The 56,429-nt window shown below is 69.3% G+C and carries 53 protein-coding genes (2 of these 53 running past the window's edge); 37 read left to right on the forward strand and 16 right to left on the reverse strand.

The features are described from left to right. Positions 1-418: the end of a DNA polymerase III subunit delta gene (gene holA, locus ACTJI8_RS01045; protein ID WP_440731568.1), read on the forward strand. It extends 635 nt beyond the left edge of the window; only the last 418 of its 1,053 coding nucleotides appear in the window; its start codon lies beyond the left edge, outside the window; the stop codon is at positions 416-418. A 209-nt stretch (positions 419-627) separates the two neighbouring features. On the opposite strand, the gene rpsT is transcribed toward holA, so the two are convergent. Further along, positions 628-888 (reverse strand): 30S ribosomal protein S20, encoded by a 261-nt coding sequence (gene rpsT, locus ACTJI8_RS01050; protein WP_045270507.1) that lies wholly within the window; start codon positions 886-888, stop codon positions 628-630. 268 nt (positions 889-1,156) lie between these two features. On the opposite strand from rpsT, the gene ACTJI8_RS01055 reads away from it, so the two are divergent. Together ACTJI8_RS01055 and ACTJI8_RS01060 are read left to right on the forward strand one after the other, a co-directional pair. Further along, positions 1,157-2,512 (forward strand): GH1 family beta-glucosidase, encoded by a 1,356-nt coding sequence (locus ACTJI8_RS01055; RefSeq protein WP_440731569.1) that lies wholly within the window; start codon positions 1,157-1,159, stop codon positions 2,510-2,512. Continuing rightward, on the forward strand, positions 2,509-3,801 hold the full coding sequence (locus ACTJI8_RS01060) for an MFS transporter (RefSeq protein ID WP_440731570.1): 1,293 nt from the start codon (positions 2,509-2,511) through the stop codon (positions 3,799-3,801). Before ACTJI8_RS01055 ends, ACTJI8_RS01060 begins: the two co-directional genes overlap by 4 nt. Here ACTJI8_RS01060 and ACTJI8_RS01065 read toward each other — a convergent pair. The 5 genes from ACTJI8_RS01065 to ACTJI8_RS01085 form a co-directional block, all read right to left on the reverse strand. Continuing rightward, positions 3,752-4,477: an alpha/beta fold hydrolase gene (locus tag ACTJI8_RS01065; RefSeq protein ID WP_440731571.1), complete on the reverse strand. Its 726-nt coding sequence runs from the start codon at positions 4,475-4,477 to the stop codon at positions 3,752-3,754. The two genes, ACTJI8_RS01060 and ACTJI8_RS01065, sit on opposite strands and share 50 nt — an antisense overlap. A 114-nt stretch (positions 4,478-4,591) precedes the next feature. After that, entirely contained in the window at positions 4,592-6,301 is a 1,710-nt protein-coding gene (locus ACTJI8_RS01070; RefSeq protein WP_440731572.1) for an ABC transporter family substrate-binding protein, read from the reverse strand. A gap of 121 nt (positions 6,302-6,422) precedes the next feature. Continuing rightward, the gene (locus ACTJI8_RS01075; RefSeq protein WP_440731573.1) at positions 6,423-8,477 is read right to left on the reverse strand and encodes an ABC transporter ATP-binding protein; all 2,055 of its coding nucleotides are present in this window, start codon (positions 8,475-8,477) and stop codon (positions 6,423-6,425) included. Beyond that, positions 8,474-9,394, reverse strand: coding sequence for an ABC transporter permease (locus ACTJI8_RS01080; protein ID WP_440731574.1), 921 nt, complete (start codon positions 9,392-9,394; stop codon positions 8,474-8,476). The genes ACTJI8_RS01075 and ACTJI8_RS01080 overlap by 4 nt, the downstream gene beginning before the upstream one ends. A gap of 1 nt (position 9,395) precedes the next feature. Next, positions 9,396-10,379 carry an ABC transporter permease gene (locus ACTJI8_RS01085; RefSeq protein ID WP_440731575.1) on the reverse strand — a complete coding sequence of 328 codons (984 nt, stop codon included), beginning with the start codon at positions 10,377-10,379 and terminating at the stop codon, positions 9,396-9,398. Between the two features lie 342 nt (positions 10,380-10,721). Here ACTJI8_RS01085 and lepA point away from each other — a divergent pair, with 342 nt between their 5' ends. The 3 genes from lepA (at position 10,722) to hemW (ending at position 14,574) form a co-directional block, all read left to right on the forward strand. Then, on the forward strand, positions 10,722-12,575 hold the full coding sequence (lepA, locus tag ACTJI8_RS01090; protein WP_440731576.1) for a translation elongation factor 4: 1,854 nt from the start codon (positions 10,722-10,724) through the stop codon (positions 12,573-12,575). 72 nt (positions 12,576-12,647) lie between these two features. Continuing rightward, entirely contained in the window at positions 12,648-13,298 is a 651-nt protein-coding gene (locus ACTJI8_RS01095) for a DUF1990 family protein (RefSeq protein WP_440731577.1), read from the forward strand. A 31-nt stretch (positions 13,299-13,329) separates the two neighbouring features. Further along, positions 13,330-14,574, forward strand: coding sequence for a radical SAM family heme chaperone HemW (gene hemW, locus ACTJI8_RS01100; protein ID WP_440731578.1), 1,245 nt, complete (start codon positions 13,330-13,332; stop codon positions 14,572-14,574). Positions 14,575-14,663: 89 nt separating this feature from the next. Here hemW and ACTJI8_RS01105 read toward each other — a convergent pair whose 3' ends face one another. Further along, complete coding sequence (locus ACTJI8_RS01105) at positions 14,664-16,103, reverse strand: carboxylesterase/lipase family protein (protein ID WP_440731579.1); 1,440 nt, start codon at positions 16,101-16,103, stop codon at positions 14,664-14,666. A gap of 98 nt (positions 16,104-16,201) precedes the next feature. On the opposite strand from ACTJI8_RS01105, the gene hrcA reads away from it, so the two are divergent. The 9 genes from hrcA (at position 16,202) to ACTJI8_RS01150 (ending at position 24,235) form a co-directional block, all read left to right on the forward strand. Continuing rightward, positions 16,202-17,236 (forward strand): heat-inducible transcriptional repressor HrcA, encoded by a 1,035-nt coding sequence (gene hrcA, locus ACTJI8_RS01110; RefSeq protein WP_440731580.1) that lies wholly within the window; start codon positions 16,202-16,204, stop codon positions 17,234-17,236. Positions 17,237-17,285: 49 nt separating this feature from the next. Next, entirely contained in the window at positions 17,286-18,392 is a 1,107-nt protein-coding gene (gene dnaJ / locus ACTJI8_RS01115) for a molecular chaperone DnaJ (RefSeq protein ID WP_440732418.1), read from the forward strand. A 6-nt stretch (positions 18,393-18,398) separates the two neighbouring features. Further along, positions 18,399-19,127: a 16S rRNA (uracil(1498)-N(3))-methyltransferase gene (locus tag ACTJI8_RS01120; protein ID WP_440731581.1), complete on the forward strand. Its 729-nt coding sequence runs from the start codon at positions 18,399-18,401 to the stop codon at positions 19,125-19,127. A 37-nt stretch (positions 19,128-19,164) separates the two neighbouring features. Beyond that, positions 19,165-19,512: an HIT domain-containing protein gene (locus ACTJI8_RS01125; protein WP_233309285.1), complete on the forward strand. Its 348-nt coding sequence runs from the start codon at positions 19,165-19,167 to the stop codon at positions 19,510-19,512. Positions 19,513-19,582: 70 nt separating this feature from the next. Further along, entirely contained in the window at positions 19,583-20,608 is a 1,026-nt protein-coding gene (locus ACTJI8_RS01130; RefSeq protein WP_440732419.1) for a PhoH family protein, read from the forward strand. Continuing rightward, entirely contained in the window at positions 20,605-21,069 is a 465-nt protein-coding gene (gene ybeY, locus ACTJI8_RS01135) for an rRNA maturation RNase YbeY (protein ID WP_045270489.1), read from the forward strand. The genes ACTJI8_RS01130 and ybeY overlap by 4 nt, the downstream gene beginning before the upstream one ends. Further along, positions 21,066-22,382: a hemolysin family protein gene (locus tag ACTJI8_RS01140; protein ID WP_440731582.1), complete on the forward strand. Its 1,317-nt coding sequence runs from the start codon at positions 21,066-21,068 to the stop codon at positions 22,380-22,382. The genes ybeY and ACTJI8_RS01140 overlap by 4 nt, the downstream gene beginning before the upstream one ends. Beyond that, positions 22,372-23,292, forward strand: a complete 921-nt coding sequence (era, locus tag ACTJI8_RS01145; protein ID WP_440731583.1) for a GTPase Era — start codon at positions 22,372-22,374, stop codon at positions 23,290-23,292. Before ACTJI8_RS01140 ends, era begins: the two co-directional genes overlap by 11 nt. A 1-nt stretch (position 23,293) precedes the next feature. After that, the gene (locus ACTJI8_RS01150; RefSeq protein WP_440731584.1) at positions 23,294-24,235 is read left to right on the forward strand and encodes an NADP-dependent oxidoreductase; all 942 of its coding nucleotides are present in this window, start codon (positions 23,294-23,296) and stop codon (positions 24,233-24,235) included. A 61-nt stretch (positions 24,236-24,296) separates the two neighbouring features. Here ACTJI8_RS01150 and ACTJI8_RS01155 read toward each other — a convergent pair whose 3' ends face one another. Further along, entirely contained in the window at positions 24,297-26,084 is a 1,788-nt protein-coding gene (locus ACTJI8_RS01155) for a DUF2207 family protein (protein ID WP_440731585.1), read from the reverse strand. Between the two features lie 87 nt (positions 26,085-26,171). Further along, entirely contained in the window at positions 26,172-27,593 is a 1,422-nt protein-coding gene (gene thrC / locus ACTJI8_RS01160) for a threonine synthase (RefSeq protein ID WP_440731586.1), read from the reverse strand. A gap of 246 nt (positions 27,594-27,839) precedes the next feature. Between thrC and leuA the strand changes: the two genes are divergently transcribed. Then, complete coding sequence (leuA, locus tag ACTJI8_RS01165) at positions 27,840-29,603, forward strand: 2-isopropylmalate synthase (protein ID WP_440731587.1); 1,764 nt, start codon at positions 27,840-27,842, stop codon at positions 29,601-29,603. A 130-nt stretch (positions 29,604-29,733) separates the two neighbouring features. On the opposite strand, the gene ACTJI8_RS01170 is transcribed toward leuA, so the two are convergent. After that, the gene (locus ACTJI8_RS01170) at positions 29,734-30,420 is read right to left on the reverse strand and encodes a trimeric intracellular cation channel family protein (protein WP_440731588.1); all 687 of its coding nucleotides are present in this window, start codon (positions 30,418-30,420) and stop codon (positions 29,734-29,736) included. Positions 30,421-30,455: 35 nt separating this feature from the next. Here ACTJI8_RS01170 and recO point away from each other — a divergent pair, with 35 nt between their 5' ends. Continuing rightward, positions 30,456-31,184 carry a DNA repair protein RecO gene (recO, locus tag ACTJI8_RS01175; RefSeq protein WP_440731589.1) on the forward strand — a complete coding sequence of 243 codons (729 nt, stop codon included), beginning with the start codon at positions 30,456-30,458 and terminating at the stop codon, positions 31,182-31,184. Continuing rightward, on the forward strand, positions 31,181-31,990 hold the full coding sequence (locus ACTJI8_RS01180; RefSeq protein WP_440731590.1) for an isoprenyl transferase: 810 nt from the start codon (positions 31,181-31,183) through the stop codon (positions 31,988-31,990). The genes recO and ACTJI8_RS01180 overlap by 4 nt, the downstream gene beginning before the upstream one ends. Before the next feature lie 224 nt (positions 31,991-32,214). On the opposite strand, the gene ACTJI8_RS01185 is transcribed toward ACTJI8_RS01180, so the two are convergent. Beyond that, positions 32,215-33,792 carry a DUF222 domain-containing protein gene (locus ACTJI8_RS01185; RefSeq protein ID WP_440731591.1) on the reverse strand — a complete coding sequence of 526 codons (1,578 nt, stop codon included), beginning with the start codon at positions 33,790-33,792 and terminating at the stop codon, positions 32,215-32,217. 380 nt (positions 33,793-34,172) lie between these two features. Between ACTJI8_RS01185 and ACTJI8_RS01190 the strand changes: the two genes are divergently transcribed. From ACTJI8_RS01190 to ACTJI8_RS01230, 9 genes are all read left to right on the forward strand, one after another. After that, complete coding sequence (locus ACTJI8_RS01190; protein ID WP_440731592.1) at positions 34,173-35,174, forward strand: TerC/Alx family metal homeostasis membrane protein; 1,002 nt, start codon at positions 34,173-34,175, stop codon at positions 35,172-35,174. A gap of 180 nt (positions 35,175-35,354) precedes the next feature. Next, the gene (gene leuC, locus ACTJI8_RS01195; RefSeq protein WP_440731593.1) at positions 35,355-36,791 is read left to right on the forward strand and encodes a 3-isopropylmalate dehydratase large subunit; all 1,437 of its coding nucleotides are present in this window, start codon (positions 35,355-35,357) and stop codon (positions 36,789-36,791) included. A 2-nt stretch (positions 36,792-36,793) separates the two neighbouring features. Next, the gene (gene leuD / locus ACTJI8_RS01200; RefSeq protein ID WP_440731594.1) at positions 36,794-37,390 is read left to right on the forward strand and encodes a 3-isopropylmalate dehydratase small subunit; all 597 of its coding nucleotides are present in this window, start codon (positions 36,794-36,796) and stop codon (positions 37,388-37,390) included. Positions 37,391-37,465: 75 nt separating this feature from the next. Beyond that, on the forward strand, positions 37,466-38,827 hold the full coding sequence (gene murA / locus ACTJI8_RS01205) for a UDP-N-acetylglucosamine 1-carboxyvinyltransferase (protein ID WP_233309300.1): 1,362 nt from the start codon (positions 37,466-37,468) through the stop codon (positions 38,825-38,827). A gap of 1 nt (position 38,828) precedes the next feature. Continuing rightward, a complete protein-coding gene (locus tag ACTJI8_RS01210; RefSeq protein ID WP_440731595.1) occupies positions 38,829-39,581 on the forward strand; it encodes a lysophospholipid acyltransferase family protein in 753 nt (250 codons plus the stop codon). Then, positions 39,571-40,722, forward strand: coding sequence for an NAD(P)H-dependent glycerol-3-phosphate dehydrogenase (locus ACTJI8_RS01215; protein ID WP_440731596.1), 1,152 nt, complete (start codon positions 39,571-39,573; stop codon positions 40,720-40,722). Before ACTJI8_RS01210 ends, ACTJI8_RS01215 begins: the two co-directional genes overlap by 11 nt. After that, positions 40,628-41,710: a D-alanine--D-alanine ligase family protein gene (locus tag ACTJI8_RS01220; protein ID WP_440731597.1), complete on the forward strand. Its 1,083-nt coding sequence runs from the start codon at positions 40,628-40,630 to the stop codon at positions 41,708-41,710. Before ACTJI8_RS01215 ends, ACTJI8_RS01220 begins: the two co-directional genes overlap by 95 nt. A 75-nt stretch (positions 41,711-41,785) precedes the next feature. After that, a complete protein-coding gene (locus tag ACTJI8_RS01225) occupies positions 41,786-42,709 on the forward strand; it encodes a LysR family transcriptional regulator (protein ID WP_440731598.1) in 924 nt (307 codons plus the stop codon). 133 nt (positions 42,710-42,842) lie between these two features. Beyond that, on the forward strand, positions 42,843-43,424 hold the full coding sequence (locus tag ACTJI8_RS01230; RefSeq protein ID WP_440731599.1) for a hypothetical protein: 582 nt from the start codon (positions 42,843-42,845) through the stop codon (positions 43,422-43,424). A 19-nt stretch (positions 43,425-43,443) separates the two neighbouring features. Here ACTJI8_RS01230 and ACTJI8_RS01235 read toward each other — a convergent pair whose 3' ends face one another. Beyond that, positions 43,444-43,971, reverse strand: coding sequence for a DUF3515 domain-containing protein (locus ACTJI8_RS01235; protein WP_440731600.1), 528 nt, complete (start codon positions 43,969-43,971; stop codon positions 43,444-43,446). A 23-nt stretch (positions 43,972-43,994) separates the two neighbouring features. Here ACTJI8_RS01235 and thiL point away from each other — a divergent pair, with 23 nt between their 5' ends. Continuing rightward, complete coding sequence (gene thiL / locus ACTJI8_RS01240; RefSeq protein ID WP_440731601.1) at positions 43,995-45,029, forward strand: thiamine-phosphate kinase; 1,035 nt, start codon at positions 43,995-43,997, stop codon at positions 45,027-45,029. Between the two features lie 7 nt (positions 45,030-45,036). Here the strand turns inward: thiL and rsmD are convergent, their stop codons facing one another. Continuing rightward, entirely contained in the window at positions 45,037-45,612 is a 576-nt protein-coding gene (gene rsmD / locus ACTJI8_RS01245) for a 16S rRNA (guanine(966)-N(2))-methyltransferase RsmD (RefSeq protein ID WP_440731602.1), read from the reverse strand. A gap of 94 nt (positions 45,613-45,706) precedes the next feature. Between rsmD and ACTJI8_RS01250 the strand changes: the two genes are divergently transcribed. The 8 genes from ACTJI8_RS01250 to ACTJI8_RS01285 all read left to right on the forward strand — a co-directional run bounded on the left by ACTJI8_RS01250 (position 45,707) and on the right by ACTJI8_RS01285 (position 53,344). Then, a complete protein-coding gene (locus ACTJI8_RS01250; RefSeq protein WP_440732420.1) occupies positions 45,707-46,477 on the forward strand; it encodes an alpha/beta fold hydrolase in 771 nt (256 codons plus the stop codon). A 62-nt stretch (positions 46,478-46,539) separates the two neighbouring features. Next, positions 46,540-48,717: an ATP-dependent DNA helicase RecG gene (locus ACTJI8_RS01255; protein ID WP_440731603.1), complete on the forward strand. Its 2,178-nt coding sequence runs from the start codon at positions 46,540-46,542 to the stop codon at positions 48,715-48,717. A gap of 92 nt (positions 48,718-48,809) precedes the next feature. Then, positions 48,810-49,307, forward strand: a complete 498-nt coding sequence (gene coaD / locus ACTJI8_RS01260) for a pantetheine-phosphate adenylyltransferase (protein ID WP_440731604.1) — start codon at positions 48,810-48,812, stop codon at positions 49,305-49,307. A 139-nt stretch (positions 49,308-49,446) separates the two neighbouring features. Continuing rightward, the gene (locus tag ACTJI8_RS01265; protein WP_440732421.1) at positions 49,447-49,929 is read left to right on the forward strand and encodes a YceD family protein; all 483 of its coding nucleotides are present in this window, start codon (positions 49,447-49,449) and stop codon (positions 49,927-49,929) included. 32 nt (positions 49,930-49,961) lie between these two features. Further along, positions 49,962-50,171 carry a 50S ribosomal protein L32 gene (rpmF, locus tag ACTJI8_RS01270; protein ID WP_013586329.1) on the forward strand — a complete coding sequence of 70 codons (210 nt, stop codon included), beginning with the start codon at positions 49,962-49,964 and terminating at the stop codon, positions 50,169-50,171. A 14-nt stretch (positions 50,172-50,185) separates the two neighbouring features. After that, the gene (gene rnc / locus ACTJI8_RS01275; RefSeq protein WP_440731605.1) at positions 50,186-50,878 is read left to right on the forward strand and encodes a ribonuclease III; all 693 of its coding nucleotides are present in this window, start codon (positions 50,186-50,188) and stop codon (positions 50,876-50,878) included. After that, positions 50,871-51,791, forward strand: coding sequence for a bifunctional DNA-formamidopyrimidine glycosylase/DNA-(apurinic or apyrimidinic site) lyase (gene mutM, locus ACTJI8_RS01280; protein ID WP_440731606.1), 921 nt, complete (start codon positions 50,871-50,873; stop codon positions 51,789-51,791). The genes rnc and mutM overlap by 8 nt, the downstream gene beginning before the upstream one ends. A gap of 401 nt (positions 51,792-52,192) precedes the next feature. Then, positions 52,193-53,344, forward strand: coding sequence for a hypothetical protein (locus ACTJI8_RS01285; protein ID WP_440731607.1), 1,152 nt, complete (start codon positions 52,193-52,195; stop codon positions 53,342-53,344). Between the two features lie 56 nt (positions 53,345-53,400). Here ACTJI8_RS01285 and ACTJI8_RS01290 read toward each other — a convergent pair whose 3' ends face one another. Continuing rightward, positions 53,401-53,862: a phage tail protein gene (locus ACTJI8_RS01290; RefSeq protein WP_440731608.1), complete on the reverse strand. Its 462-nt coding sequence runs from the start codon at positions 53,860-53,862 to the stop codon at positions 53,401-53,403. Between the two features lie 140 nt (positions 53,863-54,002). Here ACTJI8_RS01290 and ACTJI8_RS01295 point away from each other — a divergent pair, with 140 nt between their 5' ends. Beyond that, the gene (locus ACTJI8_RS01295; RefSeq protein WP_440731609.1) at positions 54,003-54,641 is read left to right on the forward strand and encodes an HAD-IA family hydrolase; all 639 of its coding nucleotides are present in this window, start codon (positions 54,003-54,005) and stop codon (positions 54,639-54,641) included. Between the two features lie 11 nt (positions 54,642-54,652). Here the strand turns inward: ACTJI8_RS01295 and ACTJI8_RS01300 are convergent, their stop codons facing one another. After that, positions 54,653-55,969 carry a permease gene (locus tag ACTJI8_RS01300; protein WP_440731610.1) on the reverse strand — a complete coding sequence of 439 codons (1,317 nt, stop codon included), beginning with the start codon at positions 55,967-55,969 and terminating at the stop codon, positions 54,653-54,655. After that, positions 55,966-56,429 carry the 3' portion of an ABC transporter ATP-binding protein gene (locus ACTJI8_RS01305; protein ID WP_440731611.1) on the reverse strand. Its footprint extends 232 nt past the window's final position, so the window shows 464 of its 696 coding nt (coding positions 233-696); its start codon lies beyond the right edge, outside the window — the gene reads right to left on this strand; the stop codon is at positions 55,966-55,968. Before ACTJI8_RS01305 ends, ACTJI8_RS01300 begins: the two co-directional genes overlap by 4 nt.

Below are 56,429 nucleotides of genomic sequence, written 5' to 3' on the forward strand. Positions count from 1 at the left end.
CGTCGAGCGCTACTACGGCGGGCGCGTCGAGGTCTCCGCGTTCGTCGTCGCCGACACCGCGATCGCCGGGCGTCTGGGCGAGGCGCTCATCGCGCTCCGGCACGCCCTGTCCTCCGGGGCCGACCCGGTGCCCATGGTCGCAGCGTTCGCGATGAAGCTGCGGTCGATGGCGCGCGTCGCCGGCTCCCGGGAGTCGAATGCGGCACTCGCCGCCCGCCTGGGCATGAAGGACTGGCAGGTGGACCGGGCACGCCGCGATCTGAGCGGCTGGAACGAGCGCACCTTGGGGCTCGCGATTCAGGCGACGGCGCGCGCGGACGCTGACGTCAAGGGCGCGGCCCGCGATCCGATTTTCGCGCTCGAGCGCATGATCACGGTGATCGCCACACGCGCGCCCTACGGCGAAGCAGTCCGCTGAGCGAGCACGCCACCCGGGGTGGTCACCTCCGTGGACGTTGAGCGAGGACGGCGAAGCCGACCGAGACGAAACGCGGTGCTCTCGTGAGTGACGGCGCTTCGTCTCGCGCCTCGCTGCGCTCGGTGCTCGCTCAACGACCCCGGGGGTGCGACCATCCGGACACGACGAAGGCCCGCCCCGGATCGGGACGGGCCTTCGGAAGTTCCGGCTCAGAGAGCGGAGACCTGCTTCGCGATCGACGACTTGCGGTTCGCGGCCTGGTTCGAGTGGATGACGCCCTTGCTGACGGCCTTGTCGAGCTTCTTCGACGCCGTCTTCAGCGCGGCCTCGGCGGCAGCCTTGTCGCCACCGGCGATGGCCTTGCGGGTGTTGCGGACGGCGGTCTTCAGCTCGCTCTTGACGGCCTTGTTGCGCTCGTGCGCCTTCTCGTTGGTCTTGTTGCGCTTGATCTGCGACTTGATGTTCGCCACGGATGGAACCTTCGTTCGAGTGATGGATGGTTATGCCGGCCTGGCGGTAGAGGGGCGCCTCCGGCAGCGTGCAGGGGTGGGACCTGACACGCAAGCCAATCACCTATCTTATCAGGGATCCGGTCTGATGCCGAACCGGTGGATCGGGTCCCGGCGGTTTCGGCATCATCGTGGGACGCGGTCTCGTTCCTCATGACACGCCGTCGCGTTCGGGGCGAGGCGTCGGTGTAGGGTGTGCACGCTGGCGAAGGACCCGAAGGAGTCGTCCATGCCCGAATCCGTCATCGCTGACGTGCCTGCGCTCGAGCGTGGGCTGCTGCGCCGGCTGCGCTTCTCCGCCGCGACGGCGGCCTTCCAGATCGAGGGGGCGAGAGCCGAGGACGGACGCGCCAGATCCATTTGGGACGACTTCGTGGACACCCCCGGCCGGGTGCGCGATGCCAGCACGGCGGATCCAGGACCGGACAGCTACCACCGTGTCGCCGAGGATGTCGCGCTGCTGGCACGACTCGGCGTCGACGAGTACCGGTTCTCGATCTCCTGGGTGCGCGTGCTCCCCGACGGACGGCCGAGTCCGCAGGGGCTCGCCTACTACGACCGGCTCGTCGATCGCCTGCTCGACGCCGGGATCGCGCCGACGCCGACCCTGTACCACTGGGATCTGCCCTCAGCGCTGGAGGAGGACGGCGGCTGGCTGAGCCGCTCCACCGCCGAGCGGTTCGCGCAGTACACGGAGGTGGTCGCGGACGCGGTCGGCGACAGGGTGCGGCAGTGGTACACGATCAACGAGCCCGTTTCCACGACTCTGCAGGGCTATGCGATCGGAGAACTCGCGCCGGGTCGCACGTTGCTCTTCGACGCGCTGCCGACGGTGCACCACCAGCTGCTCGCGCACGGATACGCGGCGCGGATCCTGCACGCGCGCGGTGCGACCAGCGTCGGCATCGTCAACAACCACACGCAGGTGCTGCCCGCAACGGACTCGGAGGCCGACCAGCAGGCCGCGTACCTGTACGACCTCATCCACAACCGGATGTACGCGGATCCGGTGCTGCTCGGGCGTTACCCCGACCTCGAGCCGCTCGGCGTGACGCTCCCGGTGCAGGACGGCGATCTCGCGCTGATCAGCGCCCCCTGCGAGGTCTACGGCGTGAACTACTACAACCCGACGACCGTCGCGGCATCGGCAGGACCGATTCCGTTCGAGGTGGTGCCGACCCCCGGCGCCTCGGTCACCGGTTTCGGGCCGTTGTGGCCGATCGTGCCCGAGGCGCTGACCACCTTCCTCATCGATGCGAAGGAGCGCTACGGTCTCGCGCTGCCGCCCGTCGTCATCGCGGAGAACGGCGCATCGTTCCCCGAACCCGACCATGTCGACCAGCGGATCGAGGACGCCGCGCGCGTCTCCTATCTGCGCGGCCACCTTGCCGCGGTGCTCTCCGCGATGCGCGCCGGGGTGCGCGTCGACGCGTACACGGTGTGGTCGCTGCTGGACAACTTCGAATGGGCCGACGGGTACACGCAGCGGTTCGGGCTCGTGCACGTCGACATGGACACGGGGCAGCGCACCCCGAAGGCCTCGTACGCCTGGTACCGCGCGCTCATCGAGGAGGCACGCTCATGACCGATCACTCCGACGCTGCCGCTCCGAGTGCGGGGAAGAGGGTCGGCCCGCTCTGGATGACGCTGTTCACGCTCGCCTGGCTGGCGATCTGGACGGTCCAGCTGACCCCCATCCAGCTCCTGCTGCCGCTGCAGCTCGACACCGGCGCCCCGGGCGAGAACTGGATCGCCGGCGTCGTGTGGGCGGGCGTGGTGCTGTCGGTGGGCGGGCTCGTCGGCATCATCGCCGCGCCCGTCTCCGGTCGCTGGTCGGATCGCACCCGCTCGCGGTGGGGACGCCGCCGGCCGTGGGCGATCGGCGGATCCCTGCTCGCCGCGGTCGGGCTGGTGCTGACCGGCATCGTGGCCGGTCCCGTCGCCGTCGGCGGTGCGTGGATCGTCGTCTCGGTGGGCGTGTCGGTCGCCTCGGCGGCTCTCACGGCGATGATCGCGGACCAGCTCACCACTCAGCGCGGCGCGGCCTCGGCCGCGGCGAGCTCGGCCCAGGCGGTCGGCATCGTCGTCGGCGTGGGGGCCGTCGTGCTCATCGGGCTGAACGTGCAGCAGTCCTACTATCTGATGGCCGCGATCATCGCCGTGATCGGATCCGGCACGGCCCTGCTGCTGCCGGACGCGCCGGCGCACGAGCTCGCCCTTCCCGCTCCGCGCACCGTCGCCCGCACGGCGTCGTGGCGCGACCGGGACTTCCTGTGGCTGCTCGTCAGCCGCTTCGTCGTGAACATCGGCAACGCCTTCGGCACCTCGCTGCTGCTGTTCTTCCTGCTCTACGGCGTCCGTGTCCCGTCGGCGCAGGCGCAGGACGATCTGCTGATCCTGATCGTGATCTACACGGTGTTCGTCGTGATCGCATCGATCGTCGCCGGCATAATCTCCGACCGCGCCTCGGCGAACCCGCTGCGGGTGCGCCGCAGGATCACCGCGGTCTCCGCGGTCGTGCAGGCGGTCTCCGGCGTGGTGATCCTGATCAGTCCCTCGTTCGAGATGACCGCGGTCGCCGCCGGGATCATGGGCGCGGGGTACGGCGCGTACATGGCGGTGAGCCTCGCGTTCGCGACGGATCTGCTGAAGGATCCGGACGACCACGCGCGCGACCTCGGGCTCGTGAACGTGTCGGCGCAGCTGGGGCAGCTACTGGGGCCGTTGCTCGGTGCGGGCCTCGTCGCCCTGGTGGGCGGGTTCGGGCTGCTGTTCGGCGCCGCGGCCGTGCTGTCGCTCGTGGGGGCGGCGATGACCTATGCGGTCAGGGCGCCGTCTCCAGCGTCGCCAGTGCCAGCTGCAGCACCGCGTTGAACACCCGCGGCCGCATCGCGGTCACCAAGTGCGTCGTGCGCGGCACGATGATGAACTCCGCATCGGGCGCGAGCCGGCGGTACAGCGTCTCGTGGGTGCGGAGCTGGTCGAACTGCCCGTTCACGAACCAGGTGGGCACCGGGATGCGGGGCACGGCGGCGACGAGATCCAACTCGACGAGCGAGCGCAGCGCCTCGTCCTGCGTGGCCATGGCGTAGCCGCCGGCGCCGAAGTCCTCGCGCGTCGAGGCGGGCAGCGTCGCGTCCAGCACCTGACGGCTCAGCCACATGCCGCGATCCGGCATGGCGTTCAGCGCGCCCGCCAGCACGCGATAGGCGGCGAGCCCCGCGCCGCGGGGGAGCGCGGTGCACGAGGCCCCGACGAAGCCGGCGATCGGCGGCGTCGGATCCGCCCCGGCATACGCGGTCGAAAGCAGCCCTCCCATCGAATGCCCGACCAGCAGCACGGATCCGTCGGCGTCGCGCACCGCGGCGTCGACCGTGCGCATCGCCTCCTCGAGGGCGAACGGCTCGTCCATGCGGGTGCCGTGGCCGGGCAGATCCACGGCGACCGCCGGATTGCCGCGTTCGGCCAGGAACTCCTCCTGCGCGCGCCACATCGTCGACGAGGTGCGGATCCCGTGCACGAGGACCACGGACACGGGGGAGCGGCTCATGGCCGCCAGTCTAAAAGGTGCGACCGCCCGGGCCGCGCGTGTGCAGCCGGCGCAGAACGACGAAGCGGGGCCGGTGGCGAACCACCGACCCCGCTCCAGAATTGCGGCGGGTGCTTACTTCTCCCAGCCGACGTTCTCGACGGGACCGACCCGGTAGAGGTCGAGGCCCACGTAGGTCTCGGGGGTCAGGTTCGCGAGACCCTTCTTTGCGACCTGGATCGAGGGACCGTTGTAGAGCGGGATGACGCCCCAGGTCTCCTTGATGATCTCCGGCTCGAGCTTCATCGCAGCCTTGGTCCACGACTCGGTGGTGGTCTGCGACTCGACGTCGCCCTTGATCTTCTTGTCGATCTCAGCCGTGCCGGTGCTCGACAGGTTCAGGTTGCTGTCAGAGCAGTACATCTGGCAGAACCAGGCCGGGCCGAACGGGTCGGAGTCGGTGAACCGGAGGCCGAGGGCGTCCCAGTTCTTCGTGGCGACGTCGTTCGAGAAGTTCGACGGCGCACGCGTGTCGATCTTCAGGTCGATGCCGACAGCCTTCTCCTGCTGCTGCAGCGCCTTGGCGAGAGCGGCCTGGACGGGGCTGTCGCTGAACACCGGGTAGGTGACGGTCAGCTTGACGCCGTCCTTCTCCCGCACGCCGTCCGAACCGGCCTTCCAGCCGGCGTCGTCGAGCAGCTTCTTAGCGGCGGCCGTGTCGAACTTCAGGCCGGCAGCCTTGAACGAGTCGTCGTAGCCCTTCTGGAAGGGGTAGAGGATCAGCGAGCCGGCTGCCGGCTCGGTGTAGTCCAGACCGTTCCAGGCGATCTTCTTCTGCTGGTCGATGTTGATCGCCATGAAGAAGGCCTGACGTACCTTCGGGTCCTTCAGCTGCGGCTTGGATCCATCGAGCTGGATCACCGTCTTGGCCGTCTGCTGGGCGCGGTAGATGACGGCGTCCTTGACGTCCTTCACCTGCTTGATCGCGTCTGCCGAGGCGGTCTCGACCTGGTCGATCTCGCCGTTCTTGAAAGCGTTCAGCGAGGCAGCGCGGTCCATGCCCGAGAAGGTGACCTTGTCGAGCATGGGCTTGTCGCCCCACCACTTGTCGTTCGGCTCGAGGGTGACCTTCTGGCCGTTCACGTCGAAGTTGGTGATCTTGTACGGGCCGGCGCCCCACTCGGGGTGCGCGTTGCCGTTGTACGCGTCGTTGTACAGCTCCGGCGTGTTCACCTTGGGGTTCAGGATGCCGGTGAGGAACGGCATGGCCGGCCAGGCGAACTCGCGATTGAACGTCACGATGACGTCCTTGTCGGTGTCGCCCTTCGTGACGGACTCGATGTCCTTGTAGCCGTCGGTGGCGCTCGCCTTGAAGTCGGGGTTCGACCCGTTGTTGTCCTTCCACGTCGTCTCGAAGGCGGTCCAGTCGATCGGAGAGCCGTCGTTCCAGACCGCCTTCTCGTTGATCTTCATGGTGACGACCGTCTTGCCGTCCTTGACGGACGTGTCCCACTTGTCGAGGTAGGCGGGGTTGGCCTTGACGGTGCCGTCCGGATCCATCAGGAACACCTGCGGGGTGTACCAGGCAGCCAGGCGCGAGGTGTCGGCCGTGCCGTCACCGTTCATGAAGTTCATCTGCGCCGGAACTTCGCTGATCCAGAAGTGCGCCTCTCCACCCTGCTTGAGGTTCTCGCGCGGCTGCGGGTTGTAGTCCGCGGTCTTGGTCTCGGCGGGCTTGTCGGTGCTTCCGCCGGTGGATCCTCCGGTCGCCGAGCAACCGCTGATGGCGATTGCCAGCGCCCCGCTGAGGGCGACGACGCCCCACAGCTTGTGCTGCCTTTTCATGGTTCTCCTTCGATGCCTTTCGGCTATTTGGGGACAAGGGACAGTTAACCGGCGTGAACCGAAGCTCCCCGGTATATCGAGACAAACCGTTACCGTTTCGAGTTCAACGGCTGCTGTTCGGTCACCGCCAGTGGCAGGCGTTCACGTGCGACTCCGGACCGTGCAGCTCGGGGGCCACGGTCTCGCACCGGGTGCGCTGATTCTCCGGGAGCATCTTGTACAGCGGGCAGCGCGAGGTGAAGGAGCAGCCGTCGCGGCGGTCCGCCGGACTCGGCAGATCGCCCTGCAGGACGATGCGCTCGCGGGTGCGCTCAATGTCGGGATCGGGGACGGGGATCGCCGACAGCAGCGCCTGGGTGTACGGGTGCTGCGGATCGTCGAAGATCTCGTCCACGTCGCCGTGCTCGACGAACTCGCCGAGGTACATGACTCCGACGCGGTCGGCGATGTGCCGTACCACGGAGAGGTCATGCGCAACGAAGAGGTAGGAGAGCCCCAGCTTGACCTTGAGCTCGTCGAGCAGGTTGATCACACCGGCCTGGATCGAGACGTCCAGCGCCGAGACGGGCTCGTCGAGGACGACGATCTTGGGGTTGGTCGCGAGCGCGCGGGCGATGCCGATGCGCTGACGCTGACCACCGGAGAACGCGCCGGGGAACCGGCTCGCGTGCGCCGGGTCGAGGCCCACGAGGTCCATGAGCTCGTCCACCCTGAGGTCGGCTTCGGCCCGTGGCACGCCGATCGCGCGCAGTGGCTCGGCGATCACGTCCGCGACGGTGAGGCGCGGGTCGAGCGCTCCCATCGGATCCTGGAAGACGATCTGCAGATCGCGTCGGATGGTCCGCTCCGCCTTGCCGCCGTGCAGCTCCGACACCTTGGTGCCGGCGATCGTGATCTCGCCATCGGTCTGCTTTACCAGGTCCATGATCTGGAGCAGGGTCGTGGTCTTGCCGCAGCCGGACTCGCCGACGATCGCCATCGTCTCGCCCTCGCGGATGTCGAAGGTCAGTCCCTTGACGGCGTGGACCTCGCCGACCTTGCGCTTGAGGAAGGCGCCCCGGGTGAGCGGGAACGTCTTCTGCATGTTGCGGACGTCGAGGGTGACCGGTCGCTCTTCTCGCGGGATGCGATCGAGGGCGCTGGTGGGGAGCTCCGGGACCGGATACACCGGCACGCCGCCGATGAGGCCGTTCTCGATCTCGTCGGCGCGCACGCATGCGACCCGGTGTTCGCCGCCTTCGCTCGTCTTGATCGCCCGCAGCTCGGGTTCCCTGGTGCGGCAGGCCTCGGTGGCTATGGGGCAGCGCGCCACGAACGGGCACTCGTCGGGGAGGTTGATCAGTAGCGGCGGGTTGCCCTTGATCGGCACCAGCGGCTGCTTCTCCGCCTTGTCCACGCGCGGGATCGCGCCGAGCAGGCCGATCGAGTACGGCATCCGGGTCTCGTGGAACAGCTCGCGCACAGGAGCCTGCTCCACGGGCTTGCCGGCGTACATCACCAGCACGTCGTCGGCGGTCTTGGCGACCACGCCCATGTCGTGCGTGATCATGATGACCGCGGCCCCGGTCTCGCGCTGCGCCGTGGCGATCAGGTCGAGGATCTGGGCCTGGATCGTCACGTCGAGGGCCGTGGTGGGCTCGTCGGCGATGATCAGCTTCGGGTTGTTGGCCATCGCGATCGCGATCACCACGCGCTGGCGCATGCCGCCGGAGAACTCGTGCGGGAACGACTTCAGTCGCCGTTCCGGGCTCGGAATGCCGACCAGTCGCAACAGCTCGACCGCACGCGCGGTGGCGTCCGCGGTCGACATGCTGCGATGCACCGTGAGCGCTTCGATGAGCTGGTCGCCCACCGTGAACACCGGAGTCAGCGACGTCAGCGGATCCTGGAAGATCATCGCGATGCCGTTGCCGCGCAGCGCCGAGAGCTCCTTGTCGCTCTTTCCGACGAGCTCGATGCCATCGAACATGATCGACCCGGTGACCTTCGCGTTCTCGTCGAGCAGGCCCATGATCGCGAGCGATGTGACCGACTTTCCCGACCCGGACTCGCCGACGATGCTGAGCGTGCGGCCCGGCTCGAGATCGAAGGAGACGCCGCGGACGGCGTCGACGCGCCCCGATTCGGAGGCGAAGCTGACGCGCAGATCGCGGACGGAGAGAAGAGGAGCGGTCATGCGCGGCCTCCCGCCGCTGAGGTGGGATCGAGGGCGTCGCGCAGGCCGTCGGCGACGAGCGCCATGGAGACGGTCAGCAGCGTCAGCGCGAGGGCCGGGAAGTAGAACGTCCACGGGGCGCTTGCGAGGGAGTTCGCTCCGATGCCGATGAGGGATCCGAGCGAGACATCGGGGATCTTGACACCGAAGCCGATGAAGGACAGGCCGGTCTCGGTGATGACGGCGCCGACGACGCCGAGCGTGAAGTTGATCACCAGGAGCGAGCCGATGTTCGGCAGCAGGTGGCGCAGCACGATCTTCATGCCGGGGACGCCCATGTAGCGCGCGGCGTGCACGTACTCGCGCTCGCGGAGCGACAATGCCATCGTCCAGATCACGCGGGCCGGGAAGAACCAGCTGATGAAGATCATCGCGGCCGAGATCACGCGCCAGTCGCCGCCGGCGTTCGAGGAGACGAGGGCCAGGATGAGGAACGTCGGCACGACCATGAGGAAGTGGATGATCAGCAGGATGATGCGCTCAGTCGTGCCGCCGAAGTAGGCGGCCGCCGTTCCGACGATCGCGGAGATCACCGTGGTGCCGATCGAGACCGTGAGCGCGATCATCAGCGAACGCTGCAGACCCACGGAGGTCTGTGCGAACAGGTCGCCGCCGTCCGCCGCGGTGCCGAACCAGTGCGTGCCATCCGGCGGAGTGCCGAGCGCCAGGAAGTCGAGTTCGCTGAAGCTGAACTGTGCGATCAGGGGGCCGAACACGGCGAAGAGCACGAGGAAGGCGAAGATGAACACCCCGGCGACGGCGGGTCGGTTGCGTACGAAGCGGCGGTAGTACAGACGGAACGTGCCGATGCGCTTGCGAGGGATGCGCGCGGCGGTGGTGTCGGGCCCGACAGGGGGCTGAACGGCCTGGGAAGTCATGTCAGCTCACCCTCACTCGCGGATCGAGGACCACCACGGCGATGTCGGCGAGGATGGCGCCGATCGCCGTGAGCACGGCGCTGAAGGCGGCGATCGCCACCACGCCGTGGACATCGTTGGTGCCGATGGTCTGCACGAAGTACCGGCCCATGCCGTTCCACGCGAAGATCGTCTCGGTCAGCACCGCACCGGTGAACACGGTGGGGATGCTGAAGGCCAGCTGGGTCGCGACAGGGATCAGCGACGTGCGCAGCGCGTGCTTGCGGATCGCCTGCGGCTTCGTCAGACCCTTGGCTCGCGCGGTGCGGACGTAGTCGGCCTTGATGTTGTCCAGCAGCAGGGAGCGCTGCAGGAAGTGGTAGCTGGAGTAGCCGATGAACACCAGCGCGATGGTCGGAAGGATCAGATGCTGCAGGGTGTCGATCAGCACCGGGAAGAACCCCGTCACCCCGTCGCTGCGCGCCCCCGTGACGTAGAACAACCGGAAGCCGAGCGCGTCGTTGATCGCGATCGCGATGATCACGATGCCGAGCGCCGCGACGATGATCGGGATGTTCATGGTGACGATGGAGATGCCCTGCCAGACACGGTCCGCGACCTTGTACTGCCGAGAGGCGGTGTACACGCCGATGGCGATGCCGAGCACCGCCGTGATGATCGTCGCGCCGAGCACGAGTTCGCCGGAGACCCACATGCGATACGCGATCTGGTCGTTCACGGACTGTCCGACCGGGCTCACTCCCCAGTTCCAGTGCAGGACGATGTCGGTGAACCAGTGCCACCAGCGCTCCAGCAGCGGCACGGTGTCACTGAGGTTGCGAGGTTCGAGGAGGCGGTTGATCTGGTCTTCGCTCAGCGGAGGGCGACGGCCGACGTAGTTGCTGCGCGGATCGAGGAAGGCCCACGCGAGGAAGTACGTGACATTGGTCGCCACCACGATCATGAGGAGCCAGCCGAGAGCCCGGCGCAGCAAGTACTTGATCAAGATGGTTTCTCTCTCTGGTCACAGGCGCAGCGCGGGATCTCCGACGCAGCGCTGGGTCGATGCCATATCAACACGACCCGAAACCGGTGACGCGGTGCTCCGGCCCGCGCAGCGCGAGACGGAGTGTTGCTGCCGCTGACACCCGGTTCCGGGGAGCGGCAACCTCGCGAGACTATCATCGGCCGGGCGCGATGCCGTATATCGGGCTCGCCTGCCGCGGAACCCGCCCGCGGGAGCCGACCGCCTCCGCGGGCATCCGGCACTCCCGTAGAATCGTAGGGATACCCGTTTCGCCCGGGTCAGCCCGATCCGCCCGCCGGATCCCGCATCGTTCAGGACCTCATGTCACCTCGCGCACTCACTCCGCTGCAGCCGGCCGCCACGCCTCCGCAGCAGATCCGCAACTTCTGCATCATCGCCCACATCGATCACGGCAAGTCGACGCTGGCCGACCGGATGCTCCAGATCACCGGCGTGGTCTCCGACCGCGACATGCGCGCGCAGTATTTGGACCGCATGGACATCGAGCGCGAGCGCGGCATCACGATCAAGAGCCAGGCCGTGCGCATGCCCTGGCAGGTCGACGGCGAGACCGTCGCGCTGAACATGATCGACACTCCGGGGCACGTCGACTTCACCTACGAGGTCTCCCGCTCGCTCGCCGCGTGCGAAGGCGCGATCCTCCTCGTCGACGCCGCGCAGGGCATCGAGGCCCAGACGCTCGCGAACCTGTACCTCGCGCTCGAGAACGATCTCACGATCATCCCGGTGCTGAACAAGATCGATCTGCCCGCCGCCGAGCCCGAGAAGTACGCCAAGGAGCTCGCCGACCTCATCGGCGGTCGCCCCGAGGATGTGCTGAGGGTCTCCGGCAAGACCGGCGTCGGCGTGGAGGAGCTCCTGGACCGTCTCGTGCAGCAGATCCCGGCGCCGTCCGGCGACGCGGATGCCCCGGCGCGCGCGATGATCTTCGACTCGGTCTACGACTCCTACCGCGGCGTGGTCACCTACGTGCGGATGGTCGACGGCAAGCTGTCGCCGCGCGAGCGGATCCAGATGATGTCCACGGGAGCCAACCACGAGTTGCTGGAGATCGGCGTCTCCAGCCCCGAGCCGGTGCCCTCCAAGGGCCTCGGCGTCGGTGAGGTGGGTTACCTGATCACCGGGGTGAAGGACGTGCGCCAGTCGAAGGTCGGCGACACGATCACCAACGCCCGCAAGCCCGCGACCGAGGCGCTGGCCGGATACACCGACCCGAAGCCCATGGTGTTCAGCGGCATCTACCCGATCGATGGCAGCGACTACGCGGAGCTGCGTGAGGCCCTCGACAAGCTCAAGCTCTCCGACGCGTCGCTGCAGTACGAGCCGGAGACCTCGGTCGCACTCGGCTTCGGGTTCCGCTGCGGCTTCCTCGGCCTGCTGCATCTGGAGATCATCACGGAGCGGCTGTCCCGCGAGTTCGGCCTCGACCTCATCACGACCGCACCGAGCGTGATCTACGAGGTGCTCACCTCCGACACCGGCGAGACGGTCACCGTCACCAACCCCAGCGAGTACCCCGACGGGCGGATCGGATCCGTCTCCGAGCCGATGGTGAAGACGGCCATCCTGCTGCCCAAGGATTACGTCGGCACCGTGATGGAACTCTGCCAGTCCCGCCGCGGCACCCTGCTGGGCATGGAGTACTTCTCCGAGGAGCGCGTCGAGCTGCGCTACAACATGCCGCTCGGCGAGATCGTGTTCGACTTCTTCGACCAGCTGAAGTCCAAGACGCAGGGCTACGCCTCGCTCGACTACGAGCCCTCGGGATCCCAGGAGTCCGACCTGGTCAAGGTCGACATCCTGCTGCAGGGCGAGAAGGTCGATGCGTTCAGCTCGATCGTGCACCGCGACAAGGCCTACGCCTACGGGACGATGATGGCCGAGCGGTTGCGCAAGCTGATCCCGCGTCAGCAGTTCGAGGTGCCGATCCAGGCTGCGATCGGCGCACGCATCATCGCCCGCGAGACCATCCGCGCCATCCGCAAGGACGTGCTCGCCAAGTGCTACGGCGGTGACATCACCCGTAAGCGCAAGCTCCTCGAGAAGCAGAAGGAGGGCAAGAAGCGGATGAAGATGGTCGGCCGCGTCGAAGTCCCCCAGGAGGCGTTCATCGCCGCCCTGTCGGGAGATGTCGAGGGCAAGGACAAGAAGTAGGCTGCGCGCGAAGCACCCCACCCTTGGGAGAACCTGGGCGGGGCGCCGGGGCCAGCAAGTAGGGTGGTTGTCATGCGTCGCGGGACATTCCGAGAAGGAACGGTGGACTATGCCGCCGTGGGGGCAACCCACGCGCCCGACCTGATGCAGTATCCGCCGGAGCGGAGCATTCCCGCCGAGGAGTCGTGGCGGCTGGGCAGTGGCGAAGAGCGGTTCCGCACCGCCGGCGACGCCCTGCTGTCGTGGACGGCGCAGCGTGCGGCGGGTCTTCAGCTCACGGATGTGCGCCCAGCATCGAGCCCCGGGTACGCCGGGGTCAGCTTCGACGCCGAGGGCGCTCCGATCGCGCCGAGCCGCACCGAGGTGGAGCCGCGCTACGACGAGGACGGCACGCCGTGGGTGGGCCCCGGCATGACGCTGAAGCTGCACGGACGGGTGTCGGGCATGCGTGCGGACGCCGAGCTGCGAGTGATCTCCGTGACGGAGCAGACGCACCGTATCGGGTTCGTACTGGGCACTGTCGCCGGATCCGTGGTCAGCGGTGAGGAGTCGTTCGACATCGAGTGGAACGACGCCGACGAGGTGTGGTTCACGGTGCGCGCCTTCGACCGCCCGAACAGCTTCCTGTACCGCAGCTTCCCGTATCTGGTGAAGCGCCGCCGTCGCGAGCTGTTCGCTCGGTACCTGCGGGCGATCTCCCCGCTGTACGCGACGCCCCTCTGATGGGGTCTCTGCTGACGGGGAGGACGGCCTGATGGCCGGCCCCCTGCCGCTCGGGGATCCGGCTCCCGCGGATGGCCGCCTGCCGGATGATCTGCCGATCGATCCTGACGCGCCGTTCTCCGCGTATCTGCACGTGCCGTTCTGCCGGGTGCGCTGCGGCTACTGCGACTTCAACACGTACACGGCGTCCGAGCTGCGCGGTGCGCGGCAGGACACGTACGCCGAAACCCTGATCCAGGAGATCGCCCTCGCCCGCGACGTGCTGGCCGAGCGTGGTCCGCTCCGCCCGCTGAGCACGGTGTTCTTCGGCGGCGGGACGCCCACGCTGCTGCCGGCGGGCGACCTCGGCCGCATGCTCGGCGCCGTGATCGGCGCGTTCGGCATCGCCGCCGATGCCGAAGTGACCGTGGAGGCCAACCCGGACACGGTGACCCCTGAGGTCGCCGAGGAGCTCGCGGCGGCCGGTGTCACCCGGATGTCGATCGGGATGCAGTCCGCCGTGCCGCACGTGCTCGCAGCGCTCGACCGCACGCACCGGCCGGAGAACGTGCGCACCGCGGTCGACGCGGCCCGCGCCGCAGGGCTCGCGGTCAGCGTGGACCTCATCTACGGCGCACCGGGGGAGTCGCTGGAGGATTGGCGTTCCTCGCTGACGACCGCAATCGCCCTGGATCCGGATCACATCTCCGCGTACGCGCTGATCATCGAGGACGGCACGAAACTCGCCCGTCAGATCCGGCGCGGCGAGGTTCCCGCTCCCGACGACGACCTGCAGGCCGACATGTACGAGCTCGCCGACAGCCTGTTGAGCGAGGCCGGGTTCGACTGGTACGAGGTGAGCAACTGGGCCCGTCGGCCTTCGACCGAGGTCGGTCGCAGTGCCGCGGATCAGCGCTCCCGGCACAACATGGCGTACTGGCGCGGCACGGACTGGTGGGGCTTCGGGCCCGGGGCGCACAGCCACGTCGCCGGCCTGCGGTGGTGGAACGTGAAGCACCCTGCCGCGTACGCGCAGCGGCTCGCGGCGGGGGAGTCCCCCGCGGCGGGCACGGAGCGGCCCGATGCAGAAGCCGCCCTGCTGGAACGGATCCTGCTGCGCTCGCGCATGGCGGAGGGCATGCCGCTCGATGCGATCGCGGCCGACGCCCGCACCAGGGTCGCGGGGCTCATCGCCGACGGCCTCGTCGAAGCCGGTCCCGCACTGCGCGGCACCCTCGTGCTCACGCTGCGCGGACGGCTGCTCGCCGACGCCGTGGTGCGCGCGCTGACGGATTGATCCGGCGCAGGCCGTTCACTGGTCGCGAAGTGCGCTCATTCGCCGCAGCGAACCGCAATTCGCGACCAGTGAGCGGATGCGGACGACGCTCAGCCCCTGGGCGCCGGCAGCAGATCCAGCACCGTCTGCCGTCGCTGCGGGCCGATGGCGGGCCCTTCGCTTGCGCCGTCGAACAGCGCCGCGGTGCGCTGCATGTCGAACGCCGGCCATCCCGGATCGCCGTCGCGGATGAAGCGCACCCAGGCGTCGTGCATCGCGCTGGCCAGGGCCTGCGGGGGCGCGGTGCCCGCGATCTTGGCGCTCTCGGGATCGCGGAGCCGGTCGAACACGAACCCGATCTCCAGGGCATGCGCGGCGCGCAGGTCACGCACCGGACTCGGCCACGAGAACTCGTACACGAACGTCTGCGCGGTGCGGGCGCGCGCGACCCGGGCGGCCGGCGCGCGCAGCAACAGGTCTGTGGCGAGCTGGCCGAACACCTCCCCGGTGCTACCTCCAGGATGGTCGGCACGTACGGCCCTGGCGGCTGCGGCCGGGATCCGCAGGGCGAGCCGCGCGAGCAGGAGCTTCGACGGCCGGATTGCGGCCAGCGCCTCCGGCGGGAACCACAGACGGTACTCGTCGGTGTTGGTGCCGATCAACAGCGGCACATCGACGTCGGCGAGCGCCTCGTGCGGTGATCGCGGCAGCGAATCGGGATCCAGCACGAGCTGGAAGCCGGGGGCACCGCCGAGCGGGGAGGATCCGGCGGACTGCGCGCGCCGTGCCTCGAGCAGGGCATCCGGAGTGAGAGACGTGAATGCCTCGCGCGTCGCCGCGACGCCGAGGCGCTTCGCGAGCTGCTGGGTCACGCGTCCGCCGCGCTCCGGCGTCTGCGCCTCCAGCGGTCCGGACTGCACGATCGCGCCGCGCACCAGCGCGCGGGTGTCGGGCCGGGAGAGCAACGCTGCCACGAGCGCGCCGCCCGCGGATTCGCCCATGAGCGTGATCCGATTCGGGTCGCCGCCGAACGCCGCGATCTCGTCGCGCACCCAGTGCAGGGCCGCCGCAACGTCCTGCAGTCCCAGGTTGCGGGGTGCCCCCTCGAGCACCGAGAAGCCCTCGGACCCCAGCCGGTAGCCGACGCTGACGAACACCACCCCGTCGCGGGCGAACGCCGTGCCGTCGTACATCGACAGTGCCGCCGTGCCGCGCTCGAGTGCGCCGCCGTGGATCCACAGCACGACAGGGGCCGAGTACGCGTCGGCCGGAGCCCAGACGTTCGCCGTGAGGATGTCGTCGCCGTCGATGCGGACGCTGCCGAGGATCTCCGCGGTCGCCCCTGCATACGGCAGTTGCGGGGCCGTCGGACCGAATGTCTCGGCGTCGCGAGGTGCAGACCAGGGTTCCATCGGTTGCGGGGTCCGGAAGTGGAGTTCGCCGAAAGGGGGCGCCGCGTACGGCACGCCGAGGTAGCGATCGATACCGACGTCACGTCGGCCGAGCAGGTCGCCGGAGGAGATCCTGGTGCGCACGACGTCCTGACCCATGGCCACATCCTAAGAGTGTCGTATCCTCGGTACGCTCCCGGCCCGGCAGGATAGGATTGGCACTCAGGTCGCACGAGTGCCAACGGTGAGGAGGAGTGATGGTCTCAGAACGCGGACTCCAGGTGCTCCGTGCCATCGTCGAGGACTACGTGGAGACGAACGAGCCGGTCGGCAGCAAGTCGATCGTGGAGCGGCACGCGTTCGGCGTGTCCGCGGCCACGATCCGCAACGACATGGCCCAGCTCGAGGACGAGGACCTCATCGCGGCGCCGCACACCTCTTCCGGGCGCGTGCCGACCGACAAGGGATACCGTGTCTTCGTCGACCACCTCGCGCAGGTGCGACCGCTCTCTTCGGCACAGCGCAACGCGATCACGGCCTTCCTCGCGGATCCTGCCGACCTCGATGACCTCATGGTGCGCACGGTGCGCGTGCTCACACGCCTCACCGGCCAGGTCGCGCTGGCGCAGTATCCGTCTTTCGCTCGTGCGCACGTCACGCACGTCGAGCTCGTCGCCCTCAGCCCCAGCCGGCTGCTGATCGTGCTGGTCACCGACGCCGGCGGTGTGTCGCAGCGGATCGTGCCGCTGCCGGTCGAGCTCGACGAGCCAGAGCTCGGCGTGCTCCGCGCGGTCATCACCGAGCTGTTGACCGGCCGTTCGGTGCGCCGCGGTGCCGAGCGCGTGGAGGCGGCGGCGGAGACCTCGTACGGCCCTCGGATCGACGCGGCCCTCGGTGCGCTGCTGCGCGCCGTTGCCGAGGAGCTCGCGGAGTTCCGGCAGGAGCGCCTGGTCATGGCGGGGGCGGCGACCCTGGCCCGCCGGGAGCACGACTTCCGCGGCAGCATCCATCCGCTCCTCGAGGCCATCGAGGAGCAGGTGACGCTGCTGCGCCTCATGAGCGAGATGCACGTCGACGAGCACGGACTCGCGGCGAGCATCGGCACGGAGAACGCCGCGTTCGGCCTCGGCGAGGCCTCGATCGTGGCGAGCGATTACCTGACGCATGGCGGTACCGCGCGCGTGGGCGTGATGGGGCCGACCCGCATGGACTATCCGAGCAACCTCGCGGCGGCGCGGGCCGTGGCCCGCTACCTGTCGCAGCTGCTCGAAGAGGATGAGACCGGCCGTTGATCGGCCGCACGAACACGCATGCCGCCGACGGCGGCCCGGAAAGGCGATGGTGACGGATCACTACGAGGTTCTCGGCGTCTCGCGCGATGCGAGCGAGGACGAGATCAAGAAGGCGTATCGACGGCTCGCGCGTCAGCTGCACCCCGACGTGAACCCCAGTGAGGATGCGGCGGAGCGGTTCAAGCTCGTCACGCACGCCTATGACGTGCTGAGCGACGCCGACTCGCGGCGCCGCTACGACATGGGCGGCGACCAGAACGGCAACGGCGGTTTCGGTGGGTTCGGCGGCTTCGGTGACATCTTCGAGACCTTCTTCGGGGGCGGAGGGGCGCGCGCGGCCCGGCCGCGTTCGCGCCGGGAGCGGGGCCAGGACGCGCTGGTGCGGGTCACGCTCGAGCTCGGCGACGTCGTGTTCGGTGTGCACCGCGACATCGACGTGGACACCGCCGTGCTGTGCGAGACGTGCCAGGGCTCCTGCTGCCAGGAGGGCACCTCACCGGTCACCTGCGACATCTGCGGCGGATCCGGACACGTGCAGCAGCAGGTGCGCAGCCTGCTCGGCAACGTCATCACGACCGCGCCGTGCGGCTCCTGCGAGGGCTTCGGCACGACGATCCCGTTCCCATGCCAGACCTGCAACGGTCAGGGACGGGTGCGTTCGCGCCGTACCGTCGGCCTCGACATCCCCGCCGGCGTCGAGTCCGGCCTGCGCCTGCAGCTGCCCGGATCCGGCGAGGTAGGCCGCGCGGGCGGCCCGAACGGCGACCTGTACGTCGAGGTCACGGTCTCCCCGCACGCCCGCTTCAGCCGCGACGGCGATGACCTGCTCGCCACTCTCGAGGTGGCGATGAGCGATGCGATCCTCGGGACCACCACGACCATCGAGTCGCTGGACGGGCCCGTGGATCTGGAGATCCGCCAGGGCCTCCAGTCCGGCGATGTGCTGACGATCAAGGGCCGCGGCGTCACGCCGCTGCGCGGAACCCAGCGCGGCGACCTGCGCGTGGGCGTACAGGTGCTGACCCCGACCAAGCTCGACCATAAGGAGCGCCAGCTCATCGAGGACTTCGCCAAGCGCACCAAGGCACCGGCGCCGAAGCTGGCCGAGTTCCACCAGGGGCTGTTCTCCAAACTGCGCGACCGCTTCCGGGGCTGACCCGCGATGGCCCTGCACTTCGTGACGCCCGACGCGACGGCGGCCGCGGCCGGTTCGATCCTCGCCCTCACCGGCGCCGAGGCCAAGCACGCCGCTGTCGTGCGCAGGGTGCGGATCGGGGAGCCGATCACGCTGGGAGACGGGGCGGGCGTCTGGCTCGAGGGCGAGGTCGCGTCCTCGGCCCCCGGACTGGTGGAGGTGCGCATTCTGTCGCGCAGGGAGGATCCGAGACCGGATCCGCGGATCCTGCTCGTGCAGGCGCTGGCGAAGGGCGACCGCGACGAGCTCGCCGTGCAGGCCGCGTGCGAGCTCGGCGTCGACGAGATCGTTCCGTGGCAGGCGGCGCGCAGCGTCTCCCGGTGGGAGGGGGCCAAGGCGGTGAAGGGCCGGGAACGCTGGGCCACGATCGTGCGCGAGGCCGCCAAACAGGCCCACCGATCCTGGATCCCGGAGGTCGCATCCGTCGAAGCGACAGCCGACTTGGCACGCCGTGCGGCGACGCAGCGGGTGCTGATCCTGGACCCGACGGCGCCTGCGGCGCTGTCCGCACTCGTCCCGGACGAGCGCGACATCGTGCTGGTCGTCGGCCCCGAGGGCGGGATCGCCCCCGAGGAGATCGAGCGCCTCGTCGGCGCCGGTGCGGAACGCGTGGTGCTGGGCGACACCGTGCTGCGCACCTCGACCGCAGGCCCTGCCGCCATCGCGGTGCTGAACGTGGCGCGCGGGCGCTGGTAGCCGACGCTCGCCGGCACCGCGCGGATAGACTGATTCCATGAGCGAACCCTCCATCTTCACGCGCATCCTGAACGGGGAGATCCCCGGCGAGATCCTGCTGGAGACCGAGGATGTCTTCGCAATCCGCGACATCAACCCGCAGGCGCCTCTGCATGTGCTCGTGATCCCCAAGTCCGAGCAGTTCCGCGACGTCACCGAGCTCGCCGCAGGCGACCCCGGACTCATGGCGAAGATGGTCGCTGCGGCGAAGGAGATCGCCGACGAGCACGCGAACGGCGAGTACCGCCTGATCTTCAACAACGGCGCGAGTGTCGCGCAGTCCGTCTTCCACGTGCACGCCCACGTGCTCGGCAATCTCGAGGAGAACAAGCTCGTTGGCTTCTGACGACACGGCCGAGGGCGTCGCGCCCTCCCAGTCCGTGACCTCCGCCCGCATCGAGGTGGACGGGGTCGCGATGGTGCAGCTGCTCGGACCACAGGACCGGCTGCTGCGCATGCTCGAGAAGGAGCATCCGGCGGTCGACGTGCTGGTGCGCGGCAACGAGGTCACTCTGACCGGCGAGCCGGCTGCGGTGCGCTCAGCGCAGAAGCTCGTGGATGAGCTCATCGAGCTGACGCGCTCCGGGCATGCACTCGCCCCCAGCGATGTCGCGCAGTCGGCGCGGATGCTGGAGCGGGAGGGCGTGCGCCCGAGCGAGGTCCTCGGCGAGGCGATCCTGTCCACGCGCGGACGCGTGATCCGGCCGAAGACTCTCGGTCAGAAGGAGTACGTCGACGCGATCGAGCAGAACACGATCGTGTTCGGCATCGGCCCCGCCGGCACCGGTAAGACCTATCTCGCGATGGCGAAGGCGGTGCAGGCGCTGCAGCGCAAGGAGGTCGAGCGGATCATCCTCACCCGCCCCGCCGTCGAGGCGGGGGAGCGGCTCGGATTCCTGCCGGGCACCCTCACCGACAAGATCGACCCGTATCTGCGCCCGCTCTACGACGCGCTGAACGAGATGATGGATCCCGAGATCGTCCCCAAGCTGATGGCGAGCGGCACGATCGAGGTGGCGCCTCTGGCGTACATGCGCGGGCGTACTCTGAACGACTCGTTCGTCGTGCTGGACGAGGCGCAGAACACCACGCCGGAGCAGATGAAGATGTTCCTCACCCGGCTCGGGTTCGGCACGCGCATGGTCGTCACGGGCGACATCACCCAGATCGATCTTCCTCAGGGCGCCTCCGGATTGCGCGTCGTGACCCGGGTGCTGAAGGACATCGACGACATCCACTTCTCCCGGCTCACGAGTGACGACGTCGTGCGCCACTCGCTGGTGGGCCGCATCGTGGATGCGTACACCGAATACGACGAGCAGCGCACCGCGGCCCGCACCGAGCGCGAGCAGGCGGCGGAGTTCGCCAACCGCGCCGAGCGCCGTGCGGGGCAGCAGCGCCCGGGACCCCGAGACCGCATGCCGAAACGAGGCCTGAAATGATCGAGATCAACAACGAATCGGCCATCGCGATCGACGAGACGGTGCTCCTGCGCCTCACCGAACGCAACCTGGGCCAGCTGAACGTGAGCGCGGATGCGGACGTCGCCATCGTCCTCGTCGACGAGGGCGCCATGGAAGCGCTGCACGTGCAGTGGATGGACGAGCCGGGACCGACCGACGTGCTGAGCTTCCCGATGGACGAGCTGCGTCCCGGCACCATCGACCGGCCGACGCCGCCCGGGCTGCTCGGCGACATCGTGCTGTGCCCCCAGGTCGCGGAGACCCAGGCGGCTGCAGCCAAGCACACGCTCATGGACGAGCTGATCCTGCTCACGACGCACGGTCTGCTGCACCTCCTCGGATTCGATCACGCCGAACCCGAGGACGAGAAGGAGATGTTCGGCCTGCAGCGCGAGCTCATCGCCGGTTTCGCCGCCGACGAGCGCTCGCACGGTCGATGACGCCATTCCTGCTGCTCGCCGGCGCGATCCTGCTCGTCGCGTTCGGTGGCCTGATGGCGGCGATCGACGCGGCGCTGTCCGTGACCTCGCGGGCGGATCTGGAGGAGATGGGATCCGAGGGGCGCAATGCGCCAGCCCTCGCCAGGATCGCCGCGGATCCGGAACCGCACGCGAATGCGGTGGCCTTCATGCGTGTGTTCGTGGAGACGGCGGCCGCGGTACTCGTCACGGTCGCCCTGGTGCTGCTGTTCGACGACCAGATCTGGTGGGCGATGCTCGCCGCCGCGGTGATCATGACCGGCATCACCTTCGTCCTCGTCGGGGCGAGCCCGCGATCCTTCGGTCGCCAGCACGCCGACGCGATGCTGAGAGTGTGCGCTCCCACGATCCGCGCAGTCCGCGTCATCCTCGGCCCGATCGCGCAGGGGCTCGCGGTCTTCGGCAGCCGGGTCACCCCGGGGGCGGGGCGGAGCACGTTCGCGACCGAGACGCAGCTGCTCAGCATGGTCGACGAGGCGGCCTCGCACGACCTCATCGAGGCGGACGACCGCGAGCTGATCCACTCCGTCTTCGACTTCACCGACCAGTTCGTGCGCGCCGTCATGGTGCCGCGCACCGACATGGTCACCGTCGACGCCGCTGCGACCACGTCGGAGGCGATGGATCTCTTCCTGAACCGCGGCGTCTCGCGTATTCCGGTGGTCGACGATGAGGCCGATGATGTCGTCGGCGTGCTCTACCTCAAGGATCTGGTGCAGTTCGCCTACCGGGACGACCGCAGCTGGCGGGCCGCCTCGGTGCGCCGGCTCGCCCGGCCCGCCGTGTTCGTGCCGGAGTCCATGCGTGCGGAGACGCTCCTGCAGCAGATGAAGCGCGAGGCCGTGCACGTGTGCATCGTGATCGACGAGCACGGCGGGATCGCCGGGCTCGTCACGATGGAGGATCTCATCGAGGAGCTCGTCGGGGAGATCTCCGACGAGTACGATCGGCCCGGATCCGAGGTCGTCGAGCTCGAGCCGGGGCACTATCGGGTGAGCGGGCGGATGAGCCTTGAGGACGTCGGCGAGTTGTTCGGCGTCGAGCTCGAGGACGACGACGTGGACTCCATCGGCGGCCTGCTGGGCAAGGAGCTCGGCCGCATTCCGACTCCCGGCGCGACGGCCGTCGTGCGCGGGCTTCTCCTCACCGGCGGCGCCTCACGCGGTCGCGGCCGCGGCATCGAACATGTCTTCGTGGAGCGGGCCGAGGAGCCGCTCGCGGGGGATCAGAACGGATCCGAGCGGTCCAGCAAGGAGAACCACGATGAGCGATGAGCGCGACACCGAGACCCCGACCCCGCACCGCAGCGGGTTCGTGACGTTCGTGGGCCGGCCGAACGTCGGCAAGTCCACGCTGACGAACGCGCTGGTCGGCGAGAAGATCGCGATCACCAGTGAGAAGCCGCAGACCACGCGGCGCGCGATCCGCGGCATCGTGAACCGCCCCGACGGACAGCTCGTGATCGTGGACACCCCGGGCATCCACCGCCCTCGAACCCTCCTGGGCGAGCGCTTGAACGACCTCGTCGGGCAGGTGCTCGGCGACGTCGACGTGATCGGCTTCTGCGTGCCGGCGACCGAGAAGGTCGGCCCCGGTGACAAGCGCATCGCGGCGTCGCTGGACGGCTATCCGCGGGCGAAGAAGGTCGCGATCGTGACCAAGGTCGACATCGCGGAGCGCGACGAGATCACCGAGCGGCTCATGGAGGTCGACTCCCTGCGCGAGGACTGGGCGGCCGTGATCCCGCTCTCCGCACTCACTCGGGTGCAGCTGGACGTGCTGGCGGACGAGGTGCTCTCGCTCATGCCGGAGGGCCCGTCCCTGTACGAGGACGACATCGTCACGGACGAGTCCACCGAGGACCGCATCGCTGAGATGATCCGCGAGGCGGCCCTCGAGGGCGTCCGCGACGAGCTGCCGCACTCGATCGCCGTCGTGGTCGACGACATCTCACCGCGCGAGGACTCCGACCTGACCGATGTGCACGCCTCGATCGTCGTGGAGCGAGACAGCCAGAAGGCGATCATCATCGGACGCAAGGGCGCTCGGCTCCGCGATGTCGGCGCGACCGCCCGTGCGGGCATCGAGGAATTGCTCGGCACCCGGGTGTTCCTGGGCCTGCACGTGAAGGTCGCCAAGGAATGGCAGCGCGACCCGAAGCAGCTCGGGCGGCTGGGGTTCTGACATGAGCGTCGCCGCGCAGCAGTGGATCGCTCCGGAATGGGGCGGTCCGGAGCGGTGGCGGCTGGCCGACACGACGGCACCGGATCCGCAACAGGGCGAGGTGACGATCCGCGTGCACGCGGCGGGGATGAACCCTGCGGACCGCAAGCACGTCGCCGTGCCGAGGCCGGGCGTCGAGCTGCCGGTGCCGATCGGCTATGAGGTCTCGGGCGAGATCCTCGCGATCGGACCGGGCACGCGGATCGGATCGGGGGAGGCGCGAGTTGGCGACGAGGTCGTGGCCTTCCGGGTCCAGGGCGGGTATGCGAGCGCGCTCACGATCCCCGCGGAGAAGGCCTTCCGCAAACCCGCACGCCTGTCGCACGCCGAGGCGGCGAACCTGCTGCTCGCCGGCACCACGGCCGCGGAGATGCTCGAGCGCGTGCACGCTGAGGAGGGTGAGACCATCCTGCTCCACGGCGCCTCGGGCGCGGTCGGGGTCATGGTGCTGCAGCTGGCCGCACTGCGCGGCATCCGCGTGATCGGCACCACGAGCGAGGCCGGCGCCGAGCGCGTGCGTCGGTTCGGCGGCACCCCCGTGGCTTATGGCGAGGGTCTTCTGGACCGGGTCCGCGCCACCGGCCTGGCCGTGGACGCGGCGCTGGATGCGGTCGGCACGGACGAAGCCGTCGACGTCTCCCTCGCTCTCGTCGGGGACCGTTCCCGGATCGTCACGATCGCGGCACCCGGTCGCGCGGCGGAGCACGGCTTCCGCGCCATCGCGGGATCCCAGCCCGGCAGTGCAGCGTTCCGCGACGGGATCCGTGGCGAACTGGTGCGTCTCGCGGACGAAGGACGGCTGGTGGTGCCGCTCGCGCGCACCTATCCGCTCGCCGAGGCCGTCGACGCCACTCGTTTCCTCGCCGAGGAGCATCCGGGCGGCAAGCTCGCGCTGATCCCCTGACGGACAGCGGCGATCTCGAGCGCGGTCTTCGCAGACTCCGCGCATCGGGAGGGCGCCGGTATCACCAGCCGCCGGAGGATCCGCCTCCTCCGCCACCGCCGGAGAACCCGCCGCCGAAGGAGCCGCTGGAACTCGACGACGAGCTCGGCGTGGGGGTCGGGCTGAGCGAGCTGTTCATGCCGCTGAGCGAGCCGGCGAAATTCGCGCCGGTGTAGCCGTAGTACCAGCCGGGCGTGATGCCGTCGTGCTCGTACTGCACGGCAAGCACCTGCCCCCACTCGCGTTCCATGCCGAAGAGCATCGCGTAGGGGAGCAGCCGCTCGTACAGCACGATGACGTCCACCGTGCCGTCCGCGCGGCGTTCCGCGCCCCGGTACGACTGCAGCATGCGGATCCGGTCCGCCTCGGCCAGCCGGATGTACTCGCGCACCCCGAGCAGGTACTCGCGCGCCTCAGCGCCCTGCGGCGTGAGGACGGCGCGGCGCGGCAGCGACACGAGGATGGCGACGATCGCGACCGCCGATGCGACGATCGCGACGACGAAGGTCGCGATGGCGGCAGGACGGCCCACCGCCATGCCGGGCGCGGCCAGCACGATCGCGCCGAGGCCCGCCGCGAGTGCGATGACGCTCAGGACCACCGCGAGCACCGAGCGCCGCCGGGTGAGCAGACCACGCTCGAACGCGGCGACATGGGCGGACCCGGCGAGGGCCTTGAGCCGGGCGACCAACGGATCGTTCGGCACCTCGAGATGCAGCGTCGTGCCGACAGGTTCTCCGGGGAACAGCGCATGCAGAGCCTCCGCGTCGAGCGCATCGGGGGAGCTCGACGGGTCGAGGAGCTCGAGCACGGGCTTGCTCTCGCCGTCAGAGATGCGGATCGCCCTGTGGACGGCGAGGTGCACGATCTCGGCGGAGTTCGCGACGGGCCGTCGACCCTCGATCTCGGCGGCGAGGACCGGGGGAAACGTGTCAGGCACGTCGTACTGGGCGACCACGATGCCGCGGCCGCTGCGCCGTCCGTTCCGGCGCAGCAGTCCGATGCCGAGGATCGGGCCACCGATCGCGAGCAGCACGGCGAGACCCGCGACGGGATACGGCGCGACGTCGGTCATCGGATCCGGCTGGCGTGCCGGAGCCTGGGCGAAGGTTCCCGCCTTCATCGGGAAGGCGACGGTGACACCGGATCCGGCGGGGACGTTCTCCTGCGTCACGGCGAACCCGGTCCCAGAGGCGGGGGAGAGCGTGCAGCGGGTGGTGGAGTCGACGGGCCCGGCGTAGCAGGAGGGGGCGCCGATCATGGCGGCATCGACGTCCGGGGCGAAGGAGAGCTCGGCGGAGAAGTGCGCGATCGGCTGCGCGGAGTTCAACGGGAGCAGGTTCCAATACCACTCGTCGATTGCCCGGTTGGTGGGCCGATGCACGACATCGCGCATCGTGTAGCGGATCACATAGGTGTTGCGTCCGTGCGCGAACCTGTCAGGATCGCCGATCTTCAGTTGCCGCTCGCCGTCGTCGGTCTCGCTGTCGTCGTACGGCACCGCCTTGCCTGCGCCGTCGGTGATCGAGACGACGTGCAGCCCGAGTGGCGCGCCCTCGTACCAGGTGGGCAGGCCTCGGAGGATGCCGTGGTTCTGGTCGAAGTCGGGGAACTCCGCGACGAGCGTCTCGGTCACCGCCAGCATCGCGCGGCCGTCGGCGTCGCGGCTGAGCAGATACTGCGCGTCCCAGGACGCGTAGGAGAAGTCGTTCGTGTCGGCGTGCGCGGCGGGTGCCGCCAGCAGCGGGGCCAGCACGAGGGCGAGGGCGCCGAGCAGGGTGAGCAGCCGGGCGCGCAGTCGAGCCGTCATGCCAGCCAGACTATCCGTCTCACCCGTCGCCCCGAGGTCGTCCGCGAGCGGGCGCGCTGTGCGCGTGCCCGCTCCCGCACGCGAGGATCAGTGCAGCGCACTCGTCTCGATGATCGTGCGCAGCGCCGCCTCGTCGTTCGCGATCTCGGTGACGCGCTGCGGGGCCGCGAGCAGGGCCTGCAGCTCGTCCGACAGCGGCAGCTCGATCCCGAGCGCTTCGGTGATGGTCTCGCCGAACTTCTCCGGCTTGGCGGTCTCGAGCACGAGCATGGGCACGCCGTCCTCGATGAACGTGCTCGCGACCTTCACGCCGTCGGCGGTGTGCGGGTCGATGATCGTTCCGCTCGCGTCGTGCACGGCGCGGATCGTGGCGAGCCGGTCTTCGTGCGTGCTGGTGCCGCTCACGATCCCGAACTCGTCGGCGAAGCGCGGCAGATCCGCGGTGAAGTCGAAGACGCCGGTGCGGGCGAGGTCGTCCCAGGCCCCGACGACTCGCTGCGGGTCGCGGCCGACGAGGTCGTAGATGAAGCGCTCCAGGTTCGATGCCTTGGAGATGTCCATCGACGGGCTCGACGTCGCGAGCGTCTGTGCCGCGCTGCGCGGACGGTAGAGCCCGGTGCGGAAGAACTCGTCCAGCACGTTGTTCTCGTTCGCGGCGAGCACGAGACGGCGGATCGGCAGGCCCATGCCGCGCGCGAAGAAGCCGGAGAGGATGTTGCCGAAGTTCCCGGACGGCACCGCGAAGGACACCTCGAAGCCGTCCCGCTCGGCAGCGGCGAGGCCGTCGGTCGCGCGCAGCCACGCCCAGAAGTAGTAGACGACCTGCGCGGTGATGCGGGCGAGGTTGATCGAGTTGACCGCGCCCAGGTGCTGCGCGTTCTTGAAGTCGAGGTCGCCGGCGAGGTCCTTGACCAGGTTCTGGCAGTCGTCGAAGACGCCGTCGACGGCGATGTTGTGCACGTTCGCGTCCTGCAGCGAGTACATCTGCGCGCGCTGGAACGGGCTCATCCGTCCCTGCGGCGAGAGCATGAAGACGCTGATCCGGTCCTTGCCGCGGAGGGCGTGCTCGGCCGCCGAACCGGTGTCGCCCGAGGTGGCGCCGACGATGTTCAGCACGCCGCCCGTGCGCTCGAGGGCGTACTCGAGCGCCTGCCCGAGGAACTGCATCGCCATGTCCTTGAACGCCAGCGTCGGCCCTTCGGAGAGCCCGACGAGCGTGATCCCGCCGCCGATCGGCGTCAGCGGCACGGGCTCGGCGAACACCGCGGGGGAGTACGCCGCCGCGCACAGCTCCGCCAGATCCTCGCGCGGGATGTCGGTCGCGAACAGGCCGAGCACCTCGGTCGCCAGCTCCGCGTAGTCGAGTGCCCGCCAGGACTCGAGGGTCGCCGCGTCGACCTCGGGCAGCCGCTCCGGGACGAGCAGGCCGCCATCGACGGCCAGGCCCTCCAGGAGCGCCTCGCTGTAGGTCTTCGGCTCCCCGCCACCGCGGGTGGAGATGTACTGCACGAGTTGCTCCTCGATTCTCGGGCGTCTCGGATCCGCTCGTAGGGGGTGCGGATCCGCGTGCATCGATTCTCGCAGGTCCGTCACAGCCCTGATGCCCCTGTGTCGCCGTGCTAGCATGGCGGCATGCGCGCAGGCGGTCTGCTCCTTCTTATCTGCCGCGACGAGTCCCGTCTCTGAGGGCCCCACTCGTCGCGGTGTTCGTGTTGGCCCGCTCCCACACTTGAAGCGACGAGAAGAGCAACCCTCATGAAGAACAACCAGCGCCCCACCACGATGCCGGTCCACAAGTATCGGCCGTACCACGAGCAGATCGCTGTCGATCTGCCCGACCGCACCTGGCCCTCGGCCCGCATCACGAAGGCGCCGCGCTGGTGCGCGGTCGACCTGCGCGACGGCAACCAGGCCCTCATCGACCCGATGTCCCCTGAGCGCAAGCGCGTCATGTTCGAGCTGCTCGTCGGCATGGGCTACAAGGAGATCGAGGTCGGCTTCCCGTCCGCGAGCCAGACCGACTTCGACTTCGTGCGCCAGCTCATCGAAGAGGACCTGATCCCGGACGACGTCACGATCCAGGTCCTGACGCAGTGCCGCGAGCACCTCATCGAGCGCACCTACGAGGCGATCGCCGGCGCCAAGCAGGCCATCGTGCACTTCTACAACTCCACCAGCGTGCTGCAGCGCCAGGTCGTGTTCCGTTCCGACCGCGAGGGCGTCAAGCAGATCGCGCTCGAGGGCGCGCGCCTGTGCCGCGAATTCGAGAAGCGGATCCCCGACACCGAGGTCTACTACGAGTACTCACCGGAGAGCTACACCGGCACCGAGCTGGAGTACGCCGTCGAGGTCTGCAACGAGGTGCTGGAGATCCTGCAGCCGAGCCCCGGTCGCAAGGTCATCATCAACCTGCCGGCCACCGTCGAGATGGCGACCCCCAACGTCTACGCCGACTCGATCGAGTGGATGAGCCGTCACCTGAACCACCGCGAGAACGTGATCCTCTCGCTGCACCCGCACAACGACCGCGGCACCGCGATCGCCGCCGCGGAGCTCGGCTACATGGCCGGCGCAGACCGCATCGAGGGATGCCTGTTCGGCAACGGCGAGCGCACCGGCAACGTCGACCTCGTCGCGCTGGGCATCAACCTGTTCACGCAGGGCATCGACCCCGAGATCGACTTCAGCGACATCGACCAGGTCAAGCGCACCGCCGAGTACTGCAACCAGCTGCCCGTGCCCGAGCGCAGCCCCTGGGCCGGCGATCTCGTCTTCACCGCGTTCAGCGGATCCCACCAGGATGCGATCAAGAAGGGCTTCGAGGCCATGGCCGCGAAGGCCGAGGCTCAGGGCGTCACGGTCGACGACATCGAGTGGGGCGTGCCCTACCTGCCGGTCGATCCCAAGGACCTGGGCCGGTCGTACGAGGCAGTCATCCGGGTCAACTCGCAGTCCGGCAAGGGCGGCGTCGCCTATCTGCTGAAGACGGACCACGCGCTCGACCTGCCGCGCAAGCTGCAGATCGAATTCTCCGGCGTCGTGCAGGGCAAGACCGACGCCGAGGGCGGCGAGGTCACCAGCGAGCAGATCTGGGAGATCTTCACCGACGAGTACCTGCCCGCGTCGGCCGACGACGCCAAGTGGGGCCGGTTCGAGCTGCTCGGCACCCGCACGAACAGCGACATGTCCGGCGAGGTCACCCTCGACGTCGTGCTGCGCGACGACGAGGAGCGCGTAGAGGCCGAAGGCCGGGGCAACGGTCCGGTTGCGGCGTTCATCGAGGTGCTGCGCGAGCGCGGCTTCGACATCGCCCTGTACGACTACGTCGAGCACACTCTGTCGACCGGTGGCGACGCCCAGGCGGCCGCCTACGTCGAGCTGCAGGTCGGCGACCAGCGCCTGTGGGGCGTCGGCATCGACGGTGACATCTCCACGGCGTCGCTCAAGGCGATCGTGTCCTGCGTGAACCGTTCCATCCGTGCGCGGGCCGCCGCCGAGGCGGACCTCGTCAGCGCCTGAGCGCCCGCGCGAAGCTTCTCCGCACCGTCACCCCGTGTGCGGAGGATCCGTCCGCGGCGCAACCGTCCGCGTGACTGCGCCTGCGCCCCGAGTCCGGCAGAACCTGCCGAGCCCGGGGCGCAGGCGTGTCTCAGGGGCGGATGATCGGGATCATCCCGGTCTCGGCGGCGACGCGCCGGCGATACAGGGCGCGCTGCTCGGGCAGCGACAGGTCGAAGACCACGGCGAGCACGCGGATGATCGCGGTCAGGACGATGCCGATGATCGCGGCCGGCACGATGCCCATGCCGAGTGCGTGCGCGACCACGATGAAGGCGCAGCCCGCGCCGGCGGCGACCGCGTAGAGGGAGCCGACGTGCATGATCGACACCGGCAGGCCCATGAGCATGTCGCGGAGGACACCTCCGCCGGCGGCGGCGCAGACGCCGATGAACACAGCGGGGACCTCGGGCAGGCCGAACGCGATCGCCTTGCTCGTGCCGAAGGCGCCGAACATGCCGATCACCACGGCGTCGAGGCCGACGACCACGGCGTTCAGGCGCTGGAAGAGGCCAGCGAGCAGCATGCCGATGAGCGCCGCGCCTCCGGCGGTGAGCAGGTACCAGTTGCTGTGCAGCGATGCGGGCGGCTGGCCCAGCAGGATGTCGCGGATGAGACCGCCGCCCATGCCGATCATGATCCCGATGATGGCCACGCCCAGCAGATCCAGGCGGCGTTCACCCCGGAAGCCGCTCGCGAACATGGCGCCCTGCACGCCGCCCAGGCCCACGCCCAGCAGATCGGCCCACAGCGGGATGGTGAAGGTCGGTTCGGTCACAGCTCTATTGTCCCCGGGAGTGGGATGATCGAGGAATGCCCACCTACCGAGACGAAGCGGTGATCCTGCGCACCCACAAGCTCGGTGAGGCGGACCGGATTGTCACGATGCTCTCGCGTGCACACGGCAAGGTCAGGGCCGTGGCGAAGGGGGTGCGCCGCACCTCGTCGAAGTTCGGCTCGCGTCTCGAGCCGTTCATGGTCGCGGACGTGCAGCTGTACCAGGGGCGTTCGCTCGATATCGTGCAGCAGGCGGAGTCGCTCGGATCCTATGGCGCCGACATCGCCCTGCACTACGACCGCTACACGGCGGCGAACGCCATGGTCGAGACGGCCGATCGGCTGAACGACGCCGAAGCGACGCCCGAGCAGTATCTGCTGCTCGTGGGCGGGCTGCGGGCTCTCGCGCGCGGCGAGCACGCCTCCCGCAGCATCCTGGACTCCTACCTGCTGCGCGTCATGGCGCTGTCGGGCTGGGCGCCGTCGTTCGACGACTGCGCGCGCTGTGCGAAGCCCGGATCGCACACGGTGTTCGTCGCCCAGATGGGCGGCATCGTCTGCGATGAGTGCGCACCCGCGGGCAGCCCGCGCATCCCCGCCACGGCGCTCGATGTGCTGCGCGCCCTGATCGCGGGGGACTGGGAGCGGGTCGACTCCGCCTCCGTCCGCGACACAGCCGCCGCATCCGGCCTCATCGCCGCATACGCCCAGTGGCATCTCGAGCGGGGGATCCGCTCGCTCTCGCTCGTGGAGGGAACCCGTTGAGCCCCAAGCCGTACACGCACAAGGACGCCGTCCCGTACCGTCCCCTGGACTGGACCGGAGTGCAACCGCCCGCGTTCCCGGCCGTGCCGAACCATGTCGCGATCGTCATGGACGGCAACGGCCGCTGGGCGAACCGCCGCGGACTCAACCGCATCGAGGGGCACAAGGCGGGGGAGGAGGTGCTGCTCGATGTCGTCGCCGGCGCCATCCAGGCCGGCGTCAAGCACCTCAGCGTGTACGCGTTCTCCACCGAGAACTGGGCGCGTTCTCCCGAGGAGGTGCGCTTCCTCATGGGCTACAACCGCGACGTGCTGCACCGTCGCCGCGACCAGCTCAACGAATGGGGCGTGCGGATCCGCTGGGCGGGGCGCAAGCCGCGCCTGTGGGGCTCCGTCATCAAGGAGCTGGAGTACGCGTCCGAACTGACGCGCGGCAACGACACCCTCACGCTCACGATGTGCATCAACTACGGCGGACGCGTGGAGCTCGTGGACGCGATGCGCGCGATCGCCGAGGACGTGAAGGCAGGGCGGATGCGCCCGAGCGCGATCACCGAGAAGGCGATCCGCCGGCACCTGTACATCCCGGACATGCCGGATGTGGACCTGTTCCTGCGCAGCTCGGGAGAGCAGCGCACCTCGAACTTCCTGCTGTGGCAATCGGCCTACGCGGAGATGGTGTTCCTGGACACGCTGTGGCCGGACTTCTCCCGCGAAGCGCTGTGGCGTGCGATCGGGATCTACCTCGCCCGGGACCGTCGTTTCGGCGGTGCTGTCGACACGCCGGATGCGCTCGAAGAGGCCTGAGTCGGACTGATCGTCTGTCACGGGTACCACCACTTCCCGGCCCGACGTCACACGTTGGTCGACGTGCGCACCACGCCCCTCCCTGACCTCACGCGCCTCCCTGACCTCACGCCTCGGCCAGGGGCGGTGTGCCACCTGGCAGCCTCTCGGCCCTGATGTCCCTCCCCCCCCGGGGCCTCGGCGGGCACCTCACCCCGCCTGACGTCGGCCTCCACGAGGTCCGCTCAGACGACGGGGCGGAATCGTTTCGGCGGCGGGTCCACGTCGCCCCAGGCGTAGCGGAGTGGAAGCCGCGTGTGCAGCACGATCCGTTCGCCGCCTCGACTGTGCAGCACGAACTCATCCGTCCCGTACCGGGTGATCCGCCACCCGCCGTGATGCAGCTGCATATGGTGGAACCGACAGAGCAGGATCCCACGATCGATGTCGGTGCGTCCGTCGTCGCGGGCCCATTCGTCGATGTGGTGCGCTTCGCAGTACGACGCCGGGCGGTCGCAGCCGTTCCATCGGCACCCGCCGTCGCGGATCGCGAGGCCGATCCGCTGCCGCGGGGTGAACAGGCGTGATTCCCGCCCGACGTCGAGCGGATTCCCGCACGAATCGACGGTCACGGGAACGGATCCGGCCTCGCAGATCCGCCGTTCGGCCACCGCCGCGGGCAGCATAATCAGCCCGTCCTCCGTCATCGCCACCGGCGCGGGGACACCGTGCTGGTCGATGGTCTGCACCAGTCGAACTCCGGCCTGCCGCGTGCCGAACACGGCTTCCGGTTCGGCGAGGGCGCCGGCGCGGAGCAGATCCAGCAGCAAGTCGTAGGAGAGCTGGTCGTTCGTGCGCGGATCCGCTACCAGGTCCGCGGCCCGCGCGCTCTCGTCCGCATCGACGAACCGAGGTCCGCCGCGCCGAGGACGGAGCGCAGAGGCGAAGATCGTCTCGACGAAAGCGCCGCCCTCGTCATCGAACGCGATCGATGCCCGTCGCATCCCGTCGGCGTCGAACCATGTGCGGAACGCCCGCCTCTCATGCCGCGCCAGGAACCGTTCTTCCGCGCCCTCGGGATCGAGCAGATCTCGGATCGCCCGCGCGGAGGAGGCCAGCTCCTCCACCGTCCGCCGAGCCGCCTCATCGATCAGCTGCGCCGCGGCGTGCCCCCACGCTTCGGCGGCGCCCTCGGGCGGATCGGCGAGTCCGCGGCGGATCGCGTCGAACTGCGAAGCGGTGAGAAGCCCGTCGTTCAGCGCAGCCCGCAGCACCTGCCGCCAGTTCCGCGCGACGGGTTCCTCCGCCGTCGGCTCGCTGGACGCCTCGCCTTCCTCGAAGGGACCGGAGTCATCGCTCGGCCGGTCATCGTCGCAGGCCTCGTCGCGGTCGGCATCCTCGCTCCCGTGCGCGTCGTCGAAGGCAGACCCATCGGTTTCGCCCGTCTCATCCGAGAGTTCGCCCACGTCATCGACCTCGCTCGTGTCGAGGAGCGCCTCTCCGACCCGCACCTGCCGTGCCGCCTCACCTTTAGTCAGGCCGCCGAGCTCTTGCACCAGCGATGCCGCCGACCTGTGCCCGAACCGTTGCGCGAGCCCGGATTGACCGGCCTCCCGCGAAGAGCGGGTGGCGATCACTCCGGCGCTGATCACCTCGATCTGCTCGACGAGCCGCCTCACCTCACCGGCCTCGCGACGAACTGCGACGATGTCTGAGTCTTTCAAGGCCGCGAGTACGGCGGCGGTGTCGGAAGCGCTCGCGCCTGCACGGATCCGCCCTGCCAGGGTCGGGATCTGCGCCGCGATCGCTTCCAACGTCGTCATGCCCTGATTCTCCTCCGGGCTACCGACATTCGAATTACCAGATCACCCCACGAATTCGATCTGTGGAATCTTGCGTCAACGATCCACCTGTGGAGAACGATCGACCCACGCCTCTTGCCGCGCGTGCCACGCGCTTCGCCCAGTGATCCACGCGCAGCCGCCGCCCGTTCCACTCACCGGCGCCGCGCAGTCAGGCACATCCAGACCGACCGAGAGCGCGCGTCTTCCGCCCCGTCCGGTAGACTGTCTCCTGCGAAGGGGAGTATTCCGACTTCACGCGATCGTCATCACGAGGCCCGCTGACGGGCCTCCGGGCGCGTGACCGCTGATCTGCGGGGAAGAGACTTTCGGCCGTTGACCGACCCCCTCGAAAGGCCCCTGTGGACGTTCCCGTCTGGTTCGAAGTCGTCTCGCTCGCCGTCCTGCTGCTGATCCTGATCGGCGACCTACTGATCGTGCGGTGGCGCCCGCACATCCCCTCCACCAAGGAGTCCACCCTCTGGGTGGTGTTCTACGTAGCGCTCGCCCTGGGCTTCGCGGGCCTCCTGCTGGCGGTCGCCGGCGGACAGCACGCAGGGGAGTTCCTCACCGGCTGGGCGCTGGAATACAGCCTCTCGATCGACAACCTCTTCGTGTTCGTGCTGATCATGGCCCAGTTCTCGGTGCCGCGGAAGCTGCAGCAGGAAGTGCTGATGGTGGGCATCATCATCGCCCTGGTGCTGCGCGGCGTCTTCATCCTGCTCGGCGTCACGATCATCGAGAACTTCGCCCCGGTCTTCTACCTCTTCGGCGCCTTCCTCATCTGGACGGCGATCCGTCAGGCGATGCCGGAGAAGGCACAGGAGGACGAGACAGCCGCGAAGGAGAGCTTCGCCGTCCGGCTGGTGCGACGCATCGTCCCCGTCAGCGATGAGTTCGACGGTCCGAAGCTGCGCACCATGGTCGACGGCAAGCGTGTCTGGACGCCGATGATCATCGTCTTCGTCACGATCGGCGTGACGGATCTGATGTTCGCGATCGACTCGATCCCGGCCATCTTCAGCATCACGCAGAACAGCTTCCTGGTGTTCACCGCGAACATCTTCGCCCTGATGGGACTGCGCCAGCTCTACTTCCTGCTCGGCGACCTGCTCGACCGGCTGCGCTACCTGCACTACGGCATCGCCGTGATCCTCGCCTTCATCGGCGTGAAGCTCGTGCTGCACGCGATGCACGAGAACAGCGTGCCGTTCATCAACGGCGGCAAGCCCATCGAGTGGGCGCCCGACGTTCCGATCTGGCTGTCGCTCACCGTGATCGTCGTCGCGATGCTCGGCGCCACCGGCGCGAGCCTGATCGCGTCGGGGCGCGAGAAGCGTCAGGAGCGCGCGCTCGCGGAGTGACCCGTCCGGTGCTTCGCCCGGTCAGGGTGGGTGGGAAACACCCACCCTGACCGGGGGTAAACTCGTGGCCATGCAGGCGGTGCAGCTTCTCCTTAGCAGCCGCGGCGAGACCTCGATCTAGGCCTCTCTCGCCGCGGAGTCTCGCGTGGGCCGCACCTTGACCCTCTGGAGAAGCAACGCATGAATGACGCAGCCCCCCGCCCCCGGACGCTGGCCGAGAAGGTCTGGGACGACCACCTCGTGGTGAAGGGCGAGAACGGCGAGCCCGACCTCATCTACATCGACCTGCACCTGGTGCACGAGGTCACCAGCCCTCAGGCCTTCGACGGGCTGCGGGCCGAAGGGCGCCCGCTGCGCCGGCTCGACCTGACGATCGCCACGGAGGACCACAACACTCCGACGCTGGCCATCGACAAGCCGATCGCCGACCTCACCAGCCGCACGCAGATCGAGACGCTGCGCCGCAACGCCGAGGAGTTCGGTGTCCGCCTGCACTCCCTGGGCGACGCGGAGCAGGGCATCGTGCACGTGGTCGGACCGCAGCTGGGGCTGACCATGCCCGGCATCACCGTGGTCTGCGGCGACTCGCACACCTCCACGCACGGAGCATTCGGCGCCATGGCGTTCGGCATCGGCACCAGCGAGGTCGAGCACGTCATGGCCACCCAGACGCTGCCGCTCAAGCCGTTCAAGACCATGGCGATCACCGTCGAGGGAACGCTGCGCCCCGGCGTCACAGCGAAGGACATCATCCTCGCCGTGATCGCCAAGATCGGCACGGGCGGCGGACAGGGCTATGTGCTCGAGTTCCGCGGCAGCGCCATCCGCGCCCTCTCCATGGAGGGGCGCATGACGATCTGCAACATGTCGATCGAGGCCGGCGCCCGGGCGGGCATGGTCGCCCCGGACGAGACCACCTTCGCGTACGTGCAGGGCAAGCCGCACGCGCCGCAGGGGCAGGACTGGGATGACGCGGTCGCGTATTGGCGCACGCTCCCGACCGATGAGGGGGCGACGTTCGACGCCGAGGTGTTCATCGATGCCGACGAGCTGGAGCCGTTCGTGACCTGGGGCACCAATCCCGGTCAGGGCAGTTCGCTGTCCTCCGCGGTTCCGGACCCCGCGCAGATCGCCGATGCCAACGAGCGCAGCGCGGCCGAGCGGGCTCTCGAGTACATGGATCTGACGCCGGGCACTCCGCTGAAGGACGTGAAGGTCGACGCCGTGTTCATGGGATCCTGCACGAACAGCCGGATCGAGGATCTGCGCGCCTTCGCGTCGGTCATCAAGGGCAAGAAGAAGGCCGAGGGCGTGCGCGTCATGGTCGTGCCCGGTTCCGCCCGTGTCCGCCTGGAGGCCGAGGCGGAGGGGCTCGACAAGGTCTTCACCGAGTTCGGCGCCGAATGGCGGTTCGCGGGCTGCTCGATGTGCCTGGGCATGAATCCCGACCAGCTCGCGCCCGGTGAGCGCTGCGCGTCGACGAGCAACCGCAACTTCGAGGGCCGCCAGGGCAAGGGCGGGCGCACGCACCTCGTCTCGCCCCTTGTCGCGGCGGCGACCGCCGTGCGCGGCACCCTGTCCAGCCCGAGTGACCTGAACGAGACGGCGGAGGCCTGAGCATGGAGAAGTTCACCACCCACACCGGTGTCGCAGCGCCGCTGAAGCGATCCAACGTCGACACCGACCAGATCATCCCGGCGGTCTTCCTCAAGCGGGTCACCAAGACCGGCTTCGAGGACGCGCTCTTCCACGCCTGGCGTCAGGACCCCGGGTTCGTGCTCAACCAGGAGCCGTTCCGGAACGCGTCCGTGCTCGTCGCAGGCCCCGACTTCGGCACCGGATCCAGCCGTGAGCACGCCGTCTGGGCGCTGCGCGACTACGGATTCAAGGTCGTGCTGAGCCCCCGTTTCGCCGACATCTTCCGCGGCAACTCGGGAAAGCAGGGTCTGCTCGCCGCGACCGTCGACGAGGCCGACATCGAGCGGATCTGGGCGCTGATCGACGAGGATCCCGGGAAGGAGATCACGGTCGATCTGGAGGCGCGCACCGCCACGATCGGCGACTTCCAGACCTCCATCGGGATCGACGATTACACTAGATGGCGGCTCCTCGAAGGGCTCGATGACATCGGGCTCACGCTGCGCAACGAAGACAAGATCGCGCAGTTCGAGGCCCGTCGCGAGTCGTGGCGGCCACGTACGCTTCCTGTTCTCTGAATCGGACGCGGCCGTGAGCCTAGGGCATCCGCCCGGCGGCTCCGGCCGCGCTCGTTCCACAAGAAGAGGCCCTGAATGACGACACCGCTGCACGAGACCACGCTCGCTTCGAAGCCTTCGGGCGATGTCCTGGCAATCCGCGGCGGACGTCCACTGCACGGCAGGGTGGACGTGAAGGGCGCGAAGAATCTCGCGACCAAGGCGATGGTGGCCACCCTCCTCGGCGAGACCGCGAGCACCCTGCGAGACGTCCCCGACCTCTCCGACGTCGCCGTTGTCCGCTCGCTGCTCGAGGTGCATGGCGTGCGCGTCACCGAGGGCGACGAGCCCGGCGCGCTGATCTTCGACCCGAGCGAGGTCGAGTCGGCGCACTTCGAGGAGATCGACGCCCACGCGGGCGCCTCCCGGATCCCGATCCTGTTCTGCGGCCCGCTGCTGCACCGCCTGGGCCAGGCGTTCATCCCCGACCTCGGCGGCTGCCGCATCGGCGACCGCCCGATCGACTTCCACCTCGACGCGCTGCGCAAGTTCGGCGCGACCGTCGAGAAGCTGCCCAGTGGCATCCGGCTGTCCACGGGCGGCAGCCGCCTGCACGGCGCCAACATCCACCTGCCGTACCCGAGCGTCGGAGCGACCGAGCAGGTCCTCCTGACCGCGGTGCGCGCGGAAGGCACGACGGAGCTGCGCAACGCGGCCATCGAGCCGGAGATCATGGATCTGATCGCGGTGCTGCAGAAGATGGGCGCGATCATCTCCTACGAGCCCAACCGGGTGATTCTCATCGAGGGCGTGGAGAAGCTGCGCGGCTACGATCACCGCTCGATCTTCGACCGCAACGAGGCTGCGTCCTGGGCGTCGGCGGCGCTCGCGACCGACGGCGAGATCTTCGTCGGCGGCGCCAAGCAGCAGGAGATGCTGACGTTCCTCAACGTCTTCCGCAAGGCCGGCGGCTGGTTCGACGTACGCGAGGACGGAATCCTGTTCCGCCGCGACGGCGAGCTCAAGCCGGTGATCGTCGAGACCGACGTGCACCCGGGCTTCATGACCGACTGGCAGCAGCCGCTCGTGGTCGCGCTCACGCAGGCGCGCGGCCGTTCGGTGGTGCACGAGACGGTGTACGAGAACCGGATGGGCTTCACCGGCGCGCTGATCAAGATGGGCGCGGACATCGTCGTGCACCCGCACGGTCTCCAGGACGGCCCGCGTCGTGTGGCGCGTCGCGACCTCGAGCAGGCCGCGGTCATCACGGGCCCGACGCCGTTGCACGGCGCGGACATCGTGGTGCCCGACCTGCGCGGCGGCTACAGCCACGTCATCGCCGCGCTCACCGCGACCGGCGAGTCGAGGGTCTCCGGCGTCGACATCCTCAGCCGCGGCTACGAGAAGTTCCTCGACAAGCTCACCGCGCTGGGCGCCGACTTCGACGTGATCGGCTGACATGCGCGCGACCGCCGAGAAGACACGCCCGAGCCTGTTCTGGTTCCTCGGCGTCTTCGTGGTGCCGTTCGTCTCGTTCCTGGCGAAGATCCGAATCCGCGGCGCCGAGAGGCTGCCCCGCGAAGGCGCCTTCGTGCTGGCGCCGAACCACTACTCGGAGTTCGACCCGCTGATCGTCGCGGTCGCCGTGTGGCGGCTCGGCCGCGCGCCCCGTTTCATGGCGAAGGAGAGCCTGTTCCGCGTGCCGGTCCTGGGCTGGGCGCTGCGCGGCACGGGGATGATCCCCGTGGCCCGGGCCTCGTCCGCAGCGGCGGCGAAGCAGACGCTGGTGCAGTCCGAGGAGCTCGTGAAGCACGGACGCGGGGTCATCGTCTACCCGGAGGGCACGCTCACCCGGGATCCGGAGCTGTGGCCGATGCGCGGCAAGACCGGTGCCGTCCGTCTCGCCCTCGCCGGCGAGATCCCGCTGATCCCGATGGCGCAGTGGGGCACGCAGAACATCATGGGCCGCTACCAGAAGGGCCTCCGCCTCTGGCCGCCGCGCAAGAAGGTCGACGTGCTCATCGGGGATCCGGTCGACGTCTCCGACCTGTACGGTCGAGGAGGCGAGCGTGCCGCGCTCGTGGAAGCGAACGACCGGCTCATGGCCGCCATCACGGTGCTCCTGGAGGAGCTCCGCGGCGAGAAGGCTCCCGCCGAGCGGTGGAATCCGACCGAGCACGGCCAGAAGGAGACGGGGCGTCTTGACTCCTAGGAACGCGGCCCCGCGCACCGCCTCGATCCCGCTCGGGCCGCGCGTGACGGTGATCGGTGCCGGGAGCTGGGGGACCACCTTCGGAAAGATCCTGGCCGACGGCGGCGCGCAGGTGACGATGTGGGCGCGCCGACAGGAGCTGGCCCACGAGATCGCCGAGGCGAAGCGCAACTCGCAATACCTCTCCGGCATCAACCTGCCACGATCGATGACGGCCACGCATCACCTGGCCGAGGCGATCCAGGGCGCCGAGCAGGTGTACCTCTCGGTGCCGAGCCAGACGCTGCGGGAGAACCTCAAGGCACTGCGTCCGCTGTTGCAGAACTCCGACGTCCCCGTGGTCAGCCTCATGAAAGGCGTCGAGAAGCGCACCGGCCTGCGGATGAGCCAGGTCATCGAGCAGGAGCTGCGCTGCGACCCCGACCGGATCGCGGTCGCGAGCGGCCCCAACCTGGCGCTCGAGATCGCGCGCGAGCAGCCCACCGCGGCCGTCATCGCCTCCAACAGCCAGGAGACGGCCGACATCGTGGCGCGCACCGCGCGCAACCACTACTTCCGCAGCTTCGTGAACACCGACGTGATCGGTACGGAGTTCGGCGGCGTGCTGAAGAACCTGATCGCGGTCGCCATCGGCATCGTCGACGGCGTCGGCTACGGCGAGAACACCAAGGCGTCGATCATCACGCGGGGTCTGGTCGAGATGACCGACTTCGCGGTGGCGAACGGCGCACAGCCGGGGACCCTGCAGGGTCTGGCCGGCCTCGGCGATCTGATCGCGACGTGCCAGTCGCCGCTCAGCCGCAACAACACCGCCGGGCGCCTGCTCGGTCAGGGATACAGCTTCCAAGACGTGGTCAAGCAGATGCAGCAGACAGCCGAGGGACTCGCGTCCGTCGCGCCGATCCTGCAGCTGGCCCGCGCCGCCGGCGTGGAGATGCCGATCGTCGAGCAGGTGAAGATGGTGCTGGACGGCACCATGGATCCGCGCGACATCGCCCCCCATCTGACCACCGACGACGACACCCCGCAGGGGGAAGGGACGGGCAATGGACAAGCAGACGGTGGTGGTGCTCTTCGGAGGGCGCTCCAGCGAGCATTCGATCAGCTCCGCCACGGCGGGAGGGGTGCTCCGCGCCCTTGACCGGGAACGCTACGACGTCATCCCCGTCGGGATCACCCGTGAAGGAGCGTTCGTCCTGGAGGACGACGAGCCGGACAAGTTCCCGCTCGACGCCGCGCATCTGCCCGAGGTCGTGGACAACGGCACTCGGATCCAGTGGCCGGAGCCCGGCGGGATCCGCACGCTGCGCGTGACGCGCGCCGACGGCACGATCGAGGACCTCGGCGCGATCGATGTGGTGCTTCCCCTGCTGCACGGTCCGCACGGCGAGGACGGCACACTGCAGGGTTACTTCGACACGCTCGAGGTGCCCTACGCCGGCGGCGGGGTGCTGGATTCCGCGCTGTGCATGGACAAGCACTTCATGAAGGTCGCGCTGCAGGCCGCTGGCATCGCCGTGGCGCCCTGGATCACCGTGCGCGCGCGGCAGTGGGCGCAGGATCCCGAGAGCGTGCGCGCTGCCGCGGCCGGGCTCGGATCGCCGCTGTTCGTGAAGCCGGCCCGTGCCGGGTCGAGCGTCGGCGTCTCGAAGGTGACGGATCCCGCGGAGTTCGACGAGGCCATGCGGATCGCTCTGGCCGAGGACGACAAGGTGCTCGTGGAGACCGGAGTGGTCGGCCGTGAGATCGAGGTGGCGATCCTCGAGGGCGCCGAGGGACCGCGTGCTTCGGTGCCGGGCGAGATCGTGCTGACGTCCCGGGGCTTCTACGACTTCGAGGGCAAGTACCTCGGCGGAGACGGCGTGGACGTGGTCTGCCCGGCAGAGCTGGACGAGGCCGAGATCGGCGCGATCCAGGACGCCGGCATCAGCGCGTTCGAGGCGGTCGACGGACGCGGTCTCGCACGCGTCGACATGTTCCTCACGGCCGACGGCACCCTCGTCGTGAACGAGCTGAACACGATGCCCGGCTTCACTCCGATCTCGATGTTCCCGAAGTGCTGGATCGCCTCGGGGCTCAGTTACCGCGATCTCATCACCGAGCTGATCGAGGCGGGTCTGCGGCGCTGATCCTGCCCTCTTGCGCGCTCTTCGGCGCAGGGGCATCCTGGCGTTCTGCAACGCCCGTGCCGAGGGGAGGATGCGGTGGACATCATCGCGCTGACCTCCTTCCTCGCGGTGGTCCGTCATCGCCATTTCGGGCGCGCGGCGGCGGAACTCGGGGTGTCGATCTCGGCCGTGACCAAACGGGTGCAACGGCTGGAGACGGAACTCGGGATCCCGCTCATCGAGCGGGACTCCGGAGGCGTGTTCGGGCTCACCGCGGCAGGGCGCCGGTTCCTCCAGTTCGCGCCGCGGGTGCTGGAGGCTGCTCAGGCCGCGCAGCTCGCGGCCGTCGCGGAGCCGACAGAGCGGTTGCGCGTGGCGTTCCCCGCCGGCGTGGATGCGGTGGCCCCGCTGATGCCGGCTGCACTCGCGACGCTCGAACTCGCGCTCTCGCACGCCTTTCCCGGCGTCGGCGTCGTGCTCGTGCCGACAGCATTCGAACGGCTGGATCCTGACCTGGCCGACGGCACCGTCGACGCCGCGCTCACGTTCGGCGTCTCGGAGTCCGAAGAGGTGTCCTCGACACGGCTCGGGGAACTGCGGCGCGTCGGCCTGATCCCGACCGGACACCCGTACACCCATCGACGCAGCGTGCCGGTGGCGGAGTTCGCCCGGCAGCCGCTGCTGTATTCTCCGGAGCTGCCGGCGAGCTACATGGATCCGTTCGTCCTCGCGGACGTCCGACCGCTCGCCGACGCGGCGCTGGTCCGGCTGCCGGCGTCGCGAACGTCGGATGTCGCCGGGCAGCTGCTCGTGGGGTCCGGGATCACCGTGGTTCCCGCTGCCCTGGTCGCGGCCCTGCCGCCCGCGTTGAAATGGGTCGAGCTCGACGGTGTCCCGGCGTGCTGGTACTACATGCATCATCGGTCAGCGGACGTCAGACCCGAGCTCCTGGCGATGATCGCGCTGTTCGCGGACTTCACCGAGGCGATCACCCGGGCCGCACCGTCCGCGCGACGCTGAGCGATGCCGGGCGTTCGTCCGCTGTTTCCGCAGAGGAAACGATCCCGCGGACCACCCGCTTCCCTGGTAGAACGTCAGCATGATCCGGCCGCGATGTGCGGCGCGGCGTCGTGGGGCGCGAGAAGGAGCGGTCATGAGCGCGACGAGGCGAACAGGAGTGGTGCTGCCGATCGCGATCGGCGCGGTCGGGGGCCTCGGCTGGGCCGCCTCCATGCGCGGCATGATGGCGCAGCTCGCCGGCTTCGAGTCGGAGTTCCATTGGCTCGGAACGTTCGGCTTCATCCTGGTGCCGGGAACGATCATGGGCGCTCTGTTCGGCTGGGCCTTCGCCCGCCGGATCGCGCGCCGCCGGCGTAGAGCCGCCTGGCTGACGCTCGCGCCGTTCGTCATGCTCGCGGATCCGGCGACCCTGCCGCTGCTGGCGGCGTTCATCGGCGCCGGCTTCCTGTTCTCCGACCGAAGCCGGCCGTGGGTGCGCCGGCTCGCCGGGGTCTCCTCGTTCGTGTTCCTGGCCGCGGTGCCGATCGGTGCGGCGTTCGTCATCGGCGTCACGACGCCGCACGGCGCATGGCTGACGATCCAGCTCGCCACGCTGATCTGGATCCCGGCGCTCGCCGAGATCCTCCTGCAGCACGGGCCCGATGACGATCATCCCGCGGTCGATCCGGTACCGACGGCGTCGTTGACGGGAGCGGCGGGCGGCGCGCCCGACTGAACCGTCCTGAGCGCTCGCGTCAGCCGGCCGGAGTCGGAGCCGGTGTCGCCGTGTCCGCCCCGGGCCGATCGGTGCAGGCGTGCGTGGCGGGGATGGTCGCGATCGCCGCAGCGAGGCTCTTATTGCCGATCACGTCATTGGCGCTGACACCCTTGCCCGGTGCATCGGGCTTGCTGTTGATGTAGAGCTGCACGGCGGGCTTGCGGCCGTACGTGGTGAGCGTGAGATAAGGGCTCTTGGAATCGTCCACGAGCCAGTCGATGCCCTGCAGGGAGATGCACTGCAGAGCGCTCGTCGGCTCCGCCTCCGGCAGGCCGCAGGTGAGCAGCACCACGGAGGGGTCGCCCCACGCCGCGGTGGCCTGGGCATCCGTCCAGCGCCGATCGTGCCCGTCGATCGACGGGACGTTGCTCAACCGCACCGACACATCCGCGCAGCGCGGGTCGTTCGCGTCGTCCGCGGGGTTCAGATGCACCGTCGAGCTGCACCCGGCCAGCAGCGCCGTCGCGAGCACGAGGACGGTGGCGACGGAGAGACGGCGGGGCATCCCTCCAGGCTACCGTTGAGAGCATGGTGGACCTTTCAGCTCCCGGATCCGATGTGACCGCGGAGGCTCCCCGATCCGACGATCCGATGATCGGCGAGGTGAGCGAGGGACGCGTGCTGCGCACGATCCTGGCGCGCACGCCCGCGGGGCGCGACACTGTGCTCGGTCCGGGAGACGACGCCGCCGTGATCGCCGCGCCCTCCGGTTCGGTCGTCGCGACCACCGACACGCTCGTGGAGGGGCCGGACTTCCGCGCGGCCTGGTCGAGCGGTTACGACCTGGGGTGGAAGTCGGCGGCCGTGAATCTCGCGGACATCGCCGCGATGGGGGCGCGCCCGACGGCGCTGCTCGTGGCGCTCGCGGTGCCGAAGGATCGTCGGCTCTCCTTCGTCGCCGCGATCGCCGACGGCTTCCGCGAGGCGTGCGCCGCGCTCGCTCCGGGATGCGCGGTCGTCGGCGGCGATCTGACCGTGTCGGCGACGCTGATGATCGCCGTGACGGCGCTCGGGGACTTGGAAGGGCGTGCGGCTGTCACACGGGCCGGCGCCCACGTGGGGGATGACCTCGCGATCGCGGGCGAGATGGGCCTCGCCGGGCACGGCCTCTCCGTGCTGTTCCGGCGCTTCCACCCCGACGGCGTGGCGGTGCCGGTGGTCGCCGCCGCCCTGACGGAGGGCGAGGCCGATGCGATCGCCGCCCAATTGCGCCCCGCGCCGCCGATCGGACTCGGCCCGATGGCCGCGATCGCCGGGGCCACCGCGATGATGGACGTCTCCGATGGCCTCGCGTTGGATGCGGGCCGCATGGCCGAGGCCTCCGGCGTGACGCTCGCGCTGGAGCGATCTGCCCTGGGGGCGCATCCGCACCGGGCGCTCGCCGGCGGCGAGGACCACGCCCTGCTCGCCACGTTCCCTCCGGGGATGCTGCCGCCGGGCTTCCGGCGGATCGGATCCGTGGTCGCGGCCGTGACCGACGCTCCGGTGCTGTGCGACGGCGAGCCGGTCGGCCCGCTCGGCTGGGACCCTTACCGCGATGCGGGAGCCGACGCTCCGCACTGATCGACGGTCAGGACGCGCCCGGCTCCGCCCACCACAACGCGGTGTCTCCGTAGGCCTTCTCGCGGATGAGGGCGAGGCCGGCGGCGGCGAGATCCGGCGGAGTGGAGCGCTTCGCGCGCTCGATGACGACGACGGCGTCGGGGGAGAGCAGGGGAGCGAGCGCCACCAGGTCGGCGTTCATCTCGGCGTCGGTCAGATCATAGGGCGGGTCGGAGAAGACCAGGTCGAACAGTCCCGTGGCGCGGACGAGGTATGCATGCACGGAGGACTCCTGCACGGTCGTCCTCCCCGCGGCGTCCCCGCCCAGCGCCTTGGAGACGGCAGCCGCATTGCGGCGGATCACGGCTGCGGCGCCGCGTCCTCGTTCGACGAGCACGGTGCTGCGGGCGCCGCGACTGAGCGCTTCCAGGCCCAGGGCGCCGGATCCGGCGTACAGGTCGAGCACGCGCGCATCGGCGATCGCGTCCATGGAGGCGAGAGCGCCGAACAGCGACTCGCGCACCCGATCGCTCGTCGGCCGCGTCCCCTGTCCCGGCACTTCCAGGCGGGTGCCGCCGGCGGATCCGGCGATGATTCTCGTCACCTGTTCACCTTATGCGCCGCGACTCATTCGCCGCGGAGGGCACGGAAGGGAGCAGGATAGGAGCGTGCCCGAGAGCCTCGCCGATCTGACCCGCATGCCGCAGCCGCAGTTCATCGAAGCGGGGGAGGGCGTCGCGATCGCCACCTACGTCTGGGGAGAGCTCGAGGGCCCTGTGGTGCTCATCGTGCACGGCTTCGCCTCCAGCACGCGCGACAACTGGGTGCTCACCGGGTGGATCCGGATGCTGCAGCAGGCAGGCTACGGCGTGCTCGGTGTCGACCAGCGCGGGCACGGCGCGAGCGAGAAGCCGCACGATGCCGTCGGCTACAACGTGCGCACGCTCGCATCGGACGTCGAGCAGGTCCTGGACACCTACCTCGTCGACGACGCGTTCTACGTCGGCTATTCGCTGGGAGCGCGGGTGGGTTGGCAGGTCCTTCAAGACCTCGGCGACCGGATCCCGCGGGCGGTGCTCGGCGGCGTGCCAGACGGGATCCCGCTCGGCCGGCTCGATCTGGACCAGGTGCGCCGCTTCATCGACGAGGGCACGCCGGTCACGGATCGGGTCACGCAGAACTACATCGCGCTGACGGAGCGCGTCCCCGGCAACGACCTGAGCGCGCTGATCGCGCTCGCCCAGGGCATGCGGGAATCGGGATCGATGGATCCGGACCCCGCGACGGCGCCGACGCAGCCGGTGCTCTTCGCGACCGGGTCCGAGGACGCCGTGATCGCTGGTTCCGTGCGACTCGCGGAGGCGACGCCGCAGGGACGGTTCTTCGAGATCCCCGGCCGGCATCACTTCAACGCACCGGGGTCGAAGGCGTTCCGGGAGGCAGCCCTGGAGTTCCTGCAGGAGAACTGACCAGGCGCTGCCCCGGGTCGTGGACGAGGGCGGTGTCCGCGCGCCGTTCTAGACTTCTGAGCATGCCGCTCCGTCTCGACTCGCCGCTCGCTGTCGCGGTCGGCGACGGGAATGCGAAGACGCTGCAGAAGGCCTTCGGCATGAGCACGGTGTGGGATCTGCTCTCGCACTACCCGCGCCGGTACGCCAACCGAGGCGAGCTCACGCCGATCCTCGATCTCCCGAAGGGTGAGACGGTCACGATCGTCGCCGAGGTGATGAAGGTCGACGTCCGCGACATGAAGAATCGCCGCGGGGCGATGATGACGGTCGACATCGGCGACGGCGTCGGCCGCATGGTGCTGACGTTCTTCGCCAAGTTCCGCGGACAGCTCGAATGGCGCGAGAAGGAGCTGCGGGTCGGCAGGCGCGGGGTGTTCACCGGCAAGGTCGGCGACTACCGCGGCGTGACGCAGTTCGCGCACCCGCAGTACGAGATGTTCGACGATGAGCTGCGCGCGCGCACTCAGGCCGATGTGCTGGTGACCACGCCGCTGCCGATCTACCCGGCCACGGCGGCCCTCACCACGTGGCAGATCGAGAAGATGATCGGCACGGTGCTGGACGAGCTCGGGCCGGTGCCGGAACCGGTCCCCGATGCGGTGCGCCTCCAGGAGGGGCTCGTCGACGCCCGCGTTGCGCTGGAGCGCATCCACCGGCCGAGCACCAAGGACGAGATCGCTCCGGCGATCCGCACGCTGCGGATGCACGAGGCGCTCACTCTTCAGACGGCGCTCATGCAGCAGCGCTATCTCGTGCGCATGCTCGACGCCACCGCTCGCCCGGCGAAGCCGGGCGGGCTGCTGGAGCGCTTCGACGCCGCGCTGCCGTTCGAGCTCACGCCCGACCAGGAGTCGGTGGGCGAGACGATCGCCGCGGATTTGGTCGGCGGCGCGCCCATGAACCGGCTGGTGCAGGGAGAGGTCGGATCCGGAAAGACGCTGGTCGCGCTGCGCGCCATGCTTCAGGTCGCTGAGACGGGCGGTCAGGCGGCGCTGATCGCGCCGACCGAGGTGCTCGCGGCTCAGCACCTGCGTTCGATCACGAAGATGCTCGGGCCGAAGCTCGCCCCCCTGGTGATGCCGACGCTGCTCACGGGGCAGATGTCCGCGCCCGAACGGCGCAAAGCTGCGCTGCGCGTCGCGGCGGGCCAGGCACTCATCGTGGTGGGCACGCATGCACTGCTCGGGGAGAAGACGACCTTCGCTGATCTGGGGCTCGTGGTGGTCGACGAACAGCATCGCTTCGGCGTCGAGCAGCGGGAAGCGCTGCGTGCCAAGGGCACCAGCCCGCACGCGCTGGTGCTGACGGCCACCCCGATCCCGCGCACGGTCGCGATGACCGTGTTCGGCGATCTCGACATCTCGGTGATCCGCACGATGCCGAGCGGGCGCGCAGGCATCGAGACCTTCGTCGCGCCCCTCGCCGACCACCCCGGCTGGTTCACCCGGGTGTGGGAGCGCGCCGCGGAGGAGATCGAGAAGGGGCGCCAGGTGTTCGCCGTGTGCGCCGCGATCGATACCGATGACGGCGCGGAGGAGGCGGACCAGGAGCACTTCGCGGATGAGGAGCAGGAGAGCCGCGGACCGCGCTGGGGGGTGGTGCAGCTGCTGGCCGCGCTCAGCACGCACCCGAAGCTGGGCGCGGTGCGCATCGCCGGTCTGCACGGCCGTATGGCCGCGGACGAGAAGGACGCGATCATGCAGGCCTTCGCCCGTGGCGAGATCGACCTCCTCGTCGCGACCACCGTGATCGAGGTCGGTGTCGACGTGCCGAATGCCTCGACCATGATCGTGCTCGAGGCCGACCGTTTCGGTGTCTCCCAACTGCACCAGCTGCGCGGCCGCATCGGTCGCGGCGGGGTGCCCGGCCTGTGCCTGCTGGTCACCGAGGCCGAGCAGGGCACGCCGGCCCGCGACCGGGTCGATGCGGTGGCCGCGACGCTCGACGGCTTCGTCCTCGCCGAGGTCGACCTCGACCTGCGCGGCGAGGGCGACGTGCTCGGAGCGCGCCAGTCGGGTGCGAAGTCGTCGCTGAAGCTGCTGCGGGTCATCAAGGACGCGGATCTGATCGCCCAGGCCCGCGCGATCGCCGAGGAGATCATCGAGGCGGATCCCGCGCTGCAGCAGCACGACGGGCTGCGCGCGGCGATGGCGCAGCGCCTCAGCATCGACGATCGTGCCGCCCTCGCCAAGAACTGACTCCTCCCGCGCGGCCCCCTGAGCGCGTCGGAGGGCGCTCGTCGAACGGCGCATGCGGCTGACGCAGAGATCCGCGCCGCTAGGCTGGGCGCATGAGCGCTCGGATCGCCGTCGTCCCCGGTTCCTTCGACCCGCCGACCCTCGGCCACCTGGACGTCATCCGACGCGCCGCCGCCCTCTACGACGAGCTGCACGTGCTGGTGGTGCACAACCCCGACAAGCAGGCCATGCTGCCGGTGGCGCAGCGACTCGCACTGCTGGAGGAGTCGATCGCAGAAGCCGGCGTGACGGGCACCGTCATCGTCGGATCCTGGAGCATGGGTCTGCTCGTCGACTACGCCCGCGATGTGAACGCGGGTGTGCTGATCAAGGGCATCCGCTCGCAGGTCGACGTGGCGTACGAGTCGCCGATGGCGATCGTGAACCGCCACCTCGCCGACATCGAGACCGTGTTCCTGCTGCCGGATCCGGCGCACGCCCTGGTCTCCAGTTCGCTCGTGCGGCAGGTCGCCGCGCTCGGCGGCGACGTGTCCCCGTTCGTGCCGCCGGCCGTCGCGCGCTTCCTCGACACCGGTGCCCGCGGCATCTGAACGGCAGCCCGCCGGTCCCTGAGCCCATCGGAGGGCCCGGCCTCCGCCCAGGTGCGCCCAGTAGACTGAACCGGTGAAGACCCGACGCAAAGGACCATTCTCGCTGTCCGCGCACGACATCGTTCGTCGACCCGGTGAGATGCGAGAGTTCCGGATGACGATTCCTCTGCCTGAGCAGTGGGGCGAGGGTCTCGTCTCCGTCGAGAAGGGCGAGGGACTCGATCTCGACGTCCGGCTGGAGTCCGTGCACGAGGGGATCCTCGTCACCGGCGAGGTCGATTCGACGTACCGCGGAGAGTGCGGTCGATGCCTGAATCCGATCGAAGAGCCTGTCGAAGTCGAGTTTCAAGAGCTTTTCGCGTACCCTGGAGAGGAAGCGAACGACTTCGAGGTTCAAGACGACCACGTGGATCTTGAAACTCTGGTCAGGGACGCGGTGGTTTTGGCGCTCCCGTTTCAGCCGGTGTGTCAGCCGGATTGCCCTGGACTCGACCCCGAGACCGGCGAGCGGCTGACCGGAAGCGCCGGGAAAGAGCAGGACGCTCCTGTCGATCCTCGATGGGCTGCGCTCCAGCAGATCACAGACCACGACGGCACCGTCGAAAAGCAAGCAGCAGAATAACTGCGCGCCCAGAGCACAGAAAGTAGCAAACCATGGCCGGTAACCCCCCGAAGCGCAAGGTCTCCCGTTCGAACACCCGCTCGCGTCGCGCGCAGTGGAAGGCGGAGGCTCCTGCCCTCGTCAAGACCATCGAGAACGGCAAGGTCGTCTACAGCCGTCCTCACCAGGCGAAGGTCGTCACGGACTCGCAGGGCACCGAGCTGTTCCTCGAGTACAAGGGCCGCAAGGTCGCCGACGTCTGATCGATCCGTCGATCATGGCAGAAGTCCCCGTAGGGACGCGCCCGCTTTCTGAGCAGCTCGGGGTCGACATCGACCCCGAGCTGCTTCAGCTTGCGCTCACGCATCGCTCGTACGCGTACGAGAACGGCGCCATCCCGCACAACGAGCGTCTCGAGTTCCTCGGCGACTCCGTGCTCGGCCAGGCTGTGACCGTCATGCTCTACACGACGCTCCCGGACCTCGACGAGGGGTCCCTGGCGAAGCGGCGTGCGAGCGTGGTGTCGACCGTCGCCCTGGCAGAGGTCGCCCGTGGCATCGGCCTCGGCGCGCACATCCTGCTCGGAAACGGCGAGGAGCGCACCGGCGGCCGCGACAAGGACTCGATCCTCGCCGACACGATGGAGGCGGTGTTCGGGGCCACCTACCTGTCCGCAGGTCCCGAGGCGGCGACGGCGCTCGTGCTGCGGCTCATCGAGCCGCTCTTCGCCGACCCGGAGCGGTACGGCGCGGCGATGGATCCGAAGACCGCGCTGCAGGAGCTCTCCGCGCACCACGGACTCAGCGCGCCCGTCTACGAGGTGGCATCGACCGGCCCCGATCACGACCGGCGCTTCACCGCGACCGTGACCGTGGGCGAGATCGCGACGAACGGCACGGGCACGAGCAAGAAGACGGCCGAGATGGCCGCGGCCCTCGCCGCCTGGCACGCGCTCAGCGACCGTGCCTGAGCTCCCCGAGGTCGAGGTCGTCCGCGCCGGGCTCGCTCCGGCGATGACCGGGGCGACCATCGTCTCGGTCGCCGTGCACGATGAGCGCGCACTCACGCGGCACGCCGCGGGCGCCGCGGACTTCGTCGCGCGGCTGGAAGGATCCGAGGTCGCGACGGTTGCTCGCCGGGGGAAGTTCCTCTGGATGCCGCTGGAGACCGACGGCGCCGGCGGCCGCGCCGCGATCGTAGGGCATCTCGGCATGTCTGGGCAGCTGCTGCTGCGCCGCCCGGACGCGGCCACCGAGCGGCATGAGCGGATCCGGCTGTTGATCGAGCATCCGCAGCACGGCGAGCTGGCCGTCGTCTTCGCCGATCAGCGCACCTTCGGATCTCTCGCCGTGGATGAGCTGGTGGCGACGGCCGATGGACGAGCCGCGGGCTGGGGGAGTGACGCACCGCTCCTTCCGTCGCAGGTCGCGCATATCGCGCGGGACCCCATGGATGAGGCGTTCCGGGGTCAAGTGTTCCGCAGCGCGCTGCGGACACGGTCGAGCGCGATCAAGCGCGTGCTGCTGGATCAGAATCTCATTAGCGGCGTCGGCAACATCTATGCCGATGAGTCGCTCTGGGCCGCCCGCATCCACCCCGAGACCCCGGCCTCCGCACTGTCCACTGTGGCGGTGAACCGCCTGCTGGCCGAGGTGCGCGCCGTGCTGGAGAAGGCGCTGGCCGAGGGCGGCACCAGCTTCGACGCCCAGTACGTCAACGTCAACGGCGAGGCCGGTTACTTCGCGCACTCGCTGAACGCCTACGGTCGTACGGGTCAGCCGTGCCCGCGCTGCGGGGGCCCGATCCGCCGCGACGCCTTCATGAACCGCTCGAGTCATTTCTGCCCGCGATGCCAGAGGAAGGCTCCCACCTCGAGCGACTGACGGGCGCGGGGTTCCCTCGCTGAGGCGCTCGAGTCTGTGGATGCGGGTCAAGCGCGTCGAGCGCCGGGGCGTCGCGCATCGGGCTCTCTCTGATTTCCTCCGGCGCCTTCCGATATAGCAGAATAATCCTCAATTTCGTCATGCTCCGCACCAAGCTCCAACCCAGACCGAAAGGTTCCACGCTCATGCGGTCGATCGTGAATTCCGGATCTCGCGCCGGCAGCCGGCTCGCCCGCGCTGCTTTTCGTGCAGCACCCGCTCTCGCCCTGGTTGGGATGTGCACGCTGGGCATCGCAGTGCCCGCGAACGCGGTTCCGACATCGGTGCCTGCGCAGCTGACGGCATCCGTGCACACGGGGAAAGGCCCGTCCAAGCCGGGTGGAGGAACCACGACCTCAGCGGTGAAGGCTTCTCTCTTCGCGACGAACAGCGATGCGAAGGCGGTCCCGAGCTGGGTCGGGGCGCAGAGCACGTTCCACTCGGGGATCCACGATCTGGCCGTCGCCGATGGCAAGGTCTTCGCCGGCTACGGCGACTACAACATCAACACCGGGCCGGTGAGCCTGAACTCCTACTCGATCGCGACCGGGGCCGAGAAGCGCGAGGTCACGGGCATGCCGGCCGAGGAGATCCACACCCTGCGGGTGTGGGACGGCAACGTCTATGCCCCGAACATGGACCCGCGGGTCAGCTGGACGTCGCCGGCGAACTACGGCCTCTACGACTCGGCGACGCATCTCGGCAGCTATGTGGCGAACACCCCGTTCGTGCACGTGTTCGACTCCGCCGAACTCGGAGGCGAGCTGTTCCTGGCCGGTTCGATTCAGAACCCGGACAAGGCCGAGTACGGGCCGACGAACACGATCGCCGCGATCAAGAAGTCCGTCGACGGCGGCGCGACCTGGACCATCGAGCGCACCGCGGCGGACGATCCCACGGTACTGGCGACCTATCCCGGTGACGGCGAGTACGCCCGCTACTACTGGATGTCCGTCGTGGGCGGGAAGCTCTACACGCGGGCGAGCACGATGTCTGCCACGGGTGCCGCTTCGCTGGCGTTCCAATACCCCGGCAAGGACGGCGTGCAGCACACGGCGTACAACAACACGGGGCTCGACGTCTACACGCCCGGATCCGGCTGGAGCACGGTGGACCCGGGCCCGGTCATCGCCACGCTGCCGCACCCCTACCACGCGGATGCAGTGGGCTCGAAGATCGTCTTCTCCAAGTCGACGCTCCGCGGCGACGTGGTCTCAGTGAACGGCTCGGCCGGCCTCGCGGCCTTCGACACGACCACGGGGAAGTACACCACCATCTCGGGCCCCGGTCTCAGCGCCGTCCTGGACACCTACCACGATGGCGGCACCACGTACATGCTGGCGAACTCGCTGACGGCTCCGGCCGTCTACTCGTCCACGGACGGGTCGACCTGGACGAAGCGGGCGGACGTGAGTGGGATCACCGGCAATGCCGAGAGCATCGCCGTCTCTGGAAGCACGGTGTTCATCGGCACCGGCGCGGCGGCCATCTACAAGGCCACTCTGCCGAACTGAGCGTTCTGAGAAAGATCCAGAACCGTGGCCAGCGGAGAAGAGGGCTCCCGGCGCGGCTAGTGCGTGCCTTTGATGACGAAGTAGGAGCCGCGGATCTCGCCGGCGAGCTTCGAGCGTTGGCGTGCGAACTTGAAGGCTGACAGTTCCTCCGGAGCGTCCATGCCGAGCGACAGCTTGAAACCGACCGCGCGCTTGCCTCCGTCGGCGATCGTGTACATCACGTTGATCGCGAGCCCCGAGGCGTAGAAGACGTAGCCGAATCGGATCCCGTCCGCCTCGAAGCCGCTGACCTCGAGTGCGGGACTCGCGATCACGATGCCGCGCTCGTCACGCAGGATCTCGGTGACCCAGTGGAGCGTGTCCGGATCCTCCTCCGGCGTGCTCACGGTGAAGGGCGTGCCGTACTTATTGGTGATGTACCGCGCCTCGTTCGCGCGCAGGCCGGCCAGCGCCTCGGCGATGGGCGAGGACTCGAGGCCCGCGGTCGAGACGCTGACGAAGTCGACGATGCTGCTCATGGGGTGCTCCTCGGGTCGCTGGCGGGACGGATCCATTCTGGGCCCCATCCGCATCGCGTGCATCCGGTGCCGGCGCCGGAGCGGGGAGCGGGGGAGCGCTCCCCATCGTCATCGTGGCGCTCGTCGCCTAGCGTCGAAGTATGACGCGGAACAAGACCTGGATCCTGTTCGACATCGGCGGAGTGCTCGAACTCGTCGACGACGGACCCTGGCAGGAAGAGCTCAAGAACAGGTGGGCGGCCCGGGCGGACCTCACCCGGCCGGAGTACGACGAGCGTCTCGCCGCCGCCGGGCTTCCGCGCATCGACATCGAGCAGGGCCGGGCTGCAGAGTACTGGGACGGCTTCGCGCGAACGCTGGGGTTCACTCCTGCACAGCAGGAAGTCGCGCTCGCTGAGATGTGGGACGCCTACTGCGGGGAGGCGAACACGGCGCTGATCGACTACGCGCGCGGGCTGCGCGGCCGCGCCGGAGTCGCGATCCTCTCGAACTCGGCGGACGGCGCTCGCGAAGAGGAGGAGCGCCGCCATGGCTTCTCCGCCGTCTTCGACCCGATCTGCTACAGCCACGAGATCGGCGCCAACAAGCCGGATCCCGAGGCCTACACCGCGGCGCTGACCGCCATGGGCGCCGACCCGGCCGACGTCTTCTTCATCGACGACCGCCGGCAGCAGATCGACGGCGCCGCCCGCATGGGCATCCGCGGCATCGTGCATGTCGACAACGCGACGACGATCGCGGCCATCGAGGACTTCCTGACGGCCGCGACCGGATCCTGAGATCAGAGTGCTCAGCCCGCGAATGCCCGCATGAGCAGCGGTCGGGTGAGCCTGGTCGCGATCCACACCAGGGCGATGCCGGCGGTCAGGACCGCGGCGATCGTCGCGATGGACAGCGGTGCCGTGATCAGCGCCATCCCGAGCAGCGGGAAGATGAGCACGGCCGCGCAGATGGCGGAGCCCAGGGCCGTGATCAGCAGCGGCGACATCACAGCGCGGCGTCGTGCGGCGTCAACCGTGTCGGCCGGTACACCGAGGTAGTGCAGACTGCGGTGCAGATCGCGCTGGTCGAGGATGTCGGAGGCCTGCGTCACGGCGACGGAGCAGCCGACCATGAGGAACGACGCGACCAGGGTGATGACGAGGCCCGTGCGCATGTCCGTGACCAGCATCAGCTGTTGTTCCGACGGGTCGCCCGAGCTGATCACATCCATCAGGGCGACCCCGGTACCGGCGAACACGGCCATGAAGCTGGCCATCGCCACCCCGCTGACCTGACGCCATGCCCCCTTCGGGTCATCCAGCACGATGCGCGCCGCGAGCAGCCGCGACGGGGTCTTCGCCCCGCGCAGCTGAACCCGGGCGCCGACTTTCAACACCCACGGACCGATGAGGTTCAGCACCAGCAGCCCGGCGCCGAAGATCGCGACGAGACCGGTGATCATGGCGATCGCGCCGCCGATCCCGGGGACGATCCGGCCGGCGACGAATCCTGCCGCGACGACGGCGATCGCGATGACGGCGCGCACCCAGTGCGGCGTCGGCGGTGTGGTCCTGGTGCGCACGCCGAGCGGTGAGATCACCACGCGGCGCAGCCCGACGATCGCGCTCACCGTCGCGAGCAGCACCGTGCCGGCCGCGATCGCCGCCATCAGCCCCGGCGACAGCAGCACAGCCGAGCCCAGTGGCGCGCCGCGGAACGGGATGAAGCCGACGAGCGGCGCGAGACCGAGGGCCAGCACCACGCCGCCGAGAACGCCGATCACCGCGACCAGGGTCGACTCGACCACGGCGACGACGCCGACGCCGAACCCCGTGACGCCGAGCAGGCGCAGCGTGGAAAGTCGCTCGTCACGGCGCCGGGCGGAGAGCCGGGCCGCGGCACCGCCCAGGGTGGCGAGCGGCAGCACCAGCAGCACGAGGGCGACCGCTGCAAGGATCTGGTAGATCGTCGCGTCCTGGTCGGTCCACCGCCAGAACGCCTGCGCGCCGCCGACAACGGTCAGCACGAGCGCGGACACGACGGCGAATGCGATGGCGGGGATCACCACGACCGCGGCGGAACCCGGAGCGGGCCGCAGCAGCAAACGCAGCGTCGCGGCGTTCATGCGTTCACCACCGAGCTCAGCACTCGCCCGTCGCGGACGGCGATCGTGCGCGAGCAGCGCGCCGCGACCTGGGGATCGTGCGTGACGACGATGAGCGTGCGCCCCTGCCCCGTCGTCGACCAGAGCAGCGCGTCCATGACCTCCGCCGAGGTCGCTGAGTCCAACGCGCCGGTCGGCTCGTCCGCGAACACCACGCTCGCTCCGGTGACCTGGGCGCGGGCGATGGCGACGCGCTGCGCCTGCCCGCCCGAGAGCTCGCCGATGCGGCGGTCCTCCATGCCCTGCAGCCCGAGCGCTGCGAGCCACCCCGCCGCGCGCTGCGTCGCCTCCGCACGCGAGACCCCCGTGATCATCGCCGCGAGCGCGACGTTCTCCACCGCGGAGAGCTCGGGCATCAGCAGCCCCTGCTGAAACACGAATCCGAACGACTCGCGACGCAGACGGGATCGCGCGGACTCGC

Origin of the sequence: Microbacterium sp. 22303, from assembly GCF_052045265.1 — a bacterium.
GTDB lineage: Bacteria > Actinomycetota > Actinomycetes > Actinomycetales > Microbacteriaceae > Microbacterium.

What these genes read in the sequence shown, in the direction of transcription:
- ACTJI8_RS01055 (WP_440731569.1), top strand. Translation starts at nt 1,157, where the DNA reads ATGCCCGAATCCGTCATCGCTGACGTGCCTGCGCTCGAGCGTGGGCTG.
- ACTJI8_RS01060 (WP_440731570.1), top strand. Translation starts at nt 2,509, where the DNA reads ATGACCGATCACTCCGACGCTGCCGCTCCGAGTGCGGGGAAGAGGGTC.
- ACTJI8_RS01065 (WP_440731571.1), bottom strand. Translation starts at nt 4,477, where the DNA reads ATGAGCCGCTCCCCCGTGTCCGTGGTCCTCGTGCACGGGATCCGCACC.
- ACTJI8_RS01070 (WP_440731572.1), bottom strand. Translation starts at nt 6,301, where the DNA reads ATGAAAAGGCAGCACAAGCTGTGGGGCGTCGTCGCCCTCAGCGGGGCG.
- ACTJI8_RS01075 (WP_440731573.1), bottom strand. Translation starts at nt 8,477, where the DNA reads ATGACCGCTCCTCTTCTCTCCGTCCGCGATCTGCGCGTCAGCTTCGCC.
- ACTJI8_RS01080 (WP_440731574.1), bottom strand. Translation starts at nt 9,394, where the DNA reads ATGACTTCCCAGGCCGTTCAGCCCCCTGTCGGGCCCGACACCACCGCC.
- lepA (WP_440731576.1), top strand. Translation starts at nt 10,722, where the DNA reads ATGTCACCTCGCGCACTCACTCCGCTGCAGCCGGCCGCCACGCCTCCG.
- ACTJI8_RS01095 (WP_440731577.1), top strand. Translation starts at nt 12,648, where the DNA reads ATGCGTCGCGGGACATTCCGAGAAGGAACGGTGGACTATGCCGCCGTG.
- hemW (WP_440731578.1), top strand. Translation starts at nt 13,330, where the DNA reads ATGGCCGGCCCCCTGCCGCTCGGGGATCCGGCTCCCGCGGATGGCCGC.
- ACTJI8_RS01105 (WP_440731579.1), bottom strand. Translation starts at nt 16,103, where the DNA reads ATGGGTCAGGACGTCGTGCGCACCAGGATCTCCTCCGGCGACCTGCTC.
- hrcA (WP_440731580.1), top strand. Translation starts at nt 16,202, where the DNA reads ATGGTCTCAGAACGCGGACTCCAGGTGCTCCGTGCCATCGTCGAGGAC.
- ACTJI8_RS01120 (WP_440731581.1), top strand. Translation starts at nt 18,399, where the DNA reads ATGGCCCTGCACTTCGTGACGCCCGACGCGACGGCGGCCGCGGCCGGT.
- ACTJI8_RS01125 (WP_233309285.1), top strand. Translation starts at nt 19,165, where the DNA reads ATGAGCGAACCCTCCATCTTCACGCGCATCCTGAACGGGGAGATCCCC.
- ACTJI8_RS01130 (WP_440732419.1), top strand. Translation starts at nt 19,583, where the DNA reads ATGGTGCAGCTGCTCGGACCACAGGACCGGCTGCTGCGCATGCTCGAG.
- ybeY (WP_045270489.1), top strand. Translation starts at nt 20,605, where the DNA reads ATGATCGAGATCAACAACGAATCGGCCATCGCGATCGACGAGACGGTG.
- ACTJI8_RS01140 (WP_440731582.1), top strand. Translation starts at nt 21,066, where the DNA reads ATGACGCCATTCCTGCTGCTCGCCGGCGCGATCCTGCTCGTCGCGTTC.
- era (WP_440731583.1), top strand. Translation starts at nt 22,372, where the DNA reads ATGAGCGATGAGCGCGACACCGAGACCCCGACCCCGCACCGCAGCGGG.
- ACTJI8_RS01150 (WP_440731584.1), top strand. Translation starts at nt 23,294, where the DNA reads ATGAGCGTCGCCGCGCAGCAGTGGATCGCTCCGGAATGGGGCGGTCCG.
- ACTJI8_RS01155 (WP_440731585.1), bottom strand. Translation starts at nt 26,084, where the DNA reads ATGACGGCTCGACTGCGCGCCCGGCTGCTCACCCTGCTCGGCGCCCTC.
- leuA (WP_440731587.1), top strand. Translation starts at nt 27,840, where the DNA reads ATGAAGAACAACCAGCGCCCCACCACGATGCCGGTCCACAAGTATCGG.
- recO (WP_440731589.1), top strand. Translation starts at nt 30,456, where the DNA reads ATGCCCACCTACCGAGACGAAGCGGTGATCCTGCGCACCCACAAGCTC.
- ACTJI8_RS01185 (WP_440731591.1), bottom strand. Translation starts at nt 33,792, where the DNA reads ATGACGACGTTGGAAGCGATCGCGGCGCAGATCCCGACCCTGGCAGGG.
- leuC (WP_440731593.1), top strand. Translation starts at nt 35,355, where the DNA reads ATGAATGACGCAGCCCCCCGCCCCCGGACGCTGGCCGAGAAGGTCTGG.
- leuD (WP_440731594.1), top strand. Translation starts at nt 36,794, where the DNA reads ATGGAGAAGTTCACCACCCACACCGGTGTCGCAGCGCCGCTGAAGCGA.
- murA (WP_233309300.1), top strand. Translation starts at nt 37,466, where the DNA reads ATGACGACACCGCTGCACGAGACCACGCTCGCTTCGAAGCCTTCGGGC.
- ACTJI8_RS01210 (WP_440731595.1), top strand. Translation starts at nt 38,829, where the DNA reads ATGCGCGCGACCGCCGAGAAGACACGCCCGAGCCTGTTCTGGTTCCTC.
- ACTJI8_RS01220 (WP_440731597.1), top strand. Translation starts at nt 40,628, where the DNA reads ATGGACAAGCAGACGGTGGTGGTGCTCTTCGGAGGGCGCTCCAGCGAG.
- ACTJI8_RS01230 (WP_440731599.1), top strand. Translation starts at nt 42,843, where the DNA reads ATGAGCGCGACGAGGCGAACAGGAGTGGTGCTGCCGATCGCGATCGGC.
- ACTJI8_RS01235 (WP_440731600.1), bottom strand. Translation starts at nt 43,971, where the DNA reads ATGCCCCGCCGTCTCTCCGTCGCCACCGTCCTCGTGCTCGCGACGGCG.
- thiL (WP_440731601.1), top strand. Translation starts at nt 43,995, where the DNA reads ATGGTGGACCTTTCAGCTCCCGGATCCGATGTGACCGCGGAGGCTCCC.
- ACTJI8_RS01250 (WP_440732420.1), top strand. Translation starts at nt 45,707, where the DNA reads ATGCCGCAGCCGCAGTTCATCGAAGCGGGGGAGGGCGTCGCGATCGCC.
- ACTJI8_RS01255 (WP_440731603.1), top strand. Translation starts at nt 46,540, where the DNA reads ATGCCGCTCCGTCTCGACTCGCCGCTCGCTGTCGCGGTCGGCGACGGG.
- coaD (WP_440731604.1), top strand. Translation starts at nt 48,810, where the DNA reads ATGAGCGCTCGGATCGCCGTCGTCCCCGGTTCCTTCGACCCGCCGACC.
- ACTJI8_RS01265 (WP_440732421.1), top strand. Translation starts at nt 49,447, where the DNA reads ATGCGAGAGTTCCGGATGACGATTCCTCTGCCTGAGCAGTGGGGCGAG.
- rpmF (WP_013586329.1), top strand. Translation starts at nt 49,962, where the DNA reads ATGGCCGGTAACCCCCCGAAGCGCAAGGTCTCCCGTTCGAACACCCGC.
- rnc (WP_440731605.1), top strand. Translation starts at nt 50,186, where the DNA reads ATGGCAGAAGTCCCCGTAGGGACGCGCCCGCTTTCTGAGCAGCTCGGG.
- ACTJI8_RS01290 (WP_440731608.1), bottom strand. Translation starts at nt 53,862, where the DNA reads ATGAGCAGCATCGTCGACTTCGTCAGCGTCTCGACCGCGGGCCTCGAG.
- ACTJI8_RS01295 (WP_440731609.1), top strand. Translation starts at nt 54,003, where the DNA reads ATGACGCGGAACAAGACCTGGATCCTGTTCGACATCGGCGGAGTGCTC.
- ACTJI8_RS01300 (WP_440731610.1), bottom strand. Translation starts at nt 55,969, where the DNA reads ATGAACGCCGCGACGCTGCGTTTGCTGCTGCGGCCCGCTCCGGGTTCC.